This window comes from uncultured Succinatimonas sp., from assembly GCF_905203285.1.
Lineage (GTDB): Bacteria > Pseudomonadota > Gammaproteobacteria > Enterobacterales > Succinivibrionaceae > Succinatimonas.
Map to the genome: position 1 here is coordinate 1 of NZ_CAJKVK010000003.1, position 57,671 is coordinate 57,671.

The 57,671-nt window shown below is 42.0% G+C and carries 49 protein-coding genes (1 of these 49 running past the window's edge); 33 read left to right on the top strand and 16 right to left on the bottom strand.

All coding sequences use genetic code 11. The annotated features are described in order from the left end of the window. Nucleotides 1-100: 100 nt before the first annotated feature. Nucleotides 101-424: a hypothetical protein gene (locus tag QZ019_RS00710; RefSeq protein WP_295481616.1), complete on the bottom strand. Its 324-nt coding sequence runs from the start codon at nt 422-424 to the stop codon at nt 101-103. A 128-nt stretch (nt 425-552) separates the two neighbouring features. Continuing rightward, nucleotides 553-1,266, bottom strand: coding sequence for a DNA mismatch repair protein MutH (locus tag QZ019_RS00715; RefSeq protein WP_295481618.1), 714 nt, complete (start codon nt 1,264-1,266; stop codon nt 553-555). A gap of 387 nt (nt 1,267-1,653) precedes the next feature. On the opposite strand from QZ019_RS00715, the gene rppH reads away from it, so the two are divergent. Genes rppH through QZ019_RS00745 form a run of 6 tightly spaced genes read left to right on the top strand, consistent with a single transcriptional unit; the run spans nt 1,654 to nt 7,891 of the window. Then, on the top strand, nt 1,654-2,187 hold the full coding sequence (gene rppH / locus QZ019_RS00720) for an RNA pyrophosphohydrolase (RefSeq protein WP_295481619.1): 534 nt from the start codon (nt 1,654-1,656) through the stop codon (nt 2,185-2,187). 5 nt (nt 2,188-2,192) lie between these two features. Continuing rightward, nucleotides 2,193-4,487, top strand: coding sequence for a phosphoenolpyruvate--protein phosphotransferase (gene ptsP / locus QZ019_RS00725; RefSeq protein ID WP_295481621.1), 2,295 nt, complete (start codon nt 2,193-2,195; stop codon nt 4,485-4,487). Nucleotides 4,488-4,496: 9 nt separating this feature from the next. Beyond that, complete coding sequence (gene thyA, locus QZ019_RS00730; protein WP_295481622.1) at nt 4,497-5,291, top strand: thymidylate synthase; 795 nt, start codon at nt 4,497-4,499, stop codon at nt 5,289-5,291. A gap of 9 nt (nt 5,292-5,300) precedes the next feature. Continuing rightward, nucleotides 5,301-5,570, top strand: coding sequence for a succinate dehydrogenase assembly factor 2 (locus QZ019_RS00735; RefSeq protein WP_009142702.1), 270 nt, complete (start codon nt 5,301-5,303; stop codon nt 5,568-5,570). After that, nucleotides 5,570-6,937 (top strand): DEAD/DEAH box helicase, encoded by a 1,368-nt coding sequence (locus tag QZ019_RS00740; protein ID WP_295481624.1) that lies wholly within the window; start codon nt 5,570-5,572, stop codon nt 6,935-6,937. The genes QZ019_RS00735 and QZ019_RS00740 overlap by 1 nt, the downstream gene beginning before the upstream one ends. 9 nt (nt 6,938-6,946) lie before the next feature. Further along, nucleotides 6,947-7,891 carry an SIS domain-containing protein gene (locus QZ019_RS00745; RefSeq protein WP_295481626.1) on the top strand — a complete coding sequence of 315 codons (945 nt, stop codon included), beginning with the start codon at nt 6,947-6,949 and terminating at the stop codon, nt 7,889-7,891. An 18-nt stretch (nt 7,892-7,909) separates the two neighbouring features. On the opposite strand, the gene QZ019_RS00750 is transcribed toward QZ019_RS00745, so the two are convergent. Further along, on the bottom strand, nt 7,910-9,235 hold the full coding sequence (locus tag QZ019_RS00750) for a cytidylate kinase family protein (protein ID WP_295481628.1): 1,326 nt from the start codon (nt 9,233-9,235) through the stop codon (nt 7,910-7,912). A 129-nt stretch (nt 9,236-9,364) separates the two neighbouring features. Further along, complete coding sequence (locus tag QZ019_RS00755) at nt 9,365-10,672, bottom strand: citrate synthase (RefSeq protein WP_295481630.1); 1,308 nt, start codon at nt 10,670-10,672, stop codon at nt 9,365-9,367. 198 nt (nt 10,673-10,870) lie between these two features. Here QZ019_RS00755 and purU point away from each other — a divergent pair, with 198 nt between their 5' ends. Then, a complete protein-coding gene (gene purU / locus QZ019_RS00760) occupies nt 10,871-11,713 on the top strand; it encodes a formyltetrahydrofolate deformylase (RefSeq protein ID WP_295481632.1) in 843 nt (280 codons plus the stop codon). Between the two features lie 19 nt (nt 11,714-11,732). On the opposite strand, the gene pdxH is transcribed toward purU, so the two are convergent. Beyond that, the gene (gene pdxH / locus QZ019_RS00765; RefSeq protein WP_295481634.1) at nt 11,733-12,377 is read right to left on the bottom strand and encodes a pyridoxamine 5'-phosphate oxidase; all 645 of its coding nucleotides are present in this window, start codon (nt 12,375-12,377) and stop codon (nt 11,733-11,735) included. Nucleotides 12,378-12,529: 152 nt separating this feature from the next. Between pdxH and QZ019_RS00770 the strand changes: the two genes are divergently transcribed. Together QZ019_RS00770 and QZ019_RS00775 are read left to right on the top strand one after the other, a co-directional pair. Further along, nucleotides 12,530-13,750, top strand: a complete 1,221-nt coding sequence (locus tag QZ019_RS00770; RefSeq protein WP_295481636.1) for an acetate kinase — start codon at nt 12,530-12,532, stop codon at nt 13,748-13,750. 91 nt (nt 13,751-13,841) lie between these two features. Then, the gene (locus QZ019_RS00775) at nt 13,842-15,755 is read left to right on the top strand and encodes an ABC transporter transmembrane domain-containing protein (RefSeq protein ID WP_295481638.1); all 1,914 of its coding nucleotides are present in this window, start codon (nt 13,842-13,844) and stop codon (nt 15,753-15,755) included. An 84-nt stretch (nt 15,756-15,839) separates the two neighbouring features. On the opposite strand, the gene QZ019_RS00780 is transcribed toward QZ019_RS00775, so the two are convergent. Both QZ019_RS00780 and pepD read right to left on the bottom strand, forming a co-directional pair. Continuing rightward, a complete protein-coding gene (locus QZ019_RS00780; RefSeq protein ID WP_295481640.1) occupies nt 15,840-17,903 on the bottom strand; it encodes an alpha-amylase family glycosyl hydrolase in 2,064 nt (687 codons plus the stop codon). 14 nt (nt 17,904-17,917) lie between these two features. Beyond that, nucleotides 17,918-19,372 carry a beta-Ala-His dipeptidase gene (pepD, locus tag QZ019_RS00785; protein WP_295481642.1) on the bottom strand — a complete coding sequence of 485 codons (1,455 nt, stop codon included), beginning with the start codon at nt 19,370-19,372 and terminating at the stop codon, nt 17,918-17,920. 186 nt (nt 19,373-19,558) lie between these two features. On the opposite strand from pepD, the gene QZ019_RS00790 reads away from it, so the two are divergent. Beyond that, complete coding sequence (locus tag QZ019_RS00790) at nt 19,559-19,918, top strand: CrcB family protein (protein ID WP_295481644.1); 360 nt, start codon at nt 19,559-19,561, stop codon at nt 19,916-19,918. Further along, nucleotides 19,919-20,362 carry a CrcB family protein gene (locus QZ019_RS00795; protein WP_295481647.1) on the top strand — a complete coding sequence of 148 codons (444 nt, stop codon included), beginning with the start codon at nt 19,919-19,921 and terminating at the stop codon, nt 20,360-20,362. A 98-nt stretch (nt 20,363-20,460) separates the two neighbouring features. Here the strand turns inward: QZ019_RS00795 and uspE are convergent, their stop codons facing one another. Together uspE and murJ are read right to left on the bottom strand one after the other, a co-directional pair. After that, complete coding sequence (gene uspE, locus QZ019_RS00800; protein ID WP_295481649.1) at nt 20,461-21,381, bottom strand: universal stress protein UspE; 921 nt, start codon at nt 21,379-21,381, stop codon at nt 20,461-20,463. A gap of 116 nt (nt 21,382-21,497) precedes the next feature. Continuing rightward, nucleotides 21,498-23,084: a murein biosynthesis integral membrane protein MurJ gene (gene murJ / locus QZ019_RS00805; RefSeq protein WP_295481651.1), complete on the bottom strand. Its 1,587-nt coding sequence runs from the start codon at nt 23,082-23,084 to the stop codon at nt 21,498-21,500. Between the two features lie 710 nt (nt 23,085-23,794). Between murJ and QZ019_RS00810 the strand changes: the two genes are divergently transcribed. The 6 genes from QZ019_RS00810 to QZ019_RS00835 all read left to right on the top strand — a co-directional run bounded on the left by QZ019_RS00810 (nt 23,795) and on the right by QZ019_RS00835 (nt 27,888). Beyond that, on the top strand, nt 23,795-24,001 hold the full coding sequence (locus QZ019_RS00810) for a hypothetical protein (RefSeq protein ID WP_295481653.1): 207 nt from the start codon (nt 23,795-23,797) through the stop codon (nt 23,999-24,001). Nucleotides 24,002-24,332: 331 nt separating this feature from the next. Continuing rightward, entirely contained in the window at nt 24,333-24,650 is a 318-nt protein-coding gene (locus QZ019_RS00815) for an HMA2 domain-containing protein (protein WP_295481654.1), read from the top strand. Beyond that, on the top strand, nt 24,647-25,252 hold the full coding sequence (locus tag QZ019_RS00820) for an HMA2 domain-containing protein (protein WP_295481656.1): 606 nt from the start codon (nt 24,647-24,649) through the stop codon (nt 25,250-25,252). Before QZ019_RS00815 ends, QZ019_RS00820 begins: the two co-directional genes overlap by 4 nt. A gap of 10 nt (nt 25,253-25,262) precedes the next feature. Then, entirely contained in the window at nt 25,263-27,404 is a 2,142-nt protein-coding gene (locus QZ019_RS00825) for a cation-translocating P-type ATPase (RefSeq protein WP_295481658.1), read from the top strand. 23 nt (nt 27,405-27,427) lie between these two features. After that, nucleotides 27,428-27,694 (top strand): hypothetical protein, encoded by a 267-nt coding sequence (locus tag QZ019_RS00830; RefSeq protein ID WP_295481659.1) that lies wholly within the window; start codon nt 27,428-27,430, stop codon nt 27,692-27,694. Then, nucleotides 27,691-27,888, top strand: coding sequence for a hypothetical protein (locus QZ019_RS00835; protein WP_295481660.1), 198 nt, complete (start codon nt 27,691-27,693; stop codon nt 27,886-27,888). Before QZ019_RS00830 ends, QZ019_RS00835 begins: the two co-directional genes overlap by 4 nt. A gap of 54 nt (nt 27,889-27,942) precedes the next feature. Here QZ019_RS00835 and QZ019_RS00840 read toward each other — a convergent pair whose 3' ends face one another. Further along, a complete protein-coding gene (locus QZ019_RS00840) occupies nt 27,943-28,668 on the bottom strand; it encodes a hypothetical protein (RefSeq protein WP_295481662.1) in 726 nt (241 codons plus the stop codon). Nucleotides 28,669-28,741: 73 nt separating this feature from the next. Here QZ019_RS00840 and htpX point away from each other — a divergent pair, with 73 nt between their 5' ends. Beyond that, nucleotides 28,742-29,647, top strand: a complete 906-nt coding sequence (gene htpX / locus QZ019_RS00845) for a protease HtpX (RefSeq protein WP_366936811.1) — start codon at nt 28,742-28,744, stop codon at nt 29,645-29,647. 179 nt (nt 29,648-29,826) lie between these two features. Here the strand turns inward: htpX and gap are convergent, their stop codons facing one another. Beyond that, a complete protein-coding gene (gap, locus tag QZ019_RS00850; RefSeq protein ID WP_295481664.1) occupies nt 29,827-30,837 on the bottom strand; it encodes a type I glyceraldehyde-3-phosphate dehydrogenase in 1,011 nt (336 codons plus the stop codon). A gap of 607 nt (nt 30,838-31,444) precedes the next feature. On the opposite strand from gap, the gene malQ reads away from it, so the two are divergent. Genes malQ through glgX form a run of 3 tightly spaced genes read left to right on the top strand, consistent with a single transcriptional unit; the run spans nt 31,445 to nt 38,088 of the window. Next, nucleotides 31,445-33,646: a 4-alpha-glucanotransferase gene (malQ, locus tag QZ019_RS00855; protein ID WP_295481666.1), complete on the top strand. Its 2,202-nt coding sequence runs from the start codon at nt 31,445-31,447 to the stop codon at nt 33,644-33,646. Nucleotides 33,647-33,664: 18 nt separating this feature from the next. Further along, nucleotides 33,665-35,848, top strand: coding sequence for a 1,4-alpha-glucan branching protein GlgB (gene glgB, locus QZ019_RS00860; RefSeq protein WP_295481669.1), 2,184 nt, complete (start codon nt 33,665-33,667; stop codon nt 35,846-35,848). 56 nt (nt 35,849-35,904) lie between these two features. Then, on the top strand, nt 35,905-38,088 hold the full coding sequence (gene glgX / locus QZ019_RS00865; RefSeq protein ID WP_295481671.1) for a glycogen debranching protein GlgX: 2,184 nt from the start codon (nt 35,905-35,907) through the stop codon (nt 38,086-38,088). A gap of 64 nt (nt 38,089-38,152) precedes the next feature. Here glgX and sppA read toward each other — a convergent pair whose 3' ends face one another. From sppA to QZ019_RS00885, 4 genes are read right to left on the bottom strand one after another with little or no spacing between them, the layout of a single operon-like run. After that, a complete protein-coding gene (sppA, locus tag QZ019_RS00870) occupies nt 38,153-40,084 on the bottom strand; it encodes a signal peptide peptidase SppA (RefSeq protein ID WP_295481673.1) in 1,932 nt (643 codons plus the stop codon). A 34-nt stretch (nt 40,085-40,118) separates the two neighbouring features. Further along, nucleotides 40,119-41,069 carry an SPFH domain-containing protein gene (locus QZ019_RS00875; RefSeq protein WP_295481675.1) on the bottom strand — a complete coding sequence of 317 codons (951 nt, stop codon included), beginning with the start codon at nt 41,067-41,069 and terminating at the stop codon, nt 40,119-40,121. 19 nt (nt 41,070-41,088) lie between these two features. Next, on the bottom strand, nt 41,089-41,499 hold the full coding sequence (locus QZ019_RS00880; RefSeq protein ID WP_295481677.1) for a hypothetical protein: 411 nt from the start codon (nt 41,497-41,499) through the stop codon (nt 41,089-41,091). A gap of 9 nt (nt 41,500-41,508) precedes the next feature. After that, nucleotides 41,509-42,045 carry a hypothetical protein gene (locus QZ019_RS00885; protein WP_295481679.1) on the bottom strand — a complete coding sequence of 179 codons (537 nt, stop codon included), beginning with the start codon at nt 42,043-42,045 and terminating at the stop codon, nt 41,509-41,511. 604 nt (nt 42,046-42,649) lie between these two features. Here QZ019_RS00885 and guaB point away from each other — a divergent pair. Both guaB and guaA read left to right on the top strand, forming a co-directional pair. Continuing rightward, nucleotides 42,650-44,119, top strand: coding sequence for an IMP dehydrogenase (gene guaB / locus QZ019_RS00890; RefSeq protein ID WP_295481681.1), 1,470 nt, complete (start codon nt 42,650-42,652; stop codon nt 44,117-44,119). Between the two features lie 65 nt (nt 44,120-44,184). Continuing rightward, nucleotides 44,185-45,753: a glutamine-hydrolyzing GMP synthase gene (gene guaA / locus QZ019_RS00895; protein ID WP_295481703.1), complete on the top strand. Its 1,569-nt coding sequence runs from the start codon at nt 44,185-44,187 to the stop codon at nt 45,751-45,753. An 83-nt stretch (nt 45,754-45,836) separates the two neighbouring features. On the opposite strand, the gene QZ019_RS00900 is transcribed toward guaA, so the two are convergent. After that, nucleotides 45,837-46,382, bottom strand: a complete 546-nt coding sequence (locus QZ019_RS00900; RefSeq protein ID WP_295481682.1) for a helix-turn-helix transcriptional regulator — start codon at nt 46,380-46,382, stop codon at nt 45,837-45,839. A gap of 142 nt (nt 46,383-46,524) precedes the next feature. On the opposite strand from QZ019_RS00900, the gene QZ019_RS00905 reads away from it, so the two are divergent. The 10 genes from QZ019_RS00905 to QZ019_RS00950 all read left to right on the top strand — a co-directional run. Further along, nucleotides 46,525-46,713 (top strand): ICEBs1 excisionase, encoded by a 189-nt coding sequence (locus QZ019_RS00905; RefSeq protein ID WP_295481683.1) that lies wholly within the window; start codon nt 46,525-46,527, stop codon nt 46,711-46,713. Nucleotides 46,714-46,715: 2 nt separating this feature from the next. Next, nucleotides 46,716-47,783, top strand: a complete 1,068-nt coding sequence (locus tag QZ019_RS00910) for a site-specific integrase (protein WP_295481684.1) — start codon at nt 46,716-46,718, stop codon at nt 47,781-47,783. After that, nucleotides 47,764-48,081 carry a hypothetical protein gene (locus tag QZ019_RS00915; RefSeq protein ID WP_295481685.1) on the top strand — a complete coding sequence of 106 codons (318 nt, stop codon included), beginning with the start codon at nt 47,764-47,766 and terminating at the stop codon, nt 48,079-48,081. Before QZ019_RS00910 ends, QZ019_RS00915 begins: the two co-directional genes overlap by 20 nt. Nucleotides 48,082-48,142: 61 nt before the next feature. Next, nucleotides 48,143-49,141 carry an AAA family ATPase gene (locus QZ019_RS00920; protein WP_295481686.1) on the top strand — a complete coding sequence of 333 codons (999 nt, stop codon included), beginning with the start codon at nt 48,143-48,145 and terminating at the stop codon, nt 49,139-49,141. Nucleotides 49,142-49,226: 85 nt separating this feature from the next. Continuing rightward, nucleotides 49,227-49,475: a hypothetical protein gene (locus QZ019_RS00925; RefSeq protein ID WP_295481687.1), complete on the top strand. Its 249-nt coding sequence runs from the start codon at nt 49,227-49,229 to the stop codon at nt 49,473-49,475. Between the two features lie 220 nt (nt 49,476-49,695). After that, the gene (locus QZ019_RS00930; RefSeq protein ID WP_295481689.1) at nt 49,696-52,476 is read left to right on the top strand and encodes a DNA methyltransferase; all 2,781 of its coding nucleotides are present in this window, start codon (nt 49,696-49,698) and stop codon (nt 52,474-52,476) included. A 27-nt stretch (nt 52,477-52,503) separates the two neighbouring features. Next, nucleotides 52,504-54,552, top strand: coding sequence for an ATP-dependent helicase (locus tag QZ019_RS00935; RefSeq protein WP_295481691.1), 2,049 nt, complete (start codon nt 52,504-52,506; stop codon nt 54,550-54,552). Beyond that, complete coding sequence (locus tag QZ019_RS00940) at nt 54,552-55,859, top strand: GIY-YIG nuclease family protein (protein WP_295481693.1); 1,308 nt, start codon at nt 54,552-54,554, stop codon at nt 55,857-55,859. The genes QZ019_RS00935 and QZ019_RS00940 overlap by 1 nt, the downstream gene beginning before the upstream one ends. Before the next feature lie 15 nt (nt 55,860-55,874). Beyond that, a complete protein-coding gene (locus QZ019_RS00945; RefSeq protein ID WP_295481695.1) occupies nt 55,875-56,465 on the top strand; it encodes a hypothetical protein in 591 nt (196 codons plus the stop codon). A 40-nt stretch (nt 56,466-56,505) separates the two neighbouring features. Further along, nucleotides 56,506-57,671, top strand: the 5' portion of a protein-coding gene (locus QZ019_RS00950) for a P-loop NTPase fold protein (protein WP_295481697.1). 247 nt of this gene lie beyond the right edge of the window; the window shows 1,166 of its 1,413 coding nt (coding positions 1-1,166); the start codon lies at nt 56,506-56,508; its stop codon lies off the right edge, out of view.

The following is a 57,671-nucleotide window of genomic DNA, read 5'->3' on the forward strand; positions in this document are numbered from 1 at the left end:
GGGTTATGAGCCCGACGAGCTACCGAGCTGCTCCACCCCGCGATTGAGTTGATGCGTGCATTATAGGGAGAAGTTTGAGCTCTGTCAAGCTTTTTATGAATTATTTTTTGGGAAACATGGTAAATACGGAATTATCTCCGCCGAAAGGATTAGGACAGTACTCTTCAGCATTCCAATCGTTATCGAATTTTACACTTCCGTCAGGCATGGTGTACTTAAAGCGATACTGATATTTGTCCTGAATGCCGCGCGCGATAGTAATAGATCCGCGATAAGTACCGTTTTTCTGCGGTTTCATGGCAACAGGCTCCCAGCCGTTGTGTTCGCATAATAAATCAATTTTTGCAGCTCCCAGAGCGGCTTCTTTCGTAATATAAAAGGCAATAGTAACTTTCTTAGGAGTAAATCTCTTAGAAACGCTCATGATGTTCTCCTGATATTAATTTTCTTTGGATCATTGCGTTACGTGCATTATAAGCCTAAAAATTTGATAAATAGTAAATTTAAGCGTTTTTATACAAATTGTTATAGAAAAATGAGGTTCGGCTCACCTTAAGAGGGAAAATGAGCGGCCTTGATTTTTTCTATAATTTTTTGAGTAAAAGCTCTGCGCATATAAAAACCGCGGGGACGGGTTTTTATCATCGTTCCGTCAGGACCGATGCAGTCGGTAAGTTGAGAGCCGTCGGCAGCTTTAGGACGCATTTGAATAACTGTGCCGTAGCGTGCAGTTATTTGCTGAACTTGTCCGAGACTAACCATTTCCATAAGTTCTTCCCAATCTTCTTTGATTAAGGAAAGCTCCTCAGCGCTGGGTTTAAAGAAATGAAATCCCATAATTTTGCGTTCGGCAAACGGCAGATCACGCGAAGCCAGCACGAAAATAAACAAAATGGATGAAATCTTGCAAAATAAAGCCGAATCTTCAAAACGCTGCCTGCGCTTATTTATAAGCGGAGCATGACAGATAAAGGTTGACTCAAGCGGCTTTAAGTTTTTATCAACGGGCAGAGTTTTTAATTCAAGCCTTAGCTGCGGGAAATCGGGAACCGGCAAGTTTCCTGCGCTGGCTCCCAATAGTATTTCAAGCAGTTCTCCCGTAAATCCTTTGCCGCTTGTAGTATTGCGCGGCAGTTGAACCAAAGCTTTGTCGGCAAGCTCCAAAAGTGTTTTGCCGGTTATAGACTCAAGTCTTTCCTTAAGCTCGTCAAGAGATTGAGGGGCGTCAACGGAATACGGAGAGACAAGTTTATTTTTAAAAGACATGTAAGTAAAAAATTTTTCAAATTAAGGAATGTTTTTCATTTTAACCCGTCAATGACGAAGGACAAAGTTGCAAACGAAAACAGCATGAGCATTTAGAGTAAAAACTCTCTGTTATACGAGAAAAAAACTCTGATTATTGAGATCTGCTCAGATTTAAATTTTTTTAATCTGTGCGATAATTTATTTATTGAGCTCTTTGTTTTTTTTGTTTGTAATTTAAAACATTTTCGTTTGCCGTCAACGCGTTGTTCGGATGCTAAAAAAAGCATTTGCAATTTTTTTTGTTGACGCAAAAAATGGCATTTTAATTACGAGAAAAAGCAAAAAAATCCCTTAAGTACGGACTTTGGGGAAGAGGCTAAAGAATTAAAGACTAGGCGGTTTGCTGTGATAGATAAAGACGGATTCAGACCCAATGTGGGTATAGTTATCTGCAACCGCAAAGGTCAGGTTTTATGGGCTCGGCGGATCCGCCAGAATTCTTGGCAGTTTCCTCAAGGAGGAGTGGATCCGGGTGAGACCCCGACCGAAGCTATGTATCGGGAGCTGTATGAAGAGCTGGGGTTAAGACGTGAAAACGTCAGACTGCTCGCCGTTTCCCGTTACTGGCATCGTTATCGTCTGCCCAAACGTTTGATTCGTTGGACGGAAGAACCGGTATGTCTTGGACAAAAGCAGAAATGGTTTTTGCTTTATATGCCCAATGACTCGCAGATAAAAATTGAATTTAATCGTTGGGGACATCCCGAATTTGACGATTGGCTATGGGTTAGTTATTGGTATCCGGTGCGCCAGGTCGTCGCATTTAAACGCGATGTTTACCGCCGGATTTTAACTGAATTTGCCCCGGCGGCATTGTTCGGTAAGTCTCCTGTCGTTGAAATTAAAAATTATCATAAAGCCCGCAGACGCGGAGGTTGATTTAAATGGACGAAAGACAAAATCAGATCCTCTTTGCTTTACGCGAGATAACGGAAGAAGTATCAGCACAAAGCTCACTTGAAAAGGCCGTGGAGGTTCTGGTTTCCAGAATTCGTAAAGCTATAGGTTCCGATTGCTGTTCACTGTATATTTGTGACAATTTACGAGAAAAATACCGTTTGGTGGCAACTGACGGTTTGTCTAAAAATGCAGTGGGCAAAGTAACTCTTAATTTTAAAGAAGGTCTTGTCGGTGTTGTCGGATCTTCCCGTAAGCTTCTTGACCTTGCCGATGCGCCCTCCCACCCGAATTTTAAATATATGCCCGATATCGGCGAGGACGCTTATCATTCGTTTTTAGGCGTTCCGGTCATGGATCAGGGGCAGCTTCTCGGTGTCTTGGTTATTCAAAGTAAAGAGCAAAGACAATTCGGTTTTGCCGAAGAGTCCTTTATGGTAACTCTGTCTGCACAAATCGGCTCGATTATCGCCCGCTCGGAAAGCGAAAAGAAAGAATCTAACGTAACCCGTTATCGCGGTACCTCGGGGACGGGAGATCTTGCCGTAGCCCAGGCTTTCGTGTGGCGTCCCGATATTTCTTTTGATGAAGTAAAAATACTGCATACCGAAGAGCCGCTTCTTCAGCAGGAATTGTTCCAGCAGGCAATTTTCCAATTGCAGATCGAAATGGATCGCGCCGCTCTTAATATGCGCGAGAACGATCACGGAACAGCAGCTTTCGGCTATATCTCAAGTTATGGAAAACTTCTTGACGATGAGAATTTCATGACTGAAGTCGATGAGCTGATTTGTTCTCAAGGCCTGCATGCAACCTCTGCCGTAAAACAGGTCATAGAAGGCAGAATGAATGCGGCCAAACTTCACGGTGACGATGATTTATGCGCCGATCTTAAAGATTTCGGACAGGTTCTCATTTCCCGCTTGATTCATGCCTCCCGCGGTTTTGATCTTAAAGACAAGGTTATCCTCGTCACCGAAAATCTGCCTGCCGTCCTGGTTGCCGAAATGCCGCGCGAAAAAATTGCCGGTTTTGTCGTTTCGGGCAGTTCAATCAGTTCGCATGCCGCAATTTTGGCCCGCGATCTGAATATTCCGGCAGTAATGGGAGTTGATATTGATTTAAACGCGGTCGACGGACATATGATGATTGTCGACGGTAAGCGCAGCGAAGTGCTGCTTGATCCGCCGCAGTCGGTAGTCGATGAGTTTTTGGAGCTGCTTAACCAGTCTCAAGAACAAAGCAATATGTTTGATGCCGAAAGAAAGCTTGATGCCCAAACTTTGGACGGCAAGCGCATCAGCGTGCAGTTAAATGCAGGTCTTAACAGCTCGGATGATGCTGATGTGTCGGAAGAGACCGACGGCATCGGTTTGTATCGTTCTGAAATCGCATTCATGCTTACCAAGAGTTTCCCGCCAGAAGATCTGCAGTATGCTTGGTATTGTGCGCTTCTTGAGAAATTTAAAAACGATCCGGTGTGCATCCGTACTTTGGATATCGGCTCGGACAAGGGGCTGCCTTATCTGCCGATAAATGAAATAAATCCGGCACTAGGCTGGCGCGGCATCAGAGTCTCTCTTGACGAACCGCATATTATGCATACTCAATTGCGCGCTTTGGTTCGGGCTCATGCTAAATATAAGAATCTTGAAATCATGATCCCGATGGTTTCATCTTTAGATGAAGTCGAGAAAGTTAAAAACGTTCTTGCCTTGGTGTGCGCCGAAGTTCAAAACGAGCTGAATACTCCGTTCACCCCGCCGCGTTTTGGCATGATGATTGAAGTCCCGAGCGTTATTTATATGATAGACGAGTACGCTCCGCTAGTAGATTTCTTCTCCATAGGCAGTAACGACTTGATGCAATATCTGCTCGCTGTTGACAGATCCAATCCTAAGGTCGGACGCTTTTACGATTTCTTCCATCCGTCGGTCGTGCGCTGTCTTAAGTATCTTGTAGATAAGAGCAGAGAACTTAATAAGCCTTTATCCATTTGCGGCGAGCTTGCCGGCATGCCGCTCGGTGCTTTGATGCTTTTATCTTTGGGCTATGACCGTTTAAGCATGAATTACTCGGAAATTGCCAAAGTTAAGTTTATAATTCGCCGAGTTTCGGCCAAAGAGTTGCTGTCTCTATGCGATAAAGCCATAAAGCTCTCGCATGCCGATAAAATTCATGCTTTGTATGAAAATTACGCTAAAGAACACGGACTTGGTGAGATTATCGCTCTTGATAAAGCCAAAGATAATGCATTAAGCGCTGAATACAGTAATAATTAGGAGTCGGAAGTGAAAGTCTATCTTGACCTTATGCGCAGAATCTTAGATGAGGGAGTTGATCGCAACGATCGTACCGGAACTGGTACCCGCTCGATTTTCGGAACTCAGATGCGTTTTGATTTAAATAAAGGTTTTCCGCTTTTAACTACCAAAAAAGTTCATTTGCGTTCGATTATCCATGAGTTGCTGTGGTTTTTAAGCGGTGATACTAATATTAAATATTTAAAGGATAACGGCGTATCCATTTGGGATGAGTGGGCAGATGAAAACGGAGACTTGGGCCCCGTATACGGAAAGCAGTGGCGCTCTTGGGCGGCGCCTGACGGCAGAGTAATCGATCAGATTTCAAATGCCGTAGACATGATTAAGCATAATCCCGATTCCCGTCGTATCATCGTCAGTGCCTGGAATCCTGCCGATGTTGAAAAAATGGCTTTGCCGCCGTGTCACGCTTTGTTTCAGTTTTATGTGGCAAACGGAAAATTGTCCTGTCTTTTGTATCAAAGAAGTTGTGACTTTTTCTTGGGCGTTCCGTTTAATATCGCAAGTTATTCGCTTTTAACCATGATGATGGCCAAAGAGTGTGATTTGGGTTTAGGCGATTTCGTTTGGACCGGAGGTGACACTCATCTTTACAGCAACCACTTTGAGCAGGCTCATTTACAGCTGTCCCGCACTCCGCGTCAGCTGCCGACAATGCTTATAAAACGTAAAGCTCCGTCTATTTTTGATTATAAGTATGAAGATTTTGAGCTGATAAATTACGATCCTTATCCGGTAATTAAAGCACCGGTTGCGGTTTAGGAGTTTTATATGCAGGATATTGAATGGGGAAAGATAAAGTGGCAGTCCCGACGCGGTATGCGCGAGCTTGATTTAATGCTGCTGCCTTTTGTCGAACATGATTTGCCGAACATGGATGAAGCAGCGGTTGATGCTTATATCGATTTGTTAAAAGCCACCGATTTGGAACTGTTTCGCTGGCTGCACGGCAGTGCCGAGCCTGACAGCAAGTCACGCAAAGATATGATTGCGACCATCATTAAATGTCATGAAGGCCGCAAAGGCCGCGAGGGAGTGTAATGTCCTTTTACGATCTGGATCTGCCTGAAGAAATCGTTGCTTGTGCTTTGGCCCAGGGCTGGCAGCAGCCTACCGCCGTACAGACTTTGGTTATACCTAAGGCGCTTGAAGGGCATGATATTTTAGGCGGAGCTCCTACCGGGACCGGTAAGAGCGCTGCGTTTTTACTGCCGGCTTTATCCCGTCTTTTAACTCTTGAAAATACCGTGGGCGTTAAGGTTTTGATTCTGGAGCCTACAAGAGAGCTTGCCGTTCAGGTAGCGGATGTTGCCGCTTCATTAATCAGCGCCATTCCCGATGCCCCTTATACGTCGGCAACCATCATAGGCGGAGCGGGCCGCGATCTGCAGCGAGAGCAAACGGGAACCGTCACTGTGGCGACCCCGGGGCGTTTGCTTGAGTTTTTAAGAAAGGGCTGGTTTGACCCGTCAACCGTCGAGATTTTGGTAATAGACGAAGCGGATCGCATGCTTGACATGGGCTTTAGAGACGATGTGGCAAGTATTGTAAGAGAGCTTGCAAATCGTTATCAGACCATGCTGTTTTCCGCAACGCTCGAAGGTTTCGGTATCAATGATTTTGCTCGTCAGGTCTTAAATGATCCGATAGAGGTTCGTTTGGGAGCAGGCGGTGAAAATGATGAAAAGCTTCCCGAATTTTTATCATCACGTGCATATTTTGCCAATGATGTCGAGCAGAAATTTAAAATCTTAAAGCATCTTTTAACTACGGTTCAGGGGCGTTCCATTATTTTCGTAAAGACTAAAAATCGTCTTGCCGATGTGTCGGGAAAATTAAGAAGAGCAGGCTTTGCTTTTGCCTCTCTTCAGGGCGAATTGTCCCAAAACGAAAGAAAAGCCGCCTTGCGCCGCTTTGCCGACTCTTCGGCGGATATTTTGGTAGCCACCGATGTTGCCTCGCGCGGCCTTGATTTGCCTGATGTAACGCATGTTTACAATTATGATTTGCCGACGTCAGCCGCAGTTTACGTGCATCGCGCCGGTCGTACCGCCCGCGCCGGAGCCAAAGGTGTGGTTATAAGTATTGTCGAAGGTGCCGATTTGGAAAAACTTCAGGCAATCGAGCGTTATACCGATAGAGTCGTAGAAAGAAGAACGATTAAGGGTGTTTGTGAAGAATTCCCTAAAGATGTTGAATTGAAGCTTTCTACGCAAAAACGCGGCCGCGCCTCGATAGGCGGTAAAGGCGGTTTTGATCGCAAACGCAAAGACGAAGAAGAAAAGAAGCCTAAAGTAAAAAAACGTTGGCGCGTAACCAAGAATATCGGCAAACCTGATTTTGCGGCCAAGCGCGCTAAAAAGGCAGCGCGTCTGGCGCAAAAAGCAGCACAAGCAAAAGAAGACTAACGGTGCGTTATGGCATTGAACTTACTTGATCGCATTTCCGCGATGGCTAATGACTTATCGAAATCCGAGCGAAAAATTGCCGCTGCGGTTTTAGCCCAGCCTCAGCTTACCGTAAGTGAAAGTATCGCTCAGCTTGCCAAAAGAGCCGAAGTATCCGAGCCTACGGTTTGTCGTTTCTGCAAGCGCTTCGGAGCTAACGGTTTTCCTGATTTTAAGCTTGCTTTAGGCGCGACTATGGCAAAAGACAGTCATAGCCTTCCTGACAGGGTTAAACGCGGGGACAGCGTTGAGGATGTAGCAAATAAAGTAATAGATACCACGATTGCCATGCTGCGTGATCTGTCCCGAACCGTTGATCTTACGGTTTTGGCACGAACCGTTGATTTGTTAAGTCAGTCGCGCCGCGTCATTATTGCAGCTCAAGGATTGTCGGCTGCTGCCGCGTTTGACTGCAGTTCACGCTTATTGCGTTTGGGAATTGCTTGCGAGACAGTGACTGATTCGGCTTTAATGCGCATGAGCTGCGCTTCTTTAAGACATGGCGATTTGTTAATCGCGATTTCGGCAACCGGCAGATCGCTTGATGTGCTTTCGGCAGTAAAAAGCGCCAGACAAAACGGAGCCGCCATCGTTGCGGTATGCCCCGATAAAACTCCGATTAGCTCCGAGTCCATTCTTACTTTAAAATGCGGTCAGTTCGGTGATGTTAAAGGCGATGATTTAATGATAGGCAGAATGATGGTCCAGACCATGCTGCAGATTGTCATTGCCGGAGTGATGCTGCGCCGGGCTGATGCCATAAGTCCGTTAAAGGATACTTTAACTAAGGCACAGGAACTATCTTACATTCAAAGTGAAGACAGCCCCGTTGTGCCGGTTGAAGAAAAAAGCGAAAGTTCTAAAGAGTTAAAACCGCACGAGCCGATTACGACAATCGCTTTTGATTGGACTTAAGCAAAATTAAAAAAGCTTTTAAGCTTTTTGAGCTGCATTATTTGCTTTGTACTTAAACAAATCACAAATCAAATTACAGCATTCATCAAGTCCGATTGCTCCTGAATCAAGCACCAAATCGTAACGGTGGATATCATTGATATCGGCGTTTGCATAGTGTGCGTAGTGCTCGGCACGGCGCTTGTCAAAAAGATTCATCGCTTTTAAAGCCTTTTCTTTAGTTAGGTGATAGGTATTAAGGCAACGCTCAAGCTTTGAATCAAAGGAGGCAAACAGACGGATTTTAACGCATAAAGGATTGTCTTTTAGAATGTCATCGGCACCGCGTCCTACGATAACGCACGGTCCGTCACTTGCAAGTTTGCGAATAACTTTGGCACTTGCCACGTATAAAGCATCCTGTTTTGATAAAGACTTATCAAGAGGAACGGCATAATCTTGCATTATCATTTGAAACAGCAGGGCATTATCCAAGCGGTTTTCGTTTCGTGATACGTATTCTTCAGAATAGCCTGTTTCTTTGGCGATAAGCGTGATGATTTCACTGTCGTAGAATTTAAGGTTTAGCTTTTTGGCAAGCATCTTGCCTAAGATCCTGCCGCCGCAGCCGTATTCGCGCGAAATGGTGATAACGGGATTAAAGGCAAAATCCGCCTGCTCTTTCGCGGCTGTCGTGACGCTGCCGAAGAATCTGTCGATAAAGCCAAGGTGCGGAGCTATGATCCTAACGCAAGGTCCGACCATTAAAGCTCCTACCAGTGTTCCTTCCCTAACGCTGGCAACTTCCGTGAAGTTAGTGCAGACAAGTCCGATAATTACGGCAAGGCAAACTAATGATAGGTCAAAACAGGTTTTTATTATTCCGAATTCTTTATGTAAGAACACACAAACGGCTTTGACGAAAGCCTCACCTGCCACCAACGCAACGTCTGCTTTTACTTCAAGTGCTACGCCGAAAGCAAGGATAATAGAGCCGAGAAGAAGCAGTGCAAAGCGGTATAGATAAAAGTGAAGCTCCGCAATCGAGTTTTGCAAAATGAACATATTGACGTCAATTGATACGGAGAATAGCAAAGTGGCGGGGATTTGTGAGAAAAGCCCCCATAATGCTTTTTTATCTTTTTTGTCTTTTAGCATGAAATATTGGGAAGTGATTAAAATCAGATTCCCGAGCATCGTGACCATACCGAAGGTAAGAGGAGTGTGCAGTGATATTTCATACCATGCGCTTGATATCGGGGTGGTGCCTAAAGCGGCGATGGTTACTAAAGCAACGCCGAAGCCGTTAATCCATAATGAAAGGAAAAATATAAAATATCTTTTTGCAAGTTCTGCTTTAGTCATATATCGTGTCCGTCGGTAAGTTAAAGTTACGCCGGCAATTATAAGACTATGAAAGAAAAATAAGAGAAAAAAAGGCAACCCCCTTAAAATAAACTTGTTTCAAGGAGATTGCTACGGAGGAATGAAAGGTTAGCGATTGCCTAAAACTTTGACGTTGCGCAACGGTTTGCCGATGTAGATCTGACGCGGACGTCCGATACGGCTTTCCGGCATTTCCTGCATCTCGTTCCAATGCGAAATCCAGCCGATGGTACGGGCAAGGGCGAAAATCACGGTAAACATTGAAGTGGGAATGCCGATGGCGTTTAAAATGATGCCTGAATAGAAATCGACGTTGGGGTAGAGATGGCGCTCAATGAAGTATTCATCAGAAAGGGCAATCTTCTCAAGCTCGGTGGCGACGTCAAGGATAGGGTGATCTTTAATCTTAAGCTCGTTTAAAACCTCATGACAGGTTTGGCGCATAACCACGGCACGCGGATCGTAAGTCTTGTAAACGCGGTGGCCGAAACCGGACAGACGGAACGGATCGTTGCGATCTTTTGCTCTTGCAATAAATTCAGGAATGCGATCTACGGTACCGATTTGCTCAAGCATTTTAAGGCAGGCTTCGTTGGCACCGCCGTGGGCGGGGCCCCATAGCGAGGCGATGCCGGCAGCGATGCAGGCATAAGGATTGGCTCCTGATGATCCTGCAAGACGGACGGATGAGGTGGAAGCGTTCTGCTCGTGATCGGCGTGCAAAATAAAGATTTTATCCAGCGCTCTTTCAATAACCGGATTTACTTTGTAAGGTTCGCAGGGAGTTGAAAACATCATGTAGAGGAAGTTGCCTGCGTAGCTTAAATCATTGCGCGGATAAACGAAAGGATGACCGATGGAGTATTTATAGGCCATGGCCGCAAGCGTCGGGATCTTGGCAATAAGACGGATGGCGGTTCTTTCACGATGCTCCGGGTCATAAATATCAAGGTTGTCATGATAGAACGCCGACAAAGCTCCGGCGATACCGCACATAATTGCCATCGGGTGGGAGTCACGGCGGAACGCATTGAACAAAGAGGTAATTTGTTCATGAATCAAAGTATGGTGAATTACTTTGTTCTCAAATTCTTTATACTGGGTTTTATTGGGCAATTCGCCTTTTAAAAGCAGATAGCATACTTGCAGATAATTGGCTTTATTTGCCAGTTGATCGATAGGATAGCCGCGGTAGAGCAAAACACCTTTGGCGCCGTCGATGAACGTGATGCGCGAGCTGCAGGATGCTGTCGATACAAATCCCGGATCATAAGTGAAGTAACCGTTTTTGCCCAAAGCTCGGATATCTATAACTTCAGGGCCCATCGTGCCTTTTAATATCGGAAGAGTGATGGGATCGTGCCCAGGAATATTAAGGGTGGCGTATTTGTCTAAATCAGGTGTTTTTTCGGTCATTTGTGTTCAACCCTTATATTGCAAAAAAGTTATATTCTTACTTAGGATTTAACTATAGCGCCTTTTAGGGTTATAGCAAAGAGCAACTGTAGTTATTTGGCGTTTTTCGTGTGCTAAAATAGTGCAAACTATGCTAAAAATCTGCATAATCGCTAAAATTTAGAAACTTTCGATACTTTTTTAGAAGAAAAACGAGTAATGGAACAAAGAATTCTTTTAACCGAGTGCTCCGACGGCGTCGGCTTGATTGCCAAAGTAACAGGGGCCTGCTTTAAATATAATTTCAACGTTATCCGTCAGGATCAATATGCTTCTCATGAAGATAAAAAGTTTTTCATGCGTTCCGTTCTTGAGGGTGATTTTTCAGTAAGCGAGAATTTTCTCGCGGAAGTAAAAAGCAATCTTCCTCCTGACGCAAAAGTCAGATTGAATGATGCGACAGTGCGCAGAAAGCTTGCGGTTCTGGTTACCAAAGAAGCGCATTGCCTCGGCGATTTATTGATGAAATCCTATTCAGGGGCGCTTAACGCCGATATCGTCATGGTAGCGGGCAATTATCCTGATTTAGGGGATTTGGCAGAAAAATTTAACGTCCCTTTTCATTGGGTTTCGCATGAAGGACTAAGCCGCGAAGAGCATGAAGAACAGATGTGCCGGCTTATAGACAGCTACAATCCCGATTATGTCGTGCTGGCCAAATATATGCGAATTCTGTCACCTAAAATGGTGGCGCATTTTCCGCTTGGCAAACTTATCAATATTCATCATTCGTTCCTGCCGGCTTTTATCGGTGCCAAACCGTATCAGCAGGCTTTTGACCGCGGCGTGAAAATTATCGGGGCTACAGCTCATTTCGTTACCGACAATCTAGATGAAGGTCCTATTATCGAACAGGATGTAATTAAGGTTAATCATCGTTACAGCGCTCAATCCATGGCCCGAGCCGGCCGCGACGTCGAGCGCTTGGTTCTGATGAGGGCTTTAAATAAAATCTTAGCCGATAAGGTCTTCATCCACAGCAATAAGACCGTAGTTTTTTAGCCAAAGCTAAGGCGCCGTATTACGGCGCCAAACGAACCGGTTCCTGCCAATTGCCGTCTGCGTCTTTTTGATAAAAGAATCTGTCGTGCAGACGGTTCTCTCTTCCCTGCCAGAATTCAACGGTATCAAAGGTTACGCGGTATCCTCCCCAGAAAGAAGGAAGCGGCACTTCGCCGTTTTTGAATTTTTCCTTAAGCTCCATAAACTTGCTTTCCAATATGGAGCGGGCGGAAATTCGGCTTGACTGATGGGAGGCCCAGGCACCCAATTGACTGTCGCGCGGACGGGAGTGGAAATATTTTAATACGTCGCCTATAGGCAGTTTTTTAGCTGTTCCGGTGAAAATTACCTGGCGCTCTAAAAAATACCAGGGGAAAAGAACGGATACTTTAGGATTGTCGGCAATATCATGGGCTTTCTTACTGCCTAAATTAGTGAAAAACACCAGTGAGTTTTCATCATAATTTTTCAAAAGCACGATTCTTGAGTGCGGCTGACCTTCTTTATTGACCGTAGATACCACCATTGCGTTGGGATCGTAAAGACCGGCATCGATAGCGGCTTGAAGCCATTTTTCAAATAGGGTTATCGGTTTTTCCGTCAAATCTTCGCGGGACAGCCCCGACATCGTATAGCTGCGGCGCAGCGGTGCAACGTTGATCATGTTCAAAATCCTGAAAAATAACTGCTGATTAATTAATATTTTGCTTATTTCAAATTTTATTAGATGTTAAAATGAGATGCTAATCGTTTTTTGTCTCATTAGTGAGACTTTTACTATTTACTTAAATACAACATAAGAGTTTAGGACATATCATGGTTACTCCGGTTTCAAAAACTGTTTTAGTTATCAATTGCGGAAGTTCATCTGTTAAGTTTGCCATTATGGATCCGAACGACGGTCATGTCTATTTAAGCGGTATCGCCGAAGCCATGACTTTGCCTGAAGCCTTCATTTCCTGGCGTTTCGGTAAAGAGGATAAGCAGAAAGCCGATATTCCTAATGCTACTCACGGTGACGCTTTAAAATATCTAGTTGATAATATTCTTGCTTCCCACCCTGAACTTTTGAGCTCCATCGTAGCCTGCGGTCACCGTATCGTTCACGGCGGCGAATTTTACAGCGAGCCTACCTTGGTTGATGATGAAGTAGTTGCCAATATTGAGAAGGTAATTCCTTTTGCTCCTTTGCACAATCCGGCTCACCTTTTAGGTATTAACGCTGCCCGCGAGTCTTTCCCGAATATTCCGCACGTTGTAGTTTTCGATACCGCATTCCATCAGACTATGCCGCCGATTGCTTATCGTTTTGCAATCCCCGAGCAGTATTACACTGAATACGGAATTCGTCGTTACGGCGCTCACGGTACCAGCCACATGTACCTGTCACAGCAGGCTGCTTTATATTTGAACAAGCCGCTTGAGGAAACCAACGTCATTACCTGCCATTTGGGCGGCGGTGCTTCCGTTGCTGCAGTTAAAGGCGGTAAGTGCGTAGACACCTCCATGGGCCTTACACCGCTTGACGGTCTTGTAATGGGTACCCGCTGCGGTTCAATCGATCCTTCAGTCGTCTTCTTCCTGTGCGACAGATTCAATATGTCGGTTGAAGAAGTTAAGGAAGTCTTCAATAAGAAGTCAGGCTTGCTCGCTTTATCAGGAATTTCTTCCGATATGCGTCCTATCTGTGAAGGTTATGAGCACGGCGAGCCTAAGTGCACTTTGGCTATGGATATGTTCTGCTATCGCTTGGCTAAGTTCATTTCTTCTTACTATGTTCCGCTTGGCCATGTTGATGCCATCATCTTCTCCGGCGGTATCGGCGAGAACTGTTGGGAAGCACGCAAGATCACCTGTGCAATGCTTAAGGAAAGCCTTGGCATTGAGATTAACGAAGAGCTTAATGAAAAAGCTTTGGGCCGTTTGGGCTTTGAAGGCGGCGAACTCAGCACTCCGAACTCCAAGGTCAAGGTTTTCATGATCCCGACCAATGAAGAGCTCGTGATTGCCCGCAGCGCCATGAAGTTTGTAAAGTAATCAAAAGCTAAACAAAAAATGGTACTATATGTGTTTAGTACCGCAATAAAGCCCCTGCTTATGCGGGGGTTTTTCGTTTGGGAGTTTAACTTTGCATAAGAAAAAGCCTTCAGCAGAAAAAAAACAGCAAGCAAAAAAAGAAGACTCAAAATTTTACCCCATAATCTTAAGTCAAACCGAAAATCAGAAAACGACCAGTTTTATCCGCGGATATAAGCAGTTTTGGCCGTTTTTAAAGCCGTATTGGTTTATGGCGGCATTGGGTATTTTACTGACAATTCCTGTAGGTGCCCTTGACGCGGTTATTGCGGCTTTTCTTAAACCCTTTATGGATAACGTGATGATTGAGCAGCAGAAGTCTTTTGCCGACTACGTGCCGCTTGTCATTATCGGTTTTACTTTGATCCAAGGTACTTTTATTTATCTTTCCTCAATTGTTAACGGCTATGTCGGCGGAAAGATAAGTTTGTCGATTCGTACCAAGCTTTACAAAAAGCTTTTGACTTTTGAAACCAGATTTTTTGATGTAAATAATTCAGGATCTGTAATCTTTCGCTTTTTTAACGATGCCGATCAGGCTTCGGCAGGTCTTATCGCCAATATAAAACTGTTTTTGACCAAGTTTTTCTCATCGGTTTCTTTAGTCTGCGTTTTGGTTTATAACTCCTGGCAGTTAACGCTGGTTGCCTTGGGCGTATTGGTGTTTTTGATTCTGCCTTTGCGTATTGTCCGCAAACGCATCAAAAAAATCATTTCACGCTCCGTTGTCGGCAACACTCAGCTTATCACTTTATATAACGAAACCACTCAAGGCAACCGTGTCATCAAAGCTTTCGGTCTTGCCGATTTGATGTTCAGACAGTTTAAGGCCAAAGCTGATTTTCTTTTTGATATCGGCATCAAGCTGGTTCGCGATACAAATTGGTTGTCGCCTGTCATGCATTTGGTGAGCTCAATAGGTGTAGCCGGAGTGTTGTATTTCGGCGTGCAGCTGATTTTAAACGGCACCATTACCTCAGGCGCTTTCGTGTCTTTCCTTGCCGCCCTTATTATGCTCTATACCCCGATTAAAACTATCGGCAATAACTTTATCAGCGTTCAGCAGGCTTTGTTGGCACTTGATCGCATTTATGAGTTATTGGAAGCAAAATCCTTTGAGGATGAGGCCAACGATAAAGATAAACTGGTACTTCCTACCATAAAGGATGGTATTGAATTTAAAGACGTTCATTTTTCTTATACCAAAGATCGCGAGATTTTAAAGGGCATATCTTTTAAAGTGGCGATGGGCAAGAAGATTGCTTTAGTCGGAAATTCAGGCGGCGGCAAAACTACGGTGTGCTCGCTTATTCCGCGTCTTTACGAAGTCGATTCGGGATCTGTACTGATTGACGGACATGACGTGCGTGATTACACCTTGGATTCTTTACGCTCGCAGATTGCCGTAGTTTTTCAGGACAGTTTTCTGTTCCAAGGAACGATTCGCCATAACATAACTTGTGCCAAGCCTGATGCAACGGAAGAAGAAATTCATGAAGCTCTTAAAAACTCGTATTTAGACGAGTTTGTTAAAGGCTTGCCCCACGGCCTTGATACCGTGATAGGCGAGCGCGGCGTGTCATTGTCAGGAGGTCAAAAACAGCGCTTGTCCATTGCGCGTGCTTTAATTCGTAATGCTCCGCTTGTCATCCTGGATGAAGCGACCTCGGCTTTGGATAATAAATCGGAAAAGGTTGTGCAAAAAGCTCTTGATACTTTAATGCAAGGCCGCACTACCATCGTGATTGCGCATCGTTTATCGACGATTCGCGATGCCGATACCATTTTGGTTATCAATGACGGTTTGGTCGTAGAGTCAGGGACCCATGACGAGCTGTTGGCTAAAAACGGGGTATATGCCGGTCTTTATATGTCGCAGTTTAAAAATAAAGAGCAGGAAGAGCATGATGAGGCGGAGCTTAAATCCTTGGAAGAATCGATGAAGGCAGAAAAAACTGAAGCCTAAATTAAGCTCTATACAAAAATTAAGGCACTGTAATTTGGTGCCTTAATTTTTGCCGGTATCTGAATTTAGCTAAGCAGTGGAGGCTTAAACCTTTTCTTCGTTATTAATAATAACCGTGGTGCGTGCCGGCATGGTTATGGTCTTGCCTGCAACCAGCTCTTTAATGAAGTTTGCGGAGAATTCATCCGAGCTCTTGGTAAGACCGAAGCAGGAAACCGACAGCTTTTCCTTTGACAATAAGTCGAATAAAGCCTCAAGTCCCTCACCGTGATCGGTACGACGGATATTTCTTCCTGAAAGAGGAATTAGCAAGCTTTCACCCGAATCGGCATTATTGTCGGAATCTGCGGTATTGTCATCGGGCAGATACATGGCGGCAAGCAGCGGGAAGAGAATTGACCCCTGTTCAATCTTCATGGCCTGGCGTGAAGCGTTGACAAGAACTATGGAGAAGCGGTTATTGTAAAGACGGATATAGCCGAAATAAGCACCGCCTGAAGTGATGAAGACCAAAGAACCCAAGGTTAAAGCCGGGTTGCTGCGGCGGATGTCGCTTAACTCTTTTATCGCTGTACTTACGGTTTTTGAGTAAGCCGTAACTTTGTGATCGCGCATGGCAATATAAGGAAGAGGTGAGCTCGGACCGATTTCGTATTGATCAAGAATATCGCCGAGTTCGTCACCCTGATAGAGACAAGGTATGCCGCGCCAGGTGAAAAGAACGGCCAAAGCCGACAGATATAAAGATTTTTCTCCGCCTAAAATTTCAAAGAAACGCGGCAGCGTGGAGTTATCAAGCTGATTTATAAGACAGAGCTTTATCTCCTGGGCAACGCCAACGGAATAGTTTTCGCAGGTTCTGCGAAAATCTTCGCCGGTGTAAGGAATAGGATCTCCCGTCAAATTCACGCCGCCGAAGAATGCACGGATCGGGCTGATAAAGCCGGTGTAGTTAATCGCGCCGTCTAAGTTTTCGTCGGTATTTAAAACATAGCGGGCATCGGAGCGGTAATCGCCTATCATAAGGCAATCAGGATGCACTGAACGAGCTTCATGGCAGATTTGGCCGAGGCGCTTTAGATTGTTGCGGGATGTTCCGTTATCACCGATTTGCGAGGCATGGGCGATAATAAGACCGTCGGCATTATAAGCTTCGGAAATCCATTTTTTGACTACGCTGTTGGCACCTTTGTACATCATATGTCTTATAGCGCGGGAGGCGTAGTTTAATTTAGGACAATTAGGATTGTCGTTAAAATATACTGCCTGATCGTTGGGGAGAAATGAATAATAATCCCGATAAGGTGAGTCTTTATGATGCAGTGCGCCCTTGCCGGTACGTTCCATGCGGTCAAACCACGGATGGTTGTCTCCGGTGTGATTTAAGGTAGTACTTAAAATAAGGCGCATATCGAGATCGGATGTCGTTTGGCGCAGGCGCTTTAATGCACCGTTGCCGCCGAAATGCGGATCGATTACGTCATAATCCTCGGTATCAAGTTTTTTAGGGGAGGGGGCTTTAAAAATCGGAGTAAGGCAAATACCGCTTACGCCCATATCTTTTAAGTACGGGAGCATGGCGGCGATACCGTCCAGATCTCCGCCGCAATGAACTTCGTCAAGGTTTTTGTATTCAAAAACGTTGGCGTGAATAGGGGTGTCGGCAGCGTAATGATCGGCGTCAATGGTGAAATAATCTTTAGAAGAGGCAAAACGATCGGGGAAGATTTCATATAAAACCAAATCTTTGACCCAATAAGGATGTCTTGCATTGAGCTCAAAGGCAAAACAGTGATGTATGAGCGGGCATTCGCGCGACATGCCTAAAGAGCTGTACCATACGACATCGGTAGTTTGCGATGAAGAATTTAATAAAGAAATCTTAAAGCAGTACCATTGAAAATTATCACCCTCATCGACGGTAAGCTTTGCCGTAAAACGGTGAATTCCGGACTTGGAACCGATATAGAGCATTTCAACGCGCTTGGGCTCATGCTGCGGGAAGGATACGAGCTTACAGCTTAAGCGGCGCGGATTAGCTCCGCGGACGTATAAAACTACGGTTTTATGATTGGTTCCCGGAGCCGTGCATGTATGGAAACACTGGAACGGCAAATTGCTCCTTGGAGATGAGGTGTTCTGACGCATATATACTTCCTTGCCTATAACTGACTTAATGTACGTTTTACAGCTTCGTATACGTTTTTGGTGCCCTGAATGGAAACGCGTTCAAAGGGTGAATGCGGGCTGTTGATGGTCGCGCCTAAAGAAACCAGCTGTAAATCGGGTGCCTTGGCGGCAAACATAGCGCATTCAAGACCTGCGTGCAGCGCAGTAACAATCATGTCTTTACCGGTTATTTCCTTGTAATTTTCGTTAAGGCAGGAAATCAAGCTGTTTTCGCTCGGAGATTCCCAACACGGATGACGATTGTCGATTTCAATTTCAAGGTTATCGATTAAGCTGCAAAAAGCGCTTAATTTAGCGATTATGTCATCAAGTCCGCTTTCTTTTAAGGAGCGGGGCATGAGGCATAAAGACAAACTGTTGTCATCAGTTGAAACCAAGCCTAAATTTACTGAAGTCTCAACGATTTCAGGGTTTACATCCCACGGACGGATAGGTCCTAGAGGCAATGCTCTAATAAGGGACAGGAATGTTTGGGTGTCGGTAAGTCCGAAAGCTTTGGCGCAGTCAGTCTCGTTTACGGTTAAAGTCATATCAGGATCGGTTTCTTTATAAAAGTCCCGATAAAAAGAGAAGCTTTCTTCTACGGCTTTAACGAACGCATCGGCTCTGTCGCCGGGGACTTTCACCGTAACCTGCGCTGTGGACGGAATGGAGTTTCTGACATGACCTGAGGTGAAATTTGCTAAGAATACGTCACAGGTATCATCTGAGACGTTAAGCAAAACCGCACTTAAAACTTCGGCGGCATTAGCCCTGCCTTTGTTGATATCGGTACCGCTGTGGCCGCCTTTTAAACCGCTTAAACATACGTTAAAAGCTTTGGTGTCTTCAACGTCGATGCGCTCGGATGTGAATTTTAAATTGATATCGACGGAGCCTGCGCAGGCAACGAACAGAAAATCATCATCCTCCGAATCAAGATTGATAAGGTATTTCCCCTCTTTGAGGATTTCAGGAGCAATCAGGATGGCTCCTTTCATGGTCGACTCTTCTTCAACCGTAAAGACGGCAATAAGCGGACCGTGATTGAGTTCTTTATCTTCAAGGATGGCAAGAGCGGTACAGGCACCGATTCCGTCGTCTGCACCTAAAGTCGTTCCTTTGGCATAAACAAAACCGTCGTCTTTAACTACGGGAATGATCGGATCTTTTAAAAAGTCATGCACAACGGAGCTGTCTGCTACCGGAACCATATCGATATGGGATTGCAGAATTACGGTGTCTTTATTTTCATAACCTTTGGACGCCTTCTTTTTGATAATTACGTTGCCGCATTCTTCGACTTTATATTCAAGACCGTTTTTCTTAGCAAATTCGCATAAATACTTAGCAATTCCCTGTTCGTGTCCTGAAGGATGAGGAATGGCGCAAAAATCTGCAAAGTGTGACCATACTGCCTTTGGTTCTAAATTTGAAATATCAGTCATGAACCTTAGTCCTTTTTTGTTTTAAGTTATCAAGTAAGTTCTTAAAAAACGCTTTGTTAGTTAATTTTCTGTGGTTAATTATACAAAAAGGGTGAAAAAAAAGCTGATTAAACTTTGTGTTGCGTGAGTTTGACGGGTTTTTGCGTACAATATATTAATAAGTATTTTACTGATGTGAAGAAAAATATGCCTACGTTAATAGCTGCGGTTTTCGTGACCGGAGGATTAGGCGCCTTGGCAAGACTCGGCTGTCAAATTCTCGGTAAAAAGGTAACTCTTGATTTCCCGATAGGAACTATAGCGGCCAATATTCTGGCGGCTTTTTTTATAGGCATAGTTATGCCGCTTGAACTGACGTTTGAATTAAAAGCGGTTATCGCCTCGGGCTTTATCGGATCGCTAGGTACTCTGTCGTCCGTTTGTTCCGATATGTTTTTGCTGGTAAAAGACCGGGAGTTTTTAAAAACGCTATATTATGTCGTATGCACCGTTTGTCTTGGCTATTTAGCATTTACTTTAGGTAAATCCTGCGGAGGTCTTGTTTAAATGGAATATGTGTTTAGAAAGCAGGTAGTTACCGTAAGACGCAGGATTAGAAAATTGGAGCATTCCGATTGGTTTTTGACTTTTGTGGGCGGAGGGATCGGAGCTGCTTTGCGTTTTTACCTTGAGTCGGTAAGTTTCAGCATTGCCAATTTGTCGCTTGCCAATATTTTAGGCTGTTTTTTCATGGGGATCCTTATCGGCTTATCGGTATTTAAGCTTATGGATAACAATTGGTATAAACCTTTGCTTCAGACCGGTTTTTTGGGAGGTTTCACCTCATTTAGCGCATTAATGACAATTGCCTCTTTAGGCGACGGACTTCTTTATTCGATTGGCTGGGCTTTTGCCTTGGTATTAAGCGGCTGCGGACATTTTATCTGCGGTTTTATTCTGGTGTTTCTGTTCGTTCATTTTAAACACGGACAGAAATTTTCTAAAAAATAATCTCCGTTAAGCTCGGCTTTACGGTTTTAATTTAGCTTGCAGCTCTTTGCATGAGAAAAAAATTCCCCGCATCGGGGAATTTTTTGTTTAAGACTTATCTAGTCTTTTGCTTCATCAATGGTCTTATTGTTATAAACAAATAAGTCAGCATCAATGTAGTCTACTATTTCTTCGCAGGTATTACCGATGAAAGCGGCAGATACTCCCGAACGTCCTGCCGATCCGATAAGTACGGCCTGCGGAGCAAGAACACGGCACAGATTCGGAATGACGTCTTCAGGCAATCCCTCTTCGATATGGCACTGCTCAGGCGGAATATTATGCTGCTTGGCAAATTCAATAAGACGACGCTGATGTTCTTTTAAGATGCTTTCGGCGTATACTTCAGGGGCGTAGTTGGGAACTTCAAGCATTACGGTAGGCAAAAGAACCGGCGCGGAATTTATAAGATGAATTTTGCCTTTGGTGATGGTGGCGAGCATTTGGGCTTCGCGCAGCAGTTTGATATTGGTATTGCGCTTTTGTCCCGAGGTGAAATCAAGTGCTACGACGATATTGCCGCTGGCGTCCCACGGATGTTCTTTAGCGATTACGACCGGAGTGGGGGAGTTTCTTAAAAGATACCAGTCAATCGGAGTAAAGATGATTGAGTCTAAAACTCCGTGGCGGTTGGCACCTTTTATAAGCAAATCATAATTGCCGTTAATCATTTCATCAATGATGGCTTCGCCCAGATCTTTGGCCCAGATCACTTTAGGAATAACATGAACATCGGGATTGGCGTATTTTTTGATTTCAGCCTCAAGAGCCTCAAGATGTACTTTTTCCACTTCCTCTTTGGTGCTGTTTTCTTTTTTACGGTTGAGGATATGGATATCGTAAGAAAAGTCGTAAATAAGCCTTAAAGCGGTAATGGTTGCATTCGGATTATACCGGGTAAATTCAATTGCACGCTTTAAAGCCACCTGATAATCGCGTTTGGGTTCAATTACTGCTAATAAGTTATTATATTTTTTCATAGCGCGCTCCTTAGCTTATCTCCTTTCTTATTGATAATCATAATGTTAAGCGCGTGTTTTTGCAGTGACTTTATTCAATAAGCGTGCGCCAGGTTAAGCTTTTTAGTGATAACTTTTTACATCTTGATGTCGCGCGGTCTTATTCCCATGATTAAACAGGACAAAACGAATGTAGCGGCGCCCGTCGCTACAAACAGTGCAAGGTACAGTGAGGCCTGCAAAGTCGACATTGAAATCCATTCGTTAAAGTCAGGGGCAAAACGGCGTACGACGTAAGCCATTAACAGTGCGGCGACAAGAGCCTTGGTTATGAACTTTAAGGAGTAGGAAGACAGGGTGTAAATTTTTCTTTTGTATAAAAGGTATAAAAGCTGACCTGCATTGACGTATGCGGCAAGAGCGGTTGACAGGGCCAGGCCTACGTAGCCTAAGGGCCAGACTAAGATTAGATTGAAGACGATATTGGCACCCATTGAAATTATACCGCAGCGCACAGGGGTCTTGGTGTCCTGCAATGCGGCAAATCCTTGGACTAAAACGCGGACCAGCATGATTGCGCAAAGCCCCGAGACTGACGCTATTAAAGAGGCGGATGACAACAAAACATGATCGGAGGTAAAGGCTCCGCGCATAAAGAGCACGCGTAAAATAGGTTCGCGCAGCGCAATAATGCCCATCATTGAAGGCAAACCCAGCAAAAGTACCAGGCGAACTCCCCAATCTAAAGTTTTTTCGTAAGTACTATGATCTTCTTTAATATTGACGCGTGACAGTGCAGGAAGGATCACAGTTGAAATGGCGACGGCAAAAATTCCTATCGGGAATTCAAGCAGTCTGTCCGAATAATAAAGATAGGAGATGGCTCCGGTGGCTAAAAATGAAGCAAGAACGGTATTTACCAAAAGGTTTAATTGACTTGCCGAAACTCCGAACAGTGCGGGAAGCATCAAGGTGCGGATGGTTTTAACCCCTTCGTGGTTCCATCCCCAGCGCGGCAGACATAAAAGTCCCGTTTTATAGACAAAAGGCAGGACAAAGAGCAGCTGGAATACGCCGCCTGCCGTCATTGCCGCGGCAAGAATAAGGTTGGGGTCGGCAAAATGCGGGGCGATAAAGTATGCTGCGGCTATCAGCACCAGATTTAAAATGCACGGGATGATGGCCGGTACGGCAAAGCGCCCGAAAATATTTAAAATTGAGCAACACAGCGCCGTCACGGTAATAAAGAAAAGATAGGGAAAGGTAATGCGCAGCAGCTGCGAAGCTTCTATAAATTTATCGGCATCGCTTTCTCCTTTATACCAAGCCTCAAACCATCCCCAGCCGAAGATTGCCGTAACTACGGGAGAGAGAATCATACCGATAATTGAGATTATTAGGACAATAAGTCCCAATGTTCCGGCGGATTTTGCGGCAAGCTCTTTAAGCTCCTTTTCACTTTTATCACGCTTGGTTTTGGTCATGACCGGAACGAAAGCCTGTGCGAAAGCCCCTTCGGCAAAAAGACGCCTGAAGAAATTCGGAATGCGATTGGCAAAGAAATAAACGTCGGCGCTAAGTCCTGCACCTAATAATCCTGCGATGGCGATGTCGCGGAACATGCCTAAAATGCGGGACATAAAGGTTGCGCCCGCGGTGACGGCTCCGGAGCGCAGAAGACGCTGAGCCGGAAGATTTTTTTTGTTTGATGCTGCTTTTTTCATGCGGCTATTTTAGCAAATAGGAAAAGCCGCTCTTTAAAAATATTTGTTGTGGCGTGTTTTCATTTGTGAAAATTTTGCTAAAAGCAAGAGGGATAAAAAAATAATTATCCACACCTGTGGGAAAACCTGTGGAATCTGTCAAAATCTGTGGGAAAAGTGCATTAAATGCGCATTTGCAGACTGTGGGAAATTTTTATAAATTAAATCTTGACAGAGTAAAAATACTTAATTATCAATATGTTAAGTGTTAAATCCTTGTAAAACCCTGATCGGACAAGGGCTTGTGGTTTTTGGGGGAATTTTTTAGAAAAATCCTTATTGTGGGAAATTTCTTTAAAATCTGTGGGAAACTTTGTGGGATCTTTCTGTAAAGCGCATTCTTATCGGGTTTTGGCTGTGGGATAAAAATTTAATCCCGCGATAAAAGAGGGTTTATTTCACCTGTGAAAGTCAAGAAAAAACCGTAAAATTTTTTTTAGCCTGTGGGAAAGTTGTGGGATTTTGCCAAATTGTGGGGAAAATAAGTTTTTCAGCTTGACAAGATAAAAATAGTAAACAAAAGCATAAAAACTATTCTGTATCAGGATAAAAAATGTGGACTTTATCACTTTTTTATAAGTGTTTTACTTGAATTTTACTTTCATTTTTGAAATTTTTAACAAAGTCAAGCAAAGGTCGTTAAAAAAAATCCCCAGCCTGTGGGAAACTCTGTGGAATCTGTCAAAATCGGTGGGGAAAATGCATATATAAGCCAAGCTGCAGCTGTGGGTAATTTAAGTAAAAATTTAATTATCTGTAAATATTTTATTATTTATCAATATGTTATATATAAAACCGCTTACGCTTGCGTATTTGCCGGTGGTTGTGGGAAATTTTGTCTGTTACGGGAAAATTTAAAGACAGCCATATTTAGATGATTTTCTGTAGTTTGGGTGATCGATTTTGCGGTAAGTAGCATTCCTATGCGCTTTTGTGCAAAATTTGGAGTTGAAGGCCGATTTTTTTTAGAAAAATTTTATTTGTGAAAGTCAAATCTTTTTCATTAAAAAATTTACGGATGTGGGTAAAGCTGTGGGAAACTTGTGGATATTTTGTAGTTTTTTACAGAATATATTTTTTAAATTGCGGACTGTTTTTTGTTATGTAGAAAAGTTTGTTATGAGTTAGAGTAGGGGTATAATAGTTGTGATTGAGTTATTGTAGTAATCTTTAACTAATTTGGGTTTTTGTAAGGTAACGGAATTGGCTATGTTTAAAAATTTTTTGCATAAGCTTGGAATTCCAACGGATAAGGCTTCGTACATTCTGAATGAAGTTGAGGTTGCTCATTTTATTCAAGGGCGCGTCAGAGTTATATATCCGAAGTTAAAGCACGATGACGAGCTTTACTTGAAAGTAAAGAGGGAATTAAGTTCCATTAAGGAGCTGTCTGATTTTACGATTAACCGCATAACCGGTTCAGTTGTTCTTAGATATGAACCGCAGAATATAAAGCCTAATAGTTTTTTAGCCGAACTTTTAAACGGTGCTTATGCAGAATATACCCGTAAAGGAGTGAAAAAATGAATGTACCGGGAGTCAGTTTAGGAATAAGGGTCGGAGAATCTATAGGTAAATTGTTTTTTTCCGGTAACAGCGGGATGGTTATTGTTCACCGAATTCCGGGACGTCGTCGCTATGTTTGCAAAGCACTTAAAAACGAAAAAGAAGCATGTCAGCATCTTGAAGAGCTGATCAGAGTTTTTCCGGGAATTCTGAAGGCTTCGGTAAATCCGGTTACGGGAAGCGTAATAGTGGTTTATGACCAAAGTGAAAAGGTGATTGATGCCCTCTTTGACAGTATGTCGCATTCTCTAGCCGGAAAACACGCCGTGCATGAGCTGACGGTTATTCCAACCGGAATTTTAACCGTCGGAGATAATATAAACGATTCTTTGCGCTCGCTGCGGGACAGCGTCCGCGGCTTTTTCAATCATTCAGAGCCGATGTTTTTAAGCAGAATGCTTGGTTTGGCTTTGTTTTCATACGGTCTTATCCGCATTCTTTATCGTGGAGATCGTCCTGCCGGACCGCAATTGTTTTGGTGGGGACTCGGTTTGCTTTTAAGGCAGTCTCATCCGGATCCTAAAAAGGTTTTTGCATCAAATTTAGAAGAAAAAAATCAATAAGAAGGCATTTATGTCTGTTTTTAAATATCCTTTTCCCAATCACTATGATTATATGGAGCGCTGCGTTTTAGAGGCAAAAGCAAGAAGACTTGAGGGCGTCAGTGCGGCAAGTTTTGACGGCAACTGCGTAAAATTATGGGTAAAACCCGGACAAAATTACGTGCGCTTTGGGATTGCCTTGTCAAAACTTATCGGCAGCGATCTGTTTGCCTCGGGTAAGGAGGTGATTAAGCAGGGAGTATCGCAGCTAAAAGTAAAAAAGGAAAATGCCGATATCGGATCCGAGCTTAAGAATCATCGCAACAGCGCTTTGATTTCTCTTGCTGCTATGGGAGTTTTTTCCGTAATAAGGAAAGTAAATCCGACTCTTTATTCGTCTTTGCTGATTTTTCGCAGCTTAGGCGTACTTGTCATGGCGCGTGATTTACTAAAAGGCGGCATCAAGGATGCCGTAAAAGAAAGAAGACCTAATGCCGATACTCTTACCGTTACTGCCGTATTGGCATCGGTGGCGGCAGGTCGACCCGAATCAAGCATGAGTCTTTTGGCTTTATCCAACTTTGCCGAAATGCTTACCGCCATGGCAGCTCAAAGGGCGCGCAAGAATATATCAAGCTTGGTCGCTCTTGATGTCCAGGAAGTCTGGGTGCATGACGAAAACGGCAATGAAGTTAAAATGCCGATTGAAAAGATAAAACCCGGTATGGTGGTATCGATTCACTCGGGTGAAAAAATCTGCGTTGACGGCGTAATTAAATTCGGCAGTGCGGCAGTTGATCAGTCCGCAATTACCGGTGAATCGATTCCTGTTGCTAAAAAAGTGGGAGATAAAGTTTACGCCGGATCCAACATCCGCCTGGGTGAAATCGAAGTTTTAGTAGATAAAGTCGGTGACGATACTTCTTTATCAAGAATAGTCCATATGGTGGAGGAAGCGCAGAACCGCCGCGCTCCGATTCAAAACTATGCCGATCATATGGCTTCGTCCTTGGTGCCGGTGTCTTTCATCGCCGCTTTAATGGTTTACGCGGCAACCAAAGATTGGCAGCGCGTTCTTAATATGCTGTTTATTGATTTTTCCTGCGGTCTTAAATTATCGACGGCCACGGCCATGTCCGCCGCGATAAGCAGGGCAGCCAAGGAAGGAATTTTAGTAAAGGGCGGCAGCTTTATTGAAGGGGCGTCTCAAGTCGATACGGTAATTTTGGATAAAACCGGAACGATTACACGCGGACATCCGCAAATCGTGAGAATAACCTTGGCTCCCGATGTAAGCGAGTCCGTTTTGCTGCAGATGGCAGCCTCGGCCGAGGCCCATTCTTCGCATCCTTTAGCCGTAGCTATTTTGGATGAGGTAAAAAACAGAGGTCTTGAGATCCCGCATCACCTTGATACCAAAACCGTGATAGCAAGAGGCATTGAGGCTCATTTGCCGGCTTTTTCAGACTGCACGGGCGGAGAGGTGCTGGTGGGCAGCAAAGCTTTCATGGAAGAAAGCGCTGTCGCCGGTTTGGATCTTGTTTTGCCTAAAAAACAAAGTCCGGTCGGATCTTTTATTTACATTGCGTTAAACAGAAAGCTGTGCGGAATTTTAGAGATATCCGATCCGGTTCGTGCCGAATTCAAGCGTGCAATCAACCGTATGCGCTATAACGGCATCGAAGAAATAATCATGCTGACAGGAGACAATAAAGAAGCGGCTAAAGCCATTGCCGATTCACTCGGTCTTGACGGATTTAAAGCTGAAGTCATGCCTGAGGATAAAGCCGGCTTCGTGGCGCAAAAACAGCGCAACAGCTCAGTATTGATGGTCGGCGACGGCATTAATGATGCTCCTGCTTTGGCTTATGCCGATATCGGCGTTGCCATGGGCACTGCTTGTACCGACACGGCGATGGAATCGGCCGACGTCACTATCAACAGTGAAGATCCGTTAAAGCTGCCGCAGTTTATCAGCATCGGAAAAAGAACCATGGCACTCGTGCATCAAAACTTTGCCGTAACTATTGCAGTCAACACGGCGGCGATGATGCTTGGCGCTTTAGGATTTATTAATCCGCTTTTAGCCTCAGTAGTGCATAATGCTTCAACTTTGGGAGTGGTGCTAAACAGCGCCAGAATTTTAATTCCAAATAAAAAGAAAAATTATTAGCATGAATTTAAAGGAGATCAAAAATGTTAGATAAAAATCTGTTATTCGGTTTTGCTGCAGGCTGCGTACTCGGAGCCGTCGGTTATAAGTTCTATAACGAACACAAGGATGATATTGATGAAAAGATTAAGGGTTTAAAGAACTTTAAGGTTCCTGGCGTAAATGACGCTAAAGAGGAAAAGACCGACGAGAGCAATGAGGAGATGACTCTTGAAGAGCTTGAGTCTCAGAAAGAGCGTCTTGAGGATTTGATTGCTGAAATGCAGGCCAATAGAAAGGATAACGTATGAATAATATCTTGTCCGGAAAAACATTTTTAATCGGCTTCATTGCAGGTGTGTGTGCTGGAGCCGCAGCATATAAATATGTGGCAGTAGATAAAAAGATATCAACAAAGGAACTTTCAGACGGGATAATGAAGCTTGCAAAGCAGGTGGGCAGTGCGTCAGCTCGTGCCGGAATGGGCAGGGGCGGCCGTTTTTAAAAATTTAGTATTAAACGGTACAAAATTCAATGCAAATTTTGTACCGTTCATCTGTCAGCGCTTTGTCCTCAGTAAATAAGAATTCACTTTTCGCGAATTATAAAAAAGTCCCGTATAAAGAGAGAGTCCTAACAAGATCCCGCATATTACGCTACCTACCGGATTAGGAATGACTCCCTGTTGCTGCAAACTTAAAATGCACGGCAGAAGAATAAGCAGAAGGCTTATTAAAAGTACTCTTATATAGCGGATCATTGCTTCATTAGGAGAATTGCGTCTTAGTATTCTTTCATTAATATCAAGCTTTATTCCCGGCTGCTGATGATATTCAGGGCCTTCGATAATGGCGGCATCCGCTTTATAACAAAAAAGATGCTTGCCTGAAAAACGCAGCGGTTTAACCGTAAGCTTAGTGTTTAACAGAGCATTGGCATTGGATTTTTTGGCAAGTGTTACTAAAGCATCTAAAGCGCTGTTTGCATCAGGTCCTTCACCGCATAATTTGATGTTATGCTTTGAATCGATTATATCGTGTTCGCTTACTGTACTGTCGGAAACTATAGCGATGCCGTATTTTTTGTAGTCGGCTTTAGTAACGGATTCAATTGTCGCCGTTTTGCTTTTTGCTCCGTCAGCTTCTTCTTTTATTGAAAATTCCACGTGATCTCCCGGTTTTAAAGAAGCTTCGTTTGCGCTAAGTTTTGCGCTGTAAAATTTGTTGTCACAAGCGATGACGGCTTGCTTTGAATTTAAATCTGCAGATATGAGAATTCCCTGCACGGCTGGATCCTCTAAACAATAAAAGTTAAGATATTTGTAAATTATAAGGTACTTTTAGGAGACTTAATTAATTATGCGCATTTTGCTTTACGTTTTAATGCAAGTCGCGGTATTGGTGGTTGTCAGTATCGTCGGTTCAATTATTTTAAGCCTGTTCGGCATCAGTTTGTCCGGCTCTTCTTATACCGGGCTTTTGGTTATGTGCGCAATTTTCGGTTGCGTAGGATCGCTTATCTCCCTTTTTATGTCAAAGTCGATGTGTAAAAAGGCTTTCGGGGTAAGAACATTAGTATCTCCGACCAATGCTAGAGAAGCCTTTTTAATGCAGACGGTAAGCGAGCTTGCGCAGCGTTCGGGGCTTAACATGCCGGAAGTTGGCATTTATGAATCCAATGATTTAAACGCTTTTGCTACGGGACATAATCGCAACGCCGCTTTGGTGGCAGTTTCATCCGCTCTTTTATATAACATGAATGAAAATGAAATTAAGGGTGTTTTAGGTCATGAGATAAGCCATGTCGCAAACGGAGATATGGTTACCATGACTTTATTACAGGGCGTGCTCAATACTTTCGTATATTTCTTTTCCTATATCGCGTCAATGGCGATATCGGCTGCCATGAGCGGGCGTAACGATGACAGTGATGAATCAAGCCCCGGAGTCGGAAATCCTTTCGTCTTTTACATGGTGAATTCTTTGTTCCAGGTGATATTCGGTATTTTAGCCAATATGCTTTTGATGTGGTTTTCAAGATGGCGCGAGTACCGTGCCGATGCCGGCTCGGCTCGCCTTGAAGGTAAAAACTGCATGATTGAAGCGCTGGAGGCATTAAAGCGCGGCACTTCGATTAACTCAAAACGTGAAAGCCAATTTTCAGCTTTATGCATAAGCGGACCCTCAAGCATTTCCGAGCTTTTCATGAGCCATCCTACCTTGGATAAACGCATTGCAGCGCTGCGCGCTTTGGAGGCTTTTTAGTAATCGGTCTTTTGACTGATGGCAAAATTAAGGGCACTGCGGTGCTCTTTTTTTGTAGATTGAAAATACTTGAGCGGGAGGAGTGCAACGAGTAAAAAAGAGGAGTTTAATTTTATTCCCGTGAAGAAGAAAAAGAAAAGGGCGCTGCTGCGCCCTTTTTGCAATCTTACAAGTATAAATTACTTGCCTGAATCTTCCATGGACTTGATTAACTCAAGAACCTTGTTGGAGTAGCCGATTTCGTTATCATACCAAGCAACCAACTTGACGAACTTGTCGGTTAAAGGAATACCGGCGGGCTCGTCGAAGATGGAGGGGTGGGTGTTGCCTAAGAAGTCGGAGGAAACAACTGCATCGGCAGTGTAATCCATAATGCCCTTCATCGGGCCGGCAACTGCAGCTTTGATAGCAGCGCAGATGTCTTCGTACTTAGCGGACTTCTTCAATACGCAGGTCAAATCAACGACGGAAACGTCGCAGGTCGGAACGCGGATTGACATACCGGTTAATTTGCCGTTGAGGTCAGGAATTACCTTACCTACAGCCTTAGCTGCACCGGTAGAGGACGGGATAATGTTGGTGGAAGCACCGCGGCCGCCGCGCCAATCCTTAAGGGACGGGCCGTCAACGGTACGCTGAGTAGCGGTGGTGGAGTGGACGGTGGTCATGAGGCCCATCTCGATACCGAACTCGTCGTTAACAACCTTAGCCAAAGGAGCTAAGCAGTTGGTGGTGCAGGAAGCGTTGGAAACGATATCCTGGCCGGCATAGGTGTCATTGTTTACACCCATAACGAACATAGGGGTTGAATCCTTAGAAGGAGCGGACATAACGACGCGGCGTGCACCGGCCTGGATGTGCTTGCGGGCAAGCTCATCTTTAAGGAATAAACCGGTAGACTCAACAACATAGTCAACACCGATATCGCCCCACTTAAGGTTGGCAGGATCGCGCTCGGCGGTAACACGAACGGTGTTGCCGTTAACAACGAGATTGCCGTCCTGAACTTCAACTTTGCCCTTGAAAGGACCGTGCATGGAATCATACTTCAACATGTAAGCCATGTACTCAGGCGGAAGGAGGTCGTTAATGCCGACAACCTGGATGCCTAACTCAGGACGATAGACAGAAGCACGGAATACGAAACGGCCGATACGACCGAAACCGTTAATACCAACTTTAATAGTCATAATAGAATGTCACCCGTTTAGTGTAACAATAAAAAAATTACAATTACAAAAATACTCTATTTGGCTCGAAAGTCAAGATGCCACTTAGTTTCCTTTGCAGAAAAAAAAGTTCTTTTTACTTAAAAATTAAGTAAAGGACGAATTGACGAGCAGTTGCCGCAAAAATAGGCGGTCGTAAATAGCTTATCACTATTTTTTCTGTCTTATTAATTAGAAAGCAAAATGTGAATGTTTATGTAAAAAATTTCTTGCCGGATCGGGTTTTATCTTGTATTAAAAATTTACGACATCTTTACTTTAAATTAGTGTGTTTTTTAAAAGGAATAGAGATGTATCGTTTTCTTTATCAAGAAAAATTCTCAAAAATTATTTAAGTCTAAAACGTAAGTTGTGTCTTAGTTATACAAATATTAATTAGACTGGTATTCTTTTACGCCGTATTTTGATATTTGTTTTTGGTTTAAAATATTTTTTATTTGAAAAATATAGGCTTAATGCTTTGTTTTGGGATATTCATTATATCTTTTTTACTGATAGACAATTAAAATCATAAAATAGAATTAATACTTAAAAAATAGAAGGCTCTTAAGATTACGAGCGAAAAAATATGATCGATTTAGAGAAACTTGCCGATCAAATGGGTATTGCCCGCGACTATATTGATTCATGCGGACAATATACCGTTATAGCTAAGGACAGCAGAATTGCGGCGTTAAGCGCGATGGGCTTTCCCGTGCATGATGAAGCCGAAATGGAAAAAGTGCTTAAAACCATGGAACTGTATCCTTTTACCGAGGTTATGGAGCCGGTTTTAGTGCTGCGCGACGGCGATAAGCCTTTTATTTATTTCTATACTCCGGCTTCTTTTGACGAAAAAGGCAAAATTTCCTGGAATTTAATGCTTGAGGACGGCACCGAATATAAAGACAGCTGTCCTTTAAGTGAAATTGAAATTGCCGACTATAAAACCGTGCAGGGGCAGGAATTTGATAAAAGACGTTTTATTCTTAAAGAAGATCTTCCATACGGATATCACCATTTTAAGGTAAAGATTTCCTGCGGCGGAAAAGCATTTAATAAGGAAATGTCCTTAATTCGGGCTCCGCTTAAGTGTTATGTACCCCGAGAAATAGCCGCTGGTAAAAAGATTTGGGGCGTAAGCACCCAGCTTTACTCTTTGCGCTCCAAGCAGAATTGGGGAATAGGTGATTTTCACGATCTTAAAGATTTACTTTTTTATGTGGCAGCAACAGGCGGGCATTTTGTCGGCTTGAATCCGCTTCATGCAGGATATCCTGCAAACCCTGATCCTGACATGGTAAGCCCTTATTCCCCATCATCGCGTTACTGGCTTAACATTATTTATATAAGAATTGAGGATATCCCCGAGTTTAATTTAAGCGCAAAGGCCAAAGAAATTGTTTATCAAAACTCTTTCCAACAGAAGCTTAGGGCTTTGCGTGATAGGGAATATGTAGATTACCGCACCGTTATCGAATTAAAGCTTAAAGTTTTAAGAACTTTATTCGATTCTCTGCGCCTTGATGACAAACGTTCGCTGCGCGGCCGCAAATTCCTTGAATTTATAGAAAAAGGCGGCTCGTCCCTTATCAATATGGCAACTTATGACGCCATGCAGGCTTCTTTATATGCAAAGGGAGTTAATGCCTGGGGCTGGAAGCTTTTTCCTAAGGAATACCGCAGCTTTGCTTCTCCCTTTGTCGATGCTTGGCGTAAAGAACACATTGATGAAGTACGTTTTTACTGCTATTTGCAGTTTATCGCCAAAGAGCAGCTTGAAGAAGCTTACGCTGTCGCTAAACAAAAAGGCATGATAGTCGGTACTTATCGCGATCTTGCCGTAGGAGTGGCTCCCGGCAGCTGCGACGTCTGGAGTGATGAGGACGGTATTTATAGAGAAAAAGCCGAAATTGGAGCGCCGCCTGATATGTTGGGGCCTCTGGGGCAATCCTGGGGACTTGCACCCATGGATCCGTACAGTTTGAAGAAAAGCGCTTATCGTAAATTCATTGCTCTGTATCAGTCCAATATGCAGTCATGCGGCGCTCTTCGCATCGATCATGCGGCAGGACTTTATCGCATGTGGTGGGTGCCGCCTGAGCATCGTCCTACCGAAGGAGCTTATGTTGCCTATCCTATCCATGATTTACTCGGTATCATCGCACTTGAGTCGCATCGCAATAAGTGCATGCTTATTGCAGAAGACTTGGGTACGATCCCCATGGAACTTCGCCATGCGTTAAAAGAGGCCGAGGCTTTCTCGTATAAATTATTTTTCGGTGAAAGATCTTTTGACGGCGGATATATCGCGCCTCAAGATTATGAAAAGCAGGCTATTTCCGCTTTGACAACTCATGATATGCCGACATTGAAGGGGTGGTGGACGCTCTCCGATTTGACTTTAGGTCAAAAACTCGGCATTTACGCACCTGCCGATGCAACCCGCCTTGCTTCTGACAGAAATAACGCTAAACAAAGAATTTTAGACAGTCTGCACGGTCTTATGTCGGTAGGAGCGGAAGTTCCTAGCCATGCTGCGGATTGTCCGATGAGCGATGCGCTTGCCTTGGGCATGCAGATTCACATGTGCCGCGGCAGCTGCGCTTTATACAGTTCCCAAATTGAAGATTGGATCGGTGTCGAAAAGCCGGTTAACGTTCCAGGAACGTTCCGTGAGTATCCGAATTGGCGGCGTAAACTCACCGCAAATTTGGATGAAATCTTTTCCGACCCTAAAGTTTTGGAGCTTACGGCAAAAATGACGCAAGCTCGTGATCATGCCAAATAATAAAATGAGGAGGCATAAATGCTTATAGATGAGTTAAACAATGCAAAACTGACAAAACCGTTTGAAGTTTTGGGCTTGCAACCCAACTACGGCGGTGCAGGCTTTGTTTTGCGCGCTTGGCTTCCCGGAGCAAAAGAAGTTGCGGTATGGTCTTTAAAAGGCGATAAAGAAATAGTAAAGCTTGACTGCACCAGCCCTGACGGCTTGTTTGAGAAAGTTTTGCCTGATGTAAAAGAGCCTTTCCACTATAAGTTTAAGGTTAAATATCCTGACGCAGCCGTAGAGATCATCGACCCGTATCAGTTCAGGGATGAGGCTTTCTACGGATTGTCCACGATGTACGAAACTCCGTCGAATATTTATAAGACTTTAGGCGCTCAGATAATTGAAGTTGAAATTGACGGAGTCAAAGTAAAAGGTACTAAATTTGCCGTTTACGCACCCTCTGCCACCTGTGTAAGTTTAATCGGCGATTTTAATTTCTGGGACGGACGCCGCCATCCGATGGCAAGAAGCCTTTTAGGCCATTGGGTATTATTCGTTCCCGGGTTGGGCGTAGGGCAGCGCTATAAGTTTGAGATAAAAGATCCGCACGGCAACCGTTTGCCGCATAAATCGGATCCGGTCGGTTTCTATCATGAGCAGTATCCGTCATTTGCCTCCATTATTTCCGATCAGACAAGCTATAAGTGGCATGATGACGCATGGATAAAATCTCAGCTTAACAATAAGCTTACTCGTCCGATTTCCATCTATGAAGTACATTTGGCGTCTTGGCGCCGTAAAGAAGACGGCTCGAGCCTTTCATACCGTGAACTTGCCGATGAGCTCGTAAAATATGTAAAAGATATGGAATATACCCATATCGAATTGCTGCCGGTTATGGAGCATCCTTTCTCGGGATCTTGGGGTTATCAGCCGACCGGTCTTTTTGCTCCGACCAGCCGTTTCGGCGGAATAGATGACTTTAAGTATTTTATTGATACCTGCCATCAGAACAATATCGGCGTAATTTTAGATTGGGTTCCCGCTCATTTTCCGACCGACGCTCACGGCTTGGCACGTTTTGACGGAACTCCGCTTTATGAGTATGAAGATCCGCGCCGCGGCTGGCATCCTGATTGGAATTCATTAATTTATGATTTCGGTCGTGATACCGTCCGCAACTTCCTTATCGCCTCCGCCTTAATCTGGCTTGATTACTATCATGTCGACGGCTTGCGCGTAGATGCAGTGGCATCAATGCTTTACTGGGATTACTCAAGAAAAGAAGGCGAATGGATCCCCAACGTCAACGGCGGCAATATCAATTATGAGGCAGTAAGCTTCCTTAAATGGTTTAATGAGGAAGTTTATAAGAAATTCCCGCAAGCCATGACTATTGCCGAAGAATCCACAGCCTTTACCGGAGTTTCCCGCCCGACTTATACCGGCGGCTTGGGATTCGGCTTTAAGTGGAATATGGGATGGATGCACGACAGTCTTGATTATATGTCGCAAGATCCGTTCTTCCGTAAGTATCATCACGGAGAAATGTCTTTCTCCATGATTTATGCTTACAACGAGAATTTCATTTTGTCCATTTCCCATGACGAAGTAACTCACGGCAAGCATTCGTTGCTCTACAAGATGCCGGGAGATGAGTGGCAGCAGGCTGCAAATATGCGCTCCTACTTAGGTTTCCAATATGCGCATCCGGGCAAGAAGCTTAATTTCATGGGCACCGAATTTGCCCAAAGCTCAGAATGGAACCATGACTCGCAGCTTGAATGGTGGCTCTTGCAGTTTGACAAGCATCGCGGAATGCAGACACTTGTTCGCGATTTGAACAAGCTTTACACAAGTGAGCCGCTGTTGTGGAAGAACGATTATGATCCTTCCGCTTTCAAATGGCTTGATGTCAACGATGCCGAGCACAGTATTTTTGCTGCGCTGCGTACGGATCCTGAAACTCATGAAGAGATCATTGCCGTATCCAATTTCACTCCGGTTCCTTATGTGGCATATCGTCTCGGAGTGCCGCGCCCCGGAGTCTACAGCATCATATTAAATACCGATGATAAGAAGTATTGGGGCAGCGGTTACAAGACCGGTCCTGAGAAACTTGCCTCATCCAATATTTCATGGCAAGGTCAATATCATTCGGTTGTGCTTGATCTCCCGCCGCTTGCAACTGTATTTATCAAGCGAGTAAGTGAGTAAAAGCCTGACAAAAACCTTCCGAGGTCCGTAAAGACCTCGGAGGTAAGTGAGGGCTTATGGCTTTAAAGCTTAAAGAAAGACAAAACTATTCAAAAGCGCTTACCTCAACGTTAGGCGCTACTCTTCTTGATGACGGATGTTTCTTTTCCGTGTGGGCACCGCTTGCCACTTCTATAATTATCCATTTTTATACTTTTGAAGAAGAGCCATTAGGATCCGTTAAGCTCGTTGAGCGCCGCGGCGGATTTTGGTTCGGTTGTATCGAAGGGGTTAAAGCGGAAGATTGCTACGCTATAGAAGCGCAGGGTGAAGAAAAACCCGAGGCCGGTCTTTATTTTAAAGCCGGGCGTTTGCTTATCGATCCTTACGCTAAAGAGTTAAACCGTCCGATTATATATAACGATAGCCTATACAAAGAAAATTCCGCGGCTTTTATTCCCAAGGCGGTTATCTTGGGAAAAGACGATTTTGATTGGGATGGGGTTAAAAAACCTGATTTGGAGCGCAACAGCGCAATTATTTATGAAGCGCATGTTAAAGGAATGACCAAACTTAATAAGGAAATACCGCCATCACTTCGCGGAACTTATTTAGGGCTGGCTCATCCTTCAACTATAGCTCATTTAAAAAGGCTTGGGATTACGGCAGTACAGCTTATGCCTATAGCCGCCTCCATGAGTGAGCCTTTTTTGGTTCAAAGAGGGCTTAGTAATTATTGGGGCTACAATCCTTTATGCTTTATGGCTCCGGATCCTCGGTATGCAACTTCAGCACGTAATGCCGTAACCGAATTTAAGACAATGGTGCGTGAGCTTCATCGTAATAAGATCGCAGTAATTTTGGATGTGGTGTACAACCATACCGCAGAGGGCGGTCTGGACGGCCCGGTCTTAAGTTATAAAGGACTTGATGCCAAACGTTATTACGCATACTCGACAAAAGAAGACGGTAGCCGCGATTTTCTGCAATATTTGAACGTCACGGGCTGCGGCAACAGCTTTAACGTTGATTCCAATATCTCATTGCGCCTGGTATCGGAAGCCATGCGTTATTGGGTTACGGAAATGCAGGTTGACGGTTTCCGCTTTGATTTGGCCGTGACGGTGGGAAGAGAGTACAGCGACAGCAGAAACTATCGCTTTACCAGGCACGCCGCTTTCTTTAAATACTGTTTTTGTGAGCAGGAAATAGATCGTTCCTTGCTTATTGCCGAGCCTTGGGATGTAGGTTGGGACGGTTATCAACTGGGCAGGTTCCCTGCAGGATGGAGTGAGCAGAACGACAAATTCCGTGACTCGGTTCGCTGCTTTTGGCGCGGAGATCCGGGACTTCTCGGTGTCTTTGCTACCCGTCTTATGGGATCGCGCGATAATTTTGCCAAACGTACCCGTTCAATTAACGCCAGTCTTAATTATGTGACTTATCATGACGGTTTCTCTCTTGAGGATTTGGTTTCATACAACTCAAAGCATAATGAACTTAATTTAGACGGCAACCGCGACGGAGCAAATGAAACTACGTCCTTTAATTTCGGGGTGGAAGGAAAGACCACGGATCCTGATATTTTAAAAAAGCGCAGGCAAATGAAACGCAATTTGCTGGCGAGCGTTTTAATTTCACAAGGAATGCCGCATATTTTGGGCGGAGATGAATTTTCCCGTACTCAGCACGGCAACAACAACGCTTATTGTCAGGATAACGATCTTACTTATACTCATTGGGATCGAACCGCGGAGAATGAGGATTTAATTGATTTTATCGGACTTTTGTGTCGGATAAGACTCAGCTCGGTAATTTTAAAAGATTTGAATCTTGATGATGATAATTTCCACTTGCGGGCCGATTCCTTCCTGGTGCGTTGGCGTAAAAGCGATGGTCATTTGATGGAAAGCGAGGATTGGAACGATCCTAAAACAAAAAGTTTCTTGCTTTATATCGGTGATAGAGATAATCAAAAGGAGCGTTGGTGCTTTATCATAAATCAGGGGGCAGGAGAAATTAACTATAAGCTTCCGTCGGTTCCTGATAACAAGATGTGGATGGCGATAGTAGACACTTCAGAAGAAAACGGTGTACCGCAGCGCTATTCAAATGCCGGCGGACTTGAATCATGGGTGGCGCCTAATTCAATAAAGGTGCTGCGTATGATTGATACCAAATACCGTGAGTTTGTGTCAGAAGGTCTTGAGTACATTCGTCATCGTAACCGCCGTGACTTTGACTATAAGTTTCGCAGGTAAATTAAAGAGATGAAAAATCCCCGAAATCGTATGAAATCGGGGATGTTTTTTTGCGTGATTAAGGTTAGAGCACGGCTTTAATCGGGCTTAATGCTATAAATTGCGTATTATCCGCCGCTCCTTTTTGTGAGTTTACTATAAGATCGATAAATCCTTTTAAAATCTCGTCGGGGATAATTCCTTCCGCTTTTGTCATGATAAAAAGTTCAAGCGGTGATATTGCCTTTTCGCCCTGCACGGCAAGATGCAGCACGCTTACATCATCAAGAGTCGAATCAATAAGTTTTGCCGCTTCATTAAGCGCGTCGTTTAGCGTTCCCAAATCATCGACAAGTCCCAAGTTCTGAGCTTCTTCACCTAAAAAGACTTGTCCTTCAGCATACGAAATGTAGTTTGCAGGACTAAGATTGCGGCTTTTAGCTACAAGATTGATGAAGTTGTCATAGGTGTGTTCAACGCTAAGGCGCATTGTTTCCTTGGTGTTTTCTGAAAGAGGATTGGCTATGCTTGCGTCGGCAAATTCATGGGTGGCAACGCCGTCTTGATATACTCCGACGTGATTTAGTAAATCATGTGCTCCCATTGCCAGGCTGAAAACACCGATAGAACCGGTCAAGGTTGAGCTGTCGGCTATGATCTTGTCGGCAGCGCTTGCCACCCAATACCCGCCGGATGCTGCAGTACCGTTCATTGAAACTATGATTTTTTTACCCTTAGCTTTAAGACGCATTAACGCTCTTCTTATTTCTTCGCTTGCCTTTACCGCACCGCCAGGACTGTTTATATACATAACCACGGCTTTAATTGTGTCGTCATCACGCACTTTATTTAAAAGCGGCAGAATATTGTCGGGGGTGAAGGCATAAACGTCATTTGAAAATCCTGAGATTTGACCGATGCCGTAAATAACGGCAATGCGCTTATCTTTAAGTTTTTCAGGAGCGCTTTTTAAGGAAAGGTACTTACGGTAATTTATCATGTTGGGCAAGGAAGTATCGTTCCTGTCCGTACCGTAGCTTTTACATAAAGATAAAAGGTAATCCTCACGGGATATGAGCTCGTCTACAAGATTGTTTTCAAGCTGCATCAACGCCGTATCGCCTTTATAAAATTCAAGTTCTTTTACATATTTGGCAGCGTCAGGCAGTACGATGCTGCGGGACAGCACTTTTCTTACGTTAAGCTCGTTTATATATTCATCCCACAAATTGGCGGCCAGATCTGCGTATTCGGCTTTTACGTCAGGCGACATATCGTTGCGGGTGTAAGGCTCGATCGCGGATTTAAAATGTCCGGCTTTAAAAATGTAGGGGGTGACTTTGAGGGTATTAAGTAAATCTTTATAGTAAAGTGAACTCATCCCGATGCCGCGTAAATTGACCTGTCCCATAGGGTCAAGCAGGATCTTGTCGCAGTGCGCGGCAATGGCAAAAGCAGACTGTGAGTATGAGTAGGCAAGAGCCGTAACTTCTTTACCGCCGTTTCTGACTTTGTCAACGGCATCGCCGATTCGTTTTGCCACGGCCAGGGTCATGGGAGATAAGTCATTAAGATCGAGAATGACAAGCTTTAAATTATTATCTTCAGCAGCAAAGTTCAGCGCTTTTTCAATTGCAACAAGCTCGTGGGTAACACTGCCCGTCAGCTGCTCGTTTACTCGGCGCTGCAGATTTGAAAAATCATCGCTTGCAAGCGGCGATTCACTGACAACGCCCTTTAAAGGCAGATAAAGAATTTGCGCGCTTTGCTCTACGGGAGTTATTTCCTCCTGTCCTGAAGCTATTGTAACCGCTTTTTCCTTAATTGTTCCTGCAAGGTTATAGGCAATTACTATAAGCGCAATTATTGCAATCATCACCAGATTGGAGATGAAGTTGCGGATAAAAGTGAGAGCGGCACCGATAAAAGACAGCACTTTAAAAAAGCAGCGGCACCAGGAAGTATGCTTTGTCGAGGAAATTTCTTTAATTTCTATTTGAGGATTAGAATTATCCATTTTTATTCCTTATCTACCCTAAAAAACTCAGCCGTTATTTTTTTATAGGTGCAGCTGCGGATGCATCGCTTTTAACGATTTTCATCGCTGAAGATATGAGAGAAGCCATATCGCCTAAGTTACTCGGCACAATCAAGGTATTGTTGGTGCGGGCAAGATTGGAGAATGCTTCTACGTATTTTTCGGCAATTTGCAGATTAACCGCGGTCATGCCGCCTTCTCCTTTTGAGGCTGCAGCGATATTACGAATGGCTTGTGCGGTAGCGTCGGCAATGGCGATGGTGGCTGCCGCCTGACCTTCGGCTTTATTGATTTCAGCCTGTTTTTCACCTTCTGATTGAGCAATTGCCGCTTCTTTGGCGCCGGTTGCAAGGTTTATCTGCTCTTGCTTGCGGCCTTCAGAGGCGGCAATAAGAGCACGTTTTTCACGCTCGGCAGTAATTTGCTGCTGCATGGCCTGCAAGATGACGGCTGGAGGCGTCAAATCTTTTATTTCATAACGCAGTACTTTTACACCCCAGTTAAGAGCGGCCTCGTCAATTGCGGCAACTACGTTGTTGTTAATGGCATCACGCTCTTCAAAAGTGCGGTCAAGTTCCATGCGGCCGATGACCGAACGCAGCGTTGTTTGGGCAAGCTGAGTGATGGCAACGATGTAATTTGATGTTCCGTAACTTGCTCTTTTAGGATCGGTTACCTGGAAAAACAATACGCCGTCAACCGACAATTGAGTATTGTCACGGGTAATGCAGACTTGAGACGGGGTATCAAGAGGGATTTCCTTTAAAGAATGACGGTAGGCAACTTTATCGATAAATGGGATGATGAAATTAAGACCCGGATTTAAAACGGTATGGAATTTACCCAGGCGTTCAATGACCCAGGCCGTTTGCTGCGGGACTACTTTAATAGATTGAATGGCAAAGATGACGGCAATGAATATTACCACTACGGATACTATAAGCGGGCCGTTTATCATGTACATGACAAGATCTCCTTTTTGATTAATTCTTTTTGGTTAATACAAGTTCGTTGCCGTCAACCTCGGCAATAATATAAATTCCGCTTTGCAGCTGCCCCTCTTTGGCACGGGCTAGCCATTTGGCGCCGCGGTAATTAACTAAGGCAGAGCCGTCACTATTGACTTTATTAACAACAACTTTGTTCCCTTCGTCAAGACGTACGTCTTCTGTCGCACTCTTTCTTTTAGTGCGCAAAAAGTAAGTACCGATTGCCCCGATACAGGTGACGATAGCAGCAACGGAGCACTGAACGGTTAATGAATAATCTAAATAACTGAATAAGGCCGCTGCAAAGAGGGCTGCGCTTACGGTAAGAAGATAGACGGTACCGATTAGCATTTCGGCACCTAAAACGGCAAATGCCCCTATGAGCCATAAAATAGTGGTAGACATTTACTCTCCTTATTTTTTCCTGCGGTTATGTTTTATGTTGTTAATAAAACCTAACAAGAAAATAAATACAAAAAGCGGAACAATAAACGCAGGCATTTTCGACACTGCGGCAATTACGCAGAAAATGACAAAACAGATAATAAGAGGTATTGAACTTTTTTTATTAAAGTTCCGACTCTTGGTTTGGGTCTTTTTGGGCCATTGTACAGGGCCTTCGGGACTTTCATACAATCCGGATGAACTTCCTTTATCAAGCGGGATATCCTTAGGATGAAGATTATCTTCTTCGCTTATATCAGTCTGTTCTTCAATATCCGTTTGTTCGTTATATGAGGTGCTGTTTTTAAATAAGTTTTCCTCACGGATTTTATTCATCGTGTTTTCATGATCGGCTTTGATTTTATCGACGCAATGCTCAAGAGGGTGGGACATGGCCTCTTTGGCAGAGTCGGCATCAAGGCTTACTTGAGAATGTTTTTTCTGCAGCTCTTCTACATAACTTACAAAGTCGCCGTCTTTAGGCCCGTTGGCTTTTTTAAAAAACATAAAAAACTCGCAAGTTGTAAAAAATATTCAACAATTTTCTTAAAGTTAATGGTAGCAGATTATCAAAAAAGATCAGCGGCTAAAATCCGTTCTTTAGGGCGGAGATCATCACAAGGAGAAGCTCAGTGTTTAATCCGGCGTTTTCTGCTGCTCAATATATTAATGGATAATAGATATTGGAGCTCCTCCGCAGGATGAAGCAAAAAATAAGACGAATTCCATAAGGCGTTACCCCACAGTTTAGTTCTAACGGTGGGATTATATCTTTTTAGATGATAATGGAAGATGTCTCCTTGAGTCTGAATACAAGCTCTTAGATGGATAATTGAGGTAGATCTAAAACTAATAATGCACTTGCTCTTTTTAACGTCAGCTTCAATAAGCTTTACATTAAATTGAGACTTTTGTTTTCAAAGATTGTTTTGAGCTTATTGATGCTTTGGGCAGTGAAAACTTTTCTTGGGTATTTTGTTTTGAGCAAGTGAAAAGGCATTTCCTCTATACCATAAAAATCACTTAAAAAATTTTGAACTTCACCAAAAATTTGCAAGATTTTGATATAATTCTCGGTTAATTTATACATTAATAAGTTAAAGGAGTCTCTATGCTGCGTATCGTTGAAGAAGCTCTTACCTTTGATGACCTCTTATTAGTTCCCGCTCATTCCACCGTTTTGCCCAATACTGCAGATTTACATACTTATTTAACATCCAATATACAGCTTAACATTCCGCTTATCTCCGCGGCAATGGATACCGTTACCGAATCCAATTTAGCCATCGCTTTAGCTCAGGAAGGCGGTATCGGTTTTATTCATAAGAATATGTCAATTGAGCGCCAGGCCGAAGAAGTGTCTCGCGTCAAGCGTTTTGAAAGCGGTATGGTAACTCATCCGGTTTCCGTTCATCCCAACGCCACTATCGCCGAAGTCCGCGATATGACGGCAAAATACGGATTTGCAGGTTTCCCGGTAATTGATGATGAGGATAATCTTTTAGGCATTATCACCGGTCGTGACGTTCGTTTCGTGACCGATCTTAAAAAGAAAGTTTGTGAGGTGATGACCCCGAAAGAGCGCCTTATCACCGTGCGTGAGAAAGCATCTCAGGAAGAAGTGATCGGCTTGATGCAAAAACACCGCATTGAGAAGGTTTTGGTTGTTGACGATACTTTCCATTTAAAGGGCATGATTACCGTTAAAGACTTTAAGAAAGCCGCCAATAAACCTAATGCCTGTAAAGATGCTTTAGGCCGTTTGCGCGTCGGTGCCGCTATCGGTGCAGGTCCCGGCAACAACGAAGCTCGTGCCAAGGCTTTGGTTGAAGCAGGGGTCGACGTTCTTTTGATTGATTCTTCTCACGGTCATAGCCAGGGTGTTTTAGATCGTATCGCCAGCATCAGAAAACAGTATCCGCAGCTGCCGATTATCGGTGGTAACGTAGCTACCGCCGAAGGCGCAATCGCCCTTGCTGAAGCAGGCTGCTCAACCGTTAAGGTCGGTATCGGACCGGGCTCAATCTGCACGACCCGTATCGTTACCGGATGCGGCGTTCCGCAGATGACTGCAGTCGCAAATGCCGTCGAGGCTTTAAAAGGTACTGATATTAAAGTTGTAGCTGACGGCGGTATCCGCTATTCAGGCGACATTGCCAAGGCCCTTGCCGCAGGTGCTCATTGCGTTATGGTCGGTTCCATGTTCGCAGGTACCGAAGAAGCTCCGGGTGAAATCGAAATTTATCAGGGCCGTTCCTTTAAGTCTTATCGCGGTATGGGTTCACTTGCTGCTATGGCTAAAGGTTCTGCCGATCGTTACTTCCAGTCTTCTGACAACGCTGCTGATAAGCTTGTTCCTGAAGGCATTGAAGGCCGCGTTGCTTATAAAGGCTCTCTGCGCGGAATTATCCATCAGCAGATGGGCGGTTTGCGCTCAGCAATGGGTTTAACCGGTTGCGCTACCATTGATGACCTGCGTACTAAGGCTAAGTTCGTACGCATTACCGGTGCAGGTATCCGTGAGTCTCATGTTCACGACGTTACCATCACCAAAGAAGCTCCTAACTATCAGAGCCACTGATTCAAATAAAAGGGCCGCTTTATAGCGGCTCTTTCCCTTTTTATCCTTTACAGATGATTGAGCCAATGAACAGCACCAATATTCATTCCGAGAAGATCTTAATTTTAGATTTCGGATCTCAAGTTACTCAATTAATCGCTCGCCGCGTACGTGAAATCGGCGTTTACTGCGAAATTATGCCGTGGGACGCCGATCTTAAGCATATGCAGGATTTTGCTCCTCAAGGCATTATTCTTTCAGGCGGTCCTGAATCAACCACTGAGGAAGGTTCTCCGCGCGCTCCTTCCTGGGTGTTTGAAGCCGGCGTTCCGGTTTTAGGTATTTGCTACGGTCTGCAGACTATGGCTGTGCAGCTTGGCGGCAAGGTTGAAGGTTCAAATCTTCGCGAGTTCGGTTATGCCGCTGTTGAAATTAAAGGCGAGTGTCCGCTTTTTGACGGTTTATCCGATCATGAAGGAAAACATGAACTTGATGTGTGGATGAGTCACGGTGATAAGGTTACAGCTATTCCTGAAGGTTTTGATGTTGTAGGTTCTACCGATACCTGTCCGTATGCCGCAGTTTATGACAAAAAACGCAACTTCTTTGGCGTACAGTTCCATCCTGAAGTAACTCATACCAAACAGGGCGGTGAATTTTTGCGTCGTTTCGTTATTGAAGTTTGCAAGTTAAACGCACTCTGGTCTCCGATGGCAATTATTGATGACGCCGTTGCTCGTATCCGCCGTGAAGTCGGTGATGCCACAGTGCTTTTAGGTTTGTCAGGCGGTGTTGATTCATCCGTTACCGCATTGCTTTTGCATAAGGCAATCGGTGATAAGCTTACTTGCGTGTTCGTTGATAACGGACTTTTACGTTTAAATGAAGGACAGCAGGTTAAAGACATGTTTGCCAACATGGGACTTAACATTGTTTATGCTGATGCTTCAGAGCGTTTCTTGAGCGCATTAAAAGGCATTTCCGATCCTGAGGCTAAGCGTAAAGCTATCGGTCATACCTTCATCGATGTCTTTGCTGATGAAGCTCGTAAGCTTAAAGGTGTTGATTTCTTGGCTCAAGGAACTATTTATCCTGACGTTATCGAATCAGCTGCCGCCAAAACCGGAAAAGCTCACGTCATTAAGTCTCATCACAATGTCGGCGGTTTGCCTGAAGATCTTAAATTCAAGCTCGTAGAGCCGCTGCGTGAACTCTTTAAAGATGAAGTTCGCCGTATCGGTGTTAAGCTCGGTCTGCCTGAGAAGATGGTGCAGCGTCACCCGTTCCCGGGACCCGGCCTTGGCGTTCGCGTTTTAGGTGAAGTTAAGCGCGAATACCTTGATTTGCTGCGTCAGGCTGATGCAATCTTCATGGAAGAACTCAATAGCTCAGGTTGGTATCAGAAAGTAAGTCAGGCCTTTACTGTATTTCTTCCGGTCCGTTCCGTAGGTGTTATGGGTGACGGTCGCCGTTATGATTATGTTGTAGCATTGCGTGCCGTTAAAACCATCGATTTTATGACCGCAAAATGGGCAGAGCTTCCTTATGAGTTGTTAGGCCGCGTATCCAATCGCATCATTAATGAAGTAAACGGCATTTCCCGCGTTGTGTATGACGTTTCAGGTAAACCGCCTGCAACTATTGAGTGGGAATAGTTATAAATTAGCCCCTAACACACTAAATTTAAAGCTGTTTTAGGGGCTTTTTTATATCTTGTGACTGCAATTTGACTACATTTTTATTTTAAAGATTTTTGCTGACTAAAAAGCTTAAGTTCAAAAGTCTCCAACTCATCATTTAATTGTAGTTTCTTTTCTTCGTCTTTTTCTTTTGTGGCTTGTTTGTATAAATAATGCCATTCACTTAAATTTCTCAAAATTTCAAGGTTGGTTATTTGCAGGTTTTGCCGGACAGTACTTGTGTCAGGATAAATAAAGTAATTTATTGCTGAATTTAATGATATTTTGATTGTTTCAGGCATTAATTTGCCATTGTCCCCATATTTTCCATCAAGGCAAAAAGCTTTTGCGTGTATGAGGGAAATAAGGAAAGCATATACATCGCCTTTGGTTTGTACTCTTAAACCAAGACTATCTGCACCGTTGATGCAAATCTCAGAAACATTAAGGCCTGCGGCTAATTCTTGTGCGTGTCTTTCAGGCTTCATCTTATTGGTTTCATATTTTTTTATTGAAACAAGATGAATGCCAGATCTTTCAGCAAGCTTATTTTGCGTGAGTTTTAATTCTTTGCGCAGCAGCTTAATGCGATCGCTTATTTCCATATAGAGCTCCTTTCTTTCTCTAATTATTTCATTTTGTAAAAATTTTTTAAAGAAATATTGACGGTAGCGAATGCGCTACCATATAATATAAACACAGTAGCGATAACGCTACTTTTAGATTAATCAAATTAAGGAGATCACTATGGACAAAAAAATATTTGTAACAGCAAAAGATGTTGCCTCAATTATGAGCATTTCTTTAGGACATGCTTACAAGCTCATCCGTACTATGAATTTAGAACTTAAAAAAGACGGCTTTATTGTTGTCGCGGGAAAGGTTCCATATAGCTTTTTTAAAAAGAAAATTTATGGTTTGGATTCAGGAGAATAGGTATGGCAAGTTTTTCTAAAGAGCCAAATGGAAAATGGCGAGTTCAATATCGATTTGTTAATTGGCAGGGACAGAATTGTGCTTCTTCAAAAAGAGGGTTTTCAACTAAGCGAGAAGCAAAAGAATGGTTTGACAATTTTGCGTTGGAAAAATCTGATGATCTAAATATGCCATTTAACTCTCTTGTTGATGCCTATTTTGAAGACATGGCGCATCGCCTTAAATTGAACACCATTATGACGAAGAGGCAAATAGTGACTACAAAAATTTTGCCGTATTTCAAAGACAAAGCAGTATGCGATATTTCTGCTGTTGATATTAGAAAATGGCAGGCTGTAATGATTGCCGAGGGTAATAGTGAAACCTATTTAAGGACTATAAACAATCAATTAAGCACTATTTTTAACTACGCGGTGCGTTTTTATGACTTAAAAGTAAATCCTTGCACAAAAGCCGGATCTATTGGGTCAAAAAATGCTGTTAGCAAAGACTTTTGGACGGTTGAAGAGTTTAAAACTTTTGCTGATGGCCTTTATGACAACTGGGATGCTTATATTGGTTTTAATTTGCTCTTTTGGACCGGGATGCGCATTGGAGAGCTTTTAGCCTTGAATGCTAAAGACTTTGATCTAAAAGCTAAGACGGTGTCTATTTCAAAATCATATCAGAGAATAAAAGGTAAGGATGTAATTACTAAACCTAAGACTCTAAACAGTACCAGGATTGTCAGTTTGCCTAACTTTTTGATTGAAGATTTAGAAGATTATTTTTCACATATTTATGAGGTAAATGATCGAGAGCGACTATTTCCATACACGAAGCACTACTTTAATTATGAGATGCAACAGGTGTGCAAACGTACAGGGGTTAAGAAAATCCGCCTTCATGATCTAAGGCATTCTCATGCTTCTCTTTTGGTAAATATGGGATTAGGGGCAAAATTAATTGCCGACCGGCTTGGGCACAAGCGAATTGAAACAACGCTTAATACTTACTCTCATTTATATAAAAGTTCGCAAGATAGTGTGATCACAACGTTGGAGGTCATAAATGCCAAAACAGAAAGCTGAGAGGTATCAAAGAAAAAGGCCGATAGTTGTTGCTTTTAGGGTATCAGCGCAAGAGCTTGCAGCCATTAAAGAACGTGTTCTTTTAAGTGGCAAAAACAAGGCAACATTCTTTTTGGATTCTTTACTTCATCAAAAGATAGAGATTACTGCCGGCAAGTTTGCAAGTGACAGGTTGTCCCTTGAAATAAAACGTCTGGCAAAGGCTCTTGAAATGAAGGATGTTAAAGATGATTTAAGAGAACTTTTACTTGAGTGTAGAGAGTTAGTCGGACAACTAATCTCTCTACTTAAAAAATAGTTATTTTGGGAAAATAACGTGGCTTCATTATAGCAAAGTGAGGCTGCGTTTAAGGATAGTTATGGAATTTTTAAACGCAAATACCAAAGTGCCGCTTAAGATCATCAACATGGAAGATGTTGCGGTTGAAGAGGTTAAATGGCTTTTATATCCGTTTATTCCTTACGGCAAAGTGACAATTGTGCAGGGAGATCCGGGAGAAGGTAAAACCACCTTACTTTTGCAAATTATTGCGCGATTAACTTTAGGGAAGAATGTTTTTGATAGCGATGAAAAATCGCAATTTGCCATTAAATCGTCAGAGCCGCAGCAGGTGATTTATCAAACAGCTGAAGACGGCTTAGGCGATACGATTAAACCAAGGCTTATAGCTGCAGGGGCAGATTGTCGTTATGTAAACGTCATTGATGAAAGCGTTATGCCTTTATCCATGCTTGATGAAAGACTTGAAGCTGCAATCGTTAAAACTAAAGCACGCTTGGTGGTTTTAGACCCAATTCAGGGTTATATCGGTTCAAATATTGATATGCATAAAGCTAATGAAATTCGACCCATCATGAAAAGAATTTCTGTTATTGCGCAAAAGTACAACAGTGCAATCGTGCTTATTGGACATATGAATAAAAACAGCTCGGGAAAATCCTCTTATCGAGGTCTTGGGTCAATTGACATCGCAGCTGCAGCACGAAGCGTTCTTTTAGTTGGGAGAATAAAAGACAAGCCTGAACTTAGAGTTGTCTGCCATGTTAAAAGCTCACTTGCGCCAGAAGGTAAATCCTTATGTTTTGAACTTAGTAAAAATGAAGGTTTTATCTGGCGCGGTGAGTGTGATATCAGTGCCGATGAACTTTTGTCATCAACAATGCGTGAAAGCAAAGTAACAAATGCTGTTGATTTTTTAGCTGAGGTTTTAGCTAATGGCCCTGTCAGCAAAACAATCATTGATGCCGAGGCAGAAGTAAAAGGTATAAAAAGCCGGACGCTGTGGAATGCCAAGCAAAAACTTAATATTTCATGCTTTAAATCAGGTAATCAATGGTATTGGGAACTTAAAAAATAATTTCATGTTCGCAAGTTCGCAACTTTGCAAAACTCTAGGATTTTGCGATCTTGCGAAGTTGCAACTTGATTTAGGAATAAACAAAATGGCAAAAGTTCTGATAGAAAAAGAATTGTTTGATTTACTGGTGCGGTTTCATGTCACCGGAGAAGAACAGGAAATCTTACATCAAGATAGAGCTCTTATAAGACAAGGGCTTGAAGAGAAGCTTCAGGCTATGAAATTGCACACCCTTTACTCGGAGTCTAAAAATTGTAAATTTAAAGAGTTAAGGGAAACAGCTAGGCAGCTCTATCTTGATGAAAAGGGAATTCACAAAGATTTTAGGTGGTAGTTTCACTTTTTGAGTTTTTACGAGAGCGTGTCACGCTCTCGTTGTGCTTTTAAGATAACAGGTTTAGCCTCAAGGCGCTTTGGTAAAAAGGGATATAAAACCCTATCCATAGTATTTTTATACTGATAAGTATTGCGTTAAAATTATTGGTAATCAGTATGAAATCAAAGCCCTATTCTATAAATTAATATCAGAAAGTTTTTTTGATTAAGGATATGTTATGGCAGATGGCACCATTATCGTTAAACTTGAGAAATTAGTAAAAAAACTAGAAAAGAAATTTGATTTTGAGGTTCTTTTTTGTGAGCTGATGACGATTTACGGAACAGCAAAGTCTTATGTAAAAGGAGCTGTTGATAATAATCGCTCATATAATCTTGCTGAAGATTTTATAGACGATTCTTTGGTACGTAGAGATATTGCTTTAAAGAAAAGAGTGTACTTTAGGTTTTTAAAAAATGATGATGACGTTGCTGATAGTATCAATCAAATAAAGGAATTGTCTGTTGTTAAAAATACTAAAAATGATATTCCTTTTATTATTGCAGCAGGTCCAACAGCCATATGTCTTTATAATCGCAGTGAAGACGATCAAATAACTATTGACTACGCAGATTTGCCGCAATTTTATACTTTTTTATTGCCGCTTACTGGTGATCATTCTAAAGTCATAATTAAATCTGAGCATGACGCTGATGTAAGAGCTTGTGTAAAGTTAACGCGTTTACTTGAAACCTTAGCTGCGCATAATCATTTACAAAAAGAAAATTTACACAGCTTAAATGAATTTATAAGAAGAGTTTTATTTTGTCTGTTTGCTGAAGATACAGGTATTTTTTCAAAGCAAGAAGATGTTTTCTCAACCACATTTGCATCTTTGACAGCAAAAGATGGTAGCGACTGTCAGCAATTTTTCTACGATTTATTTACCGTTTTAGATACTCCTGAAGATAGGCGTCAGAATTTAAAGCATATTCCACATGAAATTTTGCAATTTCCCTATGTAAATGGTGGTTTATTTAGAGAAAAATCTTTTGTGCCGCAGTTTGATGTCAAGACCAGAAGTCAGCTTATAGATTGCGGAAGATTAAAGTGGAAAGAAATATCTCCAGCCGTATTTGGTGCAATGTTCCAGAATGCAATGGATCCTGATAAACGCCGCAATATGGGAGCTCATTACACATCAGAGGAAAACATTTTAAAACTTATAAAGCCACTGTTTTTAGATGAGTTAACTGTAGAATTTGATGATATCGATAAAAACTATGTACAAGAATCAGTAAGAAAAAAGAAGTTTTTAGCGTTACAGGACAAGATTGCATCGTTAAAGTTCTTAGATCCTGCCTGCGGTTGTGGTAACTTCTTAATTGTTTCCTATCGTGAGCTAAGGCGTCTTGAAAATAAGATTTTAGAACAAGTTTTTACTGATGGTTTTCTTAATATTTCAGATGCCATTAAAGTAAATATCAATCAGTTTTACGGCATTGAGATTGAGGATTGGCCTGCTGAAATTGCACATCTTTCCATGTGGCTTATGGAGCATGTGATGAATCAGGAGACCGCTATAAAATTTGGACAGACTATTCCATCAATTCCGCTTAAAAGTTCGGCAACTATTAAACCATGGAATGCTTTAACTACGGATTGGAATGATGTGATAAAAGCAAAAGACTGTGATTACATTTTAGGTAATCCTCCTTTTGGCGGTACTACTTATACTACAGAAGAGCAAAAAAAGTGGTTAAGAGCTGTATATCCTCCAAAATACAAAGTTAATCTTGTTGATTTTGTTACAGCATGGTTTGTAAAAGCAGCAGATTTCATGTTGGTCAACAAAAAAATTAAAGCAGCTTTTGTAGCTACTAACTCTATATGTCAAAGAGTACAAGTGGCCGCGTTATGGTCTCTATTGTTTGATAAAGGTATTAGGATAAATTTTGCCTATACTTCATTTCCATGGACAAATGCAGCTACAAATGCAGCAACTGTAACGTGTATTATTGTTGGTTTTTCATATGATGAAGTTAAAAATAAATATTTATATGAAATAAATAAAGATAATTTACTTTTAGCTAAAAAAGTTAAAAATATTTCGCCTTATTTGATAGAGGATGATTCTTTAACTATTGTTAGATCAGAGAAGGATGTTATTGGTTCAAAGTTTAATTTATGCAGAGGCTCTCAGCCAACAGACGGAGGAAATTTACTTTTATCATATGAAGAAGGTCAAAATTTAATTAATTCTTCACATCCTGCCACAAAATTTCTTAAAAAATTTGTTGGCAGCGATGAATTAATAAATGGAGGGCACAGATATTGTTTGTGGTTAAAAGAAGAAAATCGTACTGAATGGGAACAAATCCCGTATATTATGGAAAAAGTTAATGCTTGCAGAAAATATAGAGAAGAATCAAAACAGTCAGGAGATGCATATAAACTAAGGAATAAACCTTGGTCTTTTAGAGAACAGCAAAATCCTAAATCAGCAATTGTTGTACCTTCAGTAAGTTCAGCAAGACGTGAATATATTCCTATAGATATAGTTAATCAGGATACAATTGTTAGTAATCTGGCTTTTTTGATTCCTGACGGTGATTATATTACTTTCTCAGTAATTGTTTCTCGCATGCATATGGTTTGGATGCGTTTAACTTCAGGAAGATTAGGTACAGGTTATAGATATTCTCGCGATTTAACTTATAACACTTTCATTTGGCCTGATTTTACAGATGAGCAAAAAGTTCAATTAAAACAAAGTGCTAAAGATATTTTAATATTTAGATTCAGCACTAAAAAATCATTGGCTGAACTTTATAACCCTGAAACAATGCCTACAGAGTTGCTTGAACTACACCAATGCAATGATGCTTTAGTAGAGTCTTGTTATAGAAATAAACCTTTTGTTTCTGATGAAGAAAGATTGTCATTTTTGCTTGGTCTTTATAATCAGAAAGTTCAAGAGTTAGAAACAAATAAGAAATCATCAAAGACTAAAAAGTAAATTTTAGGCGTATGTGGAGCATAGGCTATGAGCATAAGAGTTGAAAACATCGGTAATTATCAATTTGCAGCAAACGGCAGTAGTACAAATTCAAACAATATGGGAATGCGTGAAATGCAGGCACGTGCCTTTGCAAAACGCGATTCTCAATATCTTTTAATTAAAGCACCTCCTGCTTGCGGTAAATCTCGAGCCTTGATGTTTTTAGCACTTGATAAACTGGTTAATCAAGGTATTAAAAAGGTTATTGTTGCTGTTCCGCAGATGGCAATTGGCTCAAGTTTTAAAGATACGGATTTAATTTCTCATGGTTTTTTTGCTAATTGGCATGTAAATCCAAAATATAACTTATGCGGACCAGGCAGCGATCTCAGCAAATCTGAAAAGGTTTTGCAGTTTTTAGATGATCCTAAAGAATCATGTTTGCTGTGTGCCCATCCAACTTTAATTTATTTTTATGACAAACTTCAGGACAAATCAAAATTAGATAAAGCTCTGATTGCAATAGATGAGTTTCATCATGTGTCAGCGGATGCCGGTAATAGACTTGGAACAGTGATTAGGTCATTAATGCATGATACTGATGCCCATATCATTGCCATGACCGGATCTTATTTTAGAGGTGATAGTGTTCCGGTATTAGAAGCTAAGGATGAAGAGCAATTTGATAAAGTTACATACACTTATTATGAACAGCTTAATGGCTATAAGTATTTAAAGTCATTGGGTATTAATTATGCCTTTTATACAGGGAGATGGACTGACGCGGTAGCTGAGGTCCTAGATACGCATAAAAAAACGATTTTGCACATACCAAGTGTTAATTCATCTGAGTCAACAAAGGATAAATATAACGAAGTAGGCAATGTGTTTGACATAATCGGTGAGGTAGAGTTTAGAGATCAAAAAACTGGAATTTATACATTAAAAACCAAAGATAGTCGGTTATTAAAAGTTGCAGATTTAGTTACAGATGATGAGTGGCAAGGCATTACATTACAATCCTTACGCGAAGTAACAAAGCGTGATGATTTAGATATCATCATTGCTTTAGGCATGGCAAAGGAAGGCTTTGACTGGCCATGGTGTGAGGTTGCGTTGACTGTTGGTTATAGACGTTCATTAACTGAAGTTGTGCAAATTATTGGACGTGCCACTCGTGATTGTGAAGGTAAAGATCATGCACAATTTATTAATTTGATAAGAAAGCCTGATGCCCTACAGGATGATGTTGCTGACTCTGTCAATAGCTTGCTTAAAGCAATTACTCTATCTTTATTGATGGAGCAGGTTTTAGTGCCTAATATTCATTTTAGGGCGGCTAGCGACCAGACGGATAAAGATGATGAAAATGGGCCATCTATTGTTATTGATGATTCAGAATTGAATTTAAGTGATACTGGTAAAGAGATTTTAAAAGAAGGTATTTTTGATTTAACCGCTGATGTTTTAAACAGCGAAGACATAAAAAACGTTTTAGCGTGTGATCCTAATAGTCTTAACAATGAAAGAGTAAAAGAGATTATAAAATGCGTTTTAACAGAAAAATTTAAGGACGAATTATTACCTCAAGATATCGAGGCAATTTCGCAAGCTATAGTTATTGAGCTTAATAAAAAGGATATTTTTAATCCAAAGCCGTCTCAAAATACTACTAGGGGTGATGGTGAAAAAGGATCGGAAAATATTGTAGATGCTCCTGCTCCTTTTGTTACTGAAGAAGGTGGTACTACCTTTGTTGACAGTAATCAGCGTAGATTTATGAATTTAGACGATCTTGATATAAATCTTATAATGCAGACCAACCCTTTTATGGGGGCTTATGAATTTATATCAAAAGTTGTTGATGCTCCCACTTTAAAGAGAATTCAGGATATTGCAGTATCTTCCCGAGCTCATGTAACTGAGGAGGAGGCTTTGATTTTGTGGCCAAGCATTAAGACTTTTGTTGCAAAACATAATAGAGAGCCTGATGTGCATAGCAGTGATGATTATGAAAGAAGGCTTGGGGAAGTTTTAGCTTATATTAGAAATAGAAAAGCTCAAAAGCTTGCAGCAGAGCAAGAGGAACAGTAATGAAAATAGCTATAAAAAAAGAACAGCTTCCTCCATCAAGTTTTGATGAGCTTTTTGAAGATGATTCTTTGGGTCTATTGACCAATGTAAAGTTGAAAACGAGTAAAACAATAACTTTTGAAAAAAAAGATGACTTTAAAAAACTAATTGATTTTATAAAAAAAGAAAAAAGACTACCTAATGATGATTTTCCATCAGAATTAGCCCTTACAGTAGAGCTTGAAAGAGTACAAAAGGAAGATCCTGATAAATATCAGCAATGTCTTGAGTTACTGGGTGGTCATTTTGAGACGACTTTAAAAAATAAAGGACGCAAAGAAAGTTGTGCTAATAACTCTCAAGAAAAAATTACTGAAAAAAGACTAACTACTTTTGATGATATTTTTGCTGATGACTCTCTTGGTTTACTAGATGATGTAGGTCAAGAAATTGACTTAAGCTTTCATGGACCTAAAAGAGAATTTGTCTCAAGAGCAAGATCTTCAGATGGTTCAATAGCTCAACTTGTTGAGTGTAAAGACTTTTACAAGTACGAAAAAATCTTTGCAGATCTTAAAGATTTACTGCGTAAAGGTGATTTAGGTTTTGAGTCTGTTGTAAACGGCAAAGCATGGGAAATAAATGTTGGAGACATTTTTCTTGTAAATAATATTTATAGATTGGTTGTTGATGAACATTCTGCTCGCTTTGTAACAGGACATCAGAAAGAACAAAGACGCGTAAGAATTATTCTTGATAATCACTTGGAGCATGAACCATTTGATCAATCGTTAAATCGTGAAGTTAGAAAGTTAAAGGACTCAAAAAAGATTATTGCAAAAACTGCTGAAGGTGCAGGCTTTTTAAAGCAAGTTAAAGAGCACCTTCAGAATATTAGAGCAGGAGATGAATCAAATATTCATACAGGATACATCTATATTTTGCAGTCACGTAGCACTAATCCGGCAATTACCGAATTTGTGCAATCAAGTAGCTTAGTAAAAATCGGTTTTTCAACGACTTCAGTGGAAGAAAGAATAAAGAATGCCGAAAAAGAACCAACGTATCTTGAAGGGAAAGTAGATATCGTAAAAAAATATAAATGCTTTAACTTTGACCCGCACAATCTTGAGCGTTTGATCCATGCTGTTTTAAATTCACAGAGACTTAATGTTAAGTTAAAAGACCATACAGGCAAGCTTTATCGTCCAAAGGAATGGTTTACGGTAAGTCCAGCAACAGCATGCGAAGTTGTTGAAAGAATTATTAATGGAACAATTAAATATTATAGATTAGATAATGTTAGAGGAAGATTGGTTCTTAAATAGGAGGAGATGTTAACAATGAGTGAAGATGGATATGATTATAAAAATTTGATAAAAGAACCTGAATCAGAATTAGAAATAATTTTCATGGAATTGCAAGATAATTTATTGGGTGCTCTTGATACATTTACTTTAGTCAAACAATATGGAATTTGGTGGGAAAATTTAAAAAAGGACGATCCGACAGATCAGCTGGTTGATAAGATTATTGCGATAAAATTAAAGGAATATTTACTTATTCAATTATCAGCAATTTTTTATGATAAAAGCAGTGAAAGCGTTGCGTCAGTGCATAATTTAAAAGAACATTTACCGGATAGGGCAAAATATCTAGTAGAGGAGTTTAACAATAGGCAAAAAGGGATCTTAGAAAGAATAGGCTGTTTAAGAAATAAATTATTTGCTCATAATGAAATTATTAAAAAGGATTCAACGAAAATTAAAATAAATAATTATAGAAATAATGTCTCTAATGAAGATATAGATAAATTATTTAAAGATGCATTAGATATGTTAACAAAATTAGCATATGAAGATTTAAATTTACCTGTGCCAATAACAGATTCACTCATAGAAAATGATGTTATAAGTTATTTTAAAGAAAAATAAATGATAGAAATAGTAGTTTGTTGTAAATAAGGAATTAATAATGTTAAAAAGATTTGATATTGAAATAACCAAAGAAGATCCATATCTAAATGATAAGTTAGAAAGAAAGTCAGTAGGAGAAACGTTAAAATCAATTATAGATATATATGGTTCTCAAGGTTGTGTGTTAGCTATTAATGGTGAATGGGGAACAGGAAAAACCACATTTATTAAAATGTGGGAAAAAGACCTATTAAATTCTGGTTATGAGGTATTGTTTTATAATGCATGGGAAACGGATTATATTGCAGATCCAGTTATAACTATTGTGCATAAATTATTAGAATTAGTGTCTGAAGATAGTAAAGAGTATAAAGGCCTTAAGAGTTTGTTAGGAAAATTGGTTGTAGATGTAACTAAAGATTTTGGTTCAAATGTCTTAAGAAATATTTCTAAGTTTGCTCCTAATACTGTTGATGAATTAGAAAATATAGCCTCTGCATATATAAGTAATATTTTTGAGCAAAAGCATAATATAGATGCATTAAAAAAAGAGCTAAAATCTTTTATAAATGAACACGCAGAAAAACATCCTATTGTTTTTTTTATTGATGAGTTGGACAGATGTAATCCACATTATGCGGTTTCAGTTCTAGAAACGATAAAACATCTTTTTGAGGAGAGTAATGTTGTTTTTGTTTTAGCGATAAATAGGACTGCATTATGCGCTGCCATTAAAGGTTATTATGGGAGTGACTCGATTGACGCAGAAGAATACTTAAGGCGTTTTATAGATTTTGAGTATCATTTGCCTAAACCTAATATCGAGACTTATTGTAATTTTTTATATGATCATTATGGTTATAATTCCTTTTTAGAAAATAAAGAGCGCAAACAGTATCAAGAATTTATATATGATGATATGGTTTTTAAAAAGTTTGCATATTCATTTTGTCAATCATTAAACTTAAATTTAAGGTTTATTGATAGATTATATTCATACACTAGATTAACCATGTATCAATTTTCATTAAATAGTATTGTCTATCCTAGACTATATTTTATTTTATGTTTCATTAGAACTAAAGACTCTGAATTTTTTTATAAAATTAAAGATGCGTCGTTGTCAATACAAAGCCTTCTTCAATATTTTGAAAATAATTTTCCTAAAAAAATGTTGAATCCACCTCAGCCAGATCATTCATTGATAATCTATGAGGTTGCTAT

Coding starts and splice junctions, on each gene's coding strand:
- QZ019_RS00710 (WP_295481616.1), bottom strand. CDS start 424: ATGAGCGTTTCTAAGAGATTTACTCCTAAGAAAGTTACTATTGCCTTT.
- QZ019_RS00715 (WP_295481618.1), bottom strand. CDS start 1,266: ATGTCTTTTAAAAATAAACTTGTCTCTCCGTATTCCGTTGACGCCCCT.
- ptsP (WP_295481621.1), top strand. CDS start 2,193: ATGGACGAAAGACAAAATCAGATCCTCTTTGCTTTACGCGAGATAACG.
- QZ019_RS00735 (WP_009142702.1), top strand. CDS start 5,301: ATGCAGGATATTGAATGGGGAAAGATAAAGTGGCAGTCCCGACGCGGT.
- QZ019_RS00740 (WP_295481624.1), top strand. CDS start 5,570: ATGTCCTTTTACGATCTGGATCTGCCTGAAGAAATCGTTGCTTGTGCT.
- QZ019_RS00745 (WP_295481626.1), top strand. CDS start 6,947: ATGGCATTGAACTTACTTGATCGCATTTCCGCGATGGCTAATGACTTA.
- QZ019_RS00750 (WP_295481628.1), bottom strand. CDS start 9,235: ATGACTAAAGCAGAACTTGCAAAAAGATATTTTATATTTTTCCTTTCA.
- QZ019_RS00755 (WP_295481630.1), bottom strand. CDS start 10,672: ATGACCGAAAAAACACCTGATTTAGACAAATACGCCACCCTTAATATT.
- purU (WP_295481632.1), top strand. CDS start 10,871: ATGGAACAAAGAATTCTTTTAACCGAGTGCTCCGACGGCGTCGGCTTG.
- pdxH (WP_295481634.1), bottom strand. CDS start 12,377: ATGATCAACGTTGCACCGCTGCGCCGCAGCTATACGATGTCGGGGCTG.
- QZ019_RS00770 (WP_295481636.1), top strand. CDS start 12,530: ATGGTTACTCCGGTTTCAAAAACTGTTTTAGTTATCAATTGCGGAAGT.
- QZ019_RS00780 (WP_295481640.1), bottom strand. CDS start 17,903: ATGCGTCAGAACACCTCATCTCCAAGGAGCAATTTGCCGTTCCAGTGT.
- pepD (WP_295481642.1), bottom strand. CDS start 19,372: ATGACTGATATTTCAAATTTAGAACCAAAGGCAGTATGGTCACACTTT.
- QZ019_RS00790 (WP_295481644.1), top strand. CDS start 19,559: ATGCCTACGTTAATAGCTGCGGTTTTCGTGACCGGAGGATTAGGCGCC.
- QZ019_RS00795 (WP_295481647.1), top strand. CDS start 19,919: ATGGAATATGTGTTTAGAAAGCAGGTAGTTACCGTAAGACGCAGGATT.
- uspE (WP_295481649.1), bottom strand. CDS start 21,381: ATGAAAAAATATAATAACTTATTAGCAGTAATTGAACCCAAACGCGAT.
- murJ (WP_295481651.1), bottom strand. CDS start 23,084: ATGAAAAAAGCAGCATCAAACAAAAAAAATCTTCCGGCTCAGCGTCTT.
- QZ019_RS00815 (WP_295481654.1), top strand. CDS start 24,333: ATGTTTAAAAATTTTTTGCATAAGCTTGGAATTCCAACGGATAAGGCT.
- QZ019_RS00820 (WP_295481656.1), top strand. CDS start 24,647: ATGAATGTACCGGGAGTCAGTTTAGGAATAAGGGTCGGAGAATCTATA.
- QZ019_RS00825 (WP_295481658.1), top strand. CDS start 25,263: ATGTCTGTTTTTAAATATCCTTTTCCCAATCACTATGATTATATGGAG.
- QZ019_RS00830 (WP_295481659.1), top strand. CDS start 27,428: ATGTTAGATAAAAATCTGTTATTCGGTTTTGCTGCAGGCTGCGTACTC.
- QZ019_RS00835 (WP_295481660.1), top strand. CDS start 27,691: ATGAATAATATCTTGTCCGGAAAAACATTTTTAATCGGCTTCATTGCA.
- htpX (WP_366936811.1), top strand. CDS start 28,742: ATGCGCATTTTGCTTTACGTTTTAATGCAAGTCGCGGTATTGGTGGTT.
- gap (WP_295481664.1), bottom strand. CDS start 30,837: ATGACTATTAAAGTTGGTATTAACGGTTTCGGTCGTATCGGCCGTTTC.
- malQ (WP_295481666.1), top strand. CDS start 31,445: ATGATCGATTTAGAGAAACTTGCCGATCAAATGGGTATTGCCCGCGAC.
- glgB (WP_295481669.1), top strand. CDS start 33,665: ATGCTTATAGATGAGTTAAACAATGCAAAACTGACAAAACCGTTTGAA.
- glgX (WP_295481671.1), top strand. CDS start 35,905: ATGGCTTTAAAGCTTAAAGAAAGACAAAACTATTCAAAAGCGCTTACC.
- sppA (WP_295481673.1), bottom strand. CDS start 40,084: ATGGATAATTCTAATCCTCAAATAGAAATTAAAGAAATTTCCTCGACA.
- QZ019_RS00875 (WP_295481675.1), bottom strand. CDS start 41,069: ATGTACATGATAAACGGCCCGCTTATAGTATCCGTAGTGGTAATATTC.
- QZ019_RS00880 (WP_295481677.1), bottom strand. CDS start 41,499: ATGTCTACCACTATTTTATGGCTCATAGGGGCATTTGCCGTTTTAGGT.
- QZ019_RS00885 (WP_295481679.1), bottom strand. CDS start 42,045: ATGTTTTTTAAAAAAGCCAACGGGCCTAAAGACGGCGACTTTGTAAGT.
- guaB (WP_295481681.1), top strand. CDS start 42,650: ATGCTGCGTATCGTTGAAGAAGCTCTTACCTTTGATGACCTCTTATTA.
- guaA (WP_295481703.1), top strand. CDS start 44,185: ATGAACAGCACCAATATTCATTCCGAGAAGATCTTAATTTTAGATTTC.
- QZ019_RS00900 (WP_295481682.1), bottom strand. CDS start 46,382: ATGGAAATAAGCGATCGCATTAAGCTGCTGCGCAAAGAATTAAAACTC.
- QZ019_RS00905 (WP_295481683.1), top strand. CDS start 46,525: ATGGACAAAAAAATATTTGTAACAGCAAAAGATGTTGCCTCAATTATG.
- QZ019_RS00910 (WP_295481684.1), top strand. CDS start 46,716: ATGGCAAGTTTTTCTAAAGAGCCAAATGGAAAATGGCGAGTTCAATAT.
- QZ019_RS00915 (WP_295481685.1), top strand. CDS start 47,764: ATGCCAAAACAGAAAGCTGAGAGGTATCAAAGAAAAAGGCCGATAGTT.
- QZ019_RS00920 (WP_295481686.1), top strand. CDS start 48,143: ATGGAATTTTTAAACGCAAATACCAAAGTGCCGCTTAAGATCATCAAC.
- QZ019_RS00925 (WP_295481687.1), top strand. CDS start 49,227: ATGGCAAAAGTTCTGATAGAAAAAGAATTGTTTGATTTACTGGTGCGG.
- QZ019_RS00930 (WP_295481689.1), top strand. CDS start 49,696: ATGGCAGATGGCACCATTATCGTTAAACTTGAGAAATTAGTAAAAAAA.
- QZ019_RS00935 (WP_295481691.1), top strand. CDS start 52,504: ATGAGCATAAGAGTTGAAAACATCGGTAATTATCAATTTGCAGCAAAC.
- QZ019_RS00940 (WP_295481693.1), top strand. CDS start 54,552: ATGAAAATAGCTATAAAAAAAGAACAGCTTCCTCCATCAAGTTTTGAT.
- QZ019_RS00945 (WP_295481695.1), top strand. CDS start 55,875: ATGAGTGAAGATGGATATGATTATAAAAATTTGATAAAAGAACCTGAA.